The following is a 57671-nucleotide window of genomic DNA, read 5'->3' on the forward strand; positions in this document are numbered from 1 at the left end:
CGGTGCAGCGCGATCTGCCGCTCCATCTGCTCCAGCAGGTGCCCGCGCCATGCGCGCAGGTTGCGGATGCGCGGCGCCAGGCCCTGTGGGTGCAGGGCGAGCCGCATCGCGTTCAGCGGCGGTTCGAGCAGGGACTCGCGGACGCCGTCGACCAGCGTCATGATCCCCCGGTTGGCCGCCACGACGTTGTACACCGCGTCCACCACCAGCGCCGGATACGGCTCGTAGCCCCCGATCAGCCGTTCGATGCCCTCGCGCAGCGCGCCCAGCGCCGGGTCGCCCAGGGGCGTCTCGGGATAGCGCGGGGCGTAACCGGCCGCCAGCAGCAGCGCGTTGCGCTCGCGCATGGGCACGTCCAGGTGCTCGGCCAGCCGCAGCACCATCTCCTCACTGGGCCGGGAGCGGCCCGTCTCGACGAAGCTGATGTGCCGGGCCGAGGAGTCCGCGCGCAGCGCCAGCTCCAGCTGGCTGACCCGGCGCTGTTCCCGCCAGGCCCGCAGCAGCGGGCCCACGCCCTGGTCGGCGGTGGACGGATGAGTGGTCATGCCGGGACCGTAGTGGAGAACCGGTCGCGCCGGACAGGCACACCGTTCCGACCAGGGCCTCGGACGTCCCGCTGTGGCAGGCTGAGGAGGGAGAAGAGGACCCCGGTGTCAGGGAAGGAGCGCTGCCCATGCCCGTCGAACCGCTGTCGCAGAAGGAGGTCGAGGACCGGCTGGCCGAGCTGCCGGGCTGGTCGCTCGACGGGGACCGCCTCACCCGCTCCTACCGGCTCGGCTCGCACTACGCGGCGACGGCGATGGTCGTGCACATCGCCCAGGTCCAGGAGGAGCTCGACCACCACTCCGACCTCATGCTCGGCTACAACACGGTGTCCCTGTCCGTCCACACGCACAGTGCGGGCGGCGCCGTCACCGAGAAGGACTTCGAGCTCGCCCGCAAGGTGGAGGACCTGGCGCCCGGCCACGGGGCACACTGACCGGGTGCTCGACTACGACAAGGAAGCGGAGCGGTACGACGCCTCGCGCGGCGGCGAGCCCAGGGCGGCCGCCGCCGCGGCGGCGGTGCTGAGCCTCGTGCCGCCGGACACGCGCGGCCTGCTCGACGTCGCCTGCGGCACCGGCATCGTGACCCGCCGGCTCGCCGCCGCGCGCGACGGCATGCGGGTGACCGGCGTGGACCTCGCCCCGGCGATGGCCCGGCAGGCCGCCGCCCGGCTGCCCGGTGCCGTGGTGCTCGCCGACAGCCGCAGGCTGCCCTTCCGGGACGGCGAGTTCGATGCCGTGTGCAGCGTGTGGCTGCTGCACCTGGCCGCCGGGCCCGCCGACGTCCGGACGATCGTCGGAGAGTGTGCCCGCGTGCTGCGGCCCGGCGGCGTCTACGTCACCACGGTCGACAAGGCCGCCTCCCACAACGTGGGCAGTGACATCGATGTCGTCCTGTCCTCCCGCCCGCCCAGCCCGGTCCGCGACGCGGCGGCGGACGTCGAGTCCTGCGCCGCCGACCACGGCCTCGTCCCGGCCGGGCAGGCCCGCTTCCGCGGTCACGGGCAGGGCCGCAGCCCGCGCCGTACGGTCGCCGACCTGCGCCGCGGCTGGTTCGTCACGCTGCCGCCCGGCCACCCGCTCGCCGACGGCTTCGCCACCCGGCTGGCGGAACTCCCCGACCAGGACAGACCCCGCCCCGACCCGTTCTTCACGCTCCGGGCGTTCCGGAAGCCGTGAGGGGCCTCAAGGCCGTGTGAACTCCATGATCCAGTTGGTCAGCCAGGTCTCTCCGCCGTCCACGGAGAACGCCTGTTCCCAGCGGGCGGTGGCCGGGGAGATCCCCGACCAGACGAACCGCACGCGCACGTCCTTGCCGTCGTGCGTGTCGTCGCCGTGGAACTCGCCCCTCTCGCCCTCGAAGCGGCCGAAGACCGGCGGGAACAGGGTGCCGCTGCGGTTGGACGCCCAGTTCAGCGACCACTCCTTACGGACCGGGTCGAACAGCCGCAGCGTCAGCCCCTTCGCGCCCAGGTGCGGCATGTCGATCTCGTCGATGTTGGCGGCCCCGTCGAACAGCGGCCGGCACTCGCTCCGGCCCGGGAACTCCTCCCAGTCGCTGCCGGGGTCGAGGAAGTCGGTGCGGCGGCGGTGCAGGACCTTCCAGGTGCCGTGGAAGAAGTCGAAGTCGTGCGGGCTGCTCATGAGCGGTCTCCAGTGGTTCCTTCGGACAGACGGTCGGCCAGATAGGCGTCGAGGTCGGGGACGTCCGGGGCGAGCATGTGCCGCACCCAGGCGTCGCGTTCGTGCAGGATCGGCGGCAGCTCCCAGACGCAGCCGATCCACGGCAGGCCGGACCTGACGAAGTGTGTGGGGTCGCGGTCCGGGCAGCCGAGGACGGGCTGGCCCGCCGCCGCGCCGCCGAAGTGCAGCACGTTGTCCCACACCCAGCTGTACGCGTTCAGATAGGCGCCGTCGTCGCCGCCCCGGTGCAGCACGACGAACGTCGCCGGCGGGGTCCCGTCCGGCTCCGGCAGCAGCTCGGGCAGGATCGCGTACGCCGCCTTCTCCACCTCGGGCGCGATCCCCTCAGGGCCGGCCGTGACGTGGTAGCGCTTGATCAACCGGCCGGCCACCTCGACGGGCGGTGGCACGGTCAGGAGTTTCTCTGTGAAGGGCATGGCGGGACGGTACGGCCGGTTCACTGCCACCATGTGTCAGTGAAGTCCAGCCGACTCGTCTCGATCCTCCTGCTGCTCCAGACCCGCGGCCGGATGACCGCCGCACAGCTCGCCGAGGAACTGGAGGTCTCGGTCCGTACCGTCTACCGGGACGTCGAGGCCCTCGGTGCCGCGGGGGTCCCGCTGTACGGCGACGCGGGCCACGCCGGCGGCTACCGCCTGCTCGACGGCTACCGCACACGCCTGACGGGCCTCACCGCCGACGAGGCCGAGGCCCTCTTCCTCGCGGGCGCCCCCGGCCCCGCGGCCCAGCTCGGTCTCGGCTCCGTGCTCGCCGCCGCCCAGCTCAAGGTGCGCGCCGCCCTGCCTGCGGAGCTGCGCGCGCACGCCGACCGGATCAGCGGCCGTTTCCACCTCGACGCCCCCGGCTGGTACGCGGACGCCGACGACGCCCCTCACCTCCCGGCCGTCGCGGACGCCGTCTGGAGCAGCCGCGTACTGCACGTCCTGTACCGCCGCTGGCGCGAGCCCACCGATGTGGAGCGCCGCCTGGAGCCGTACGGGCTGGTGCTGAAGGCGGGCCGCTGGTACGTCGTCGCCGGTCCCGGACCGCGTACCTACCGGGTCGACCAGATCCTCGAACTCGCCACCCACGACGAGGAGTTCACCCGTCCCGAGGGCTTCGACCTGGCCGCGTACTGGGCGGCGTACCAGCGCGGCTTCCACGACCGGCTCCACCGCGGCGAGGCCCTGGTGAGACTGGCCCCGGGGACGACGCTCACCGGCCCGGCGGGGGAGGCCGTACGGCGCGACGGACGTACCGAAGACGACGGCTGGACACGCGCCACGGTCCCCATCGAGTCCGTCGAGCACGCCCACGCCGAATTCCTGAGGCTGGGCTCGGCCATCGAGGTCCTGGCTCCGGACGAACTGCGGTCGAGGATCGCCCGGACCGTGGCCGAACTGGCGGAGCTGTACGGCAACTCCCGTGCACCCGGCGGCGACTGAGAGGCGGAACCCGCCCGTCCTTCCAGGAGGCCCGTCACGTGAAGCACCCGCACAGGCACCGCAGACGCCGCCTGCTCGTCCCCGTCGCCGCAGCCACGGCGGCGCTCGTCGGTGTCGGCCTGACCACGTTCGCCACCGACGACACCTCCCCCACGCTCGAACTGACTCGCGCGGGAGGGGCCCCCATGGCCGCCACCGCCCGGCAGGTCGAGAAGCTGGACCGGGGTGTGGTCAGCGTCCACACCGGCAGCGGCAACCTGGTCAGCTGGCGCTGGCTTGCAACCGATCCGAACGCCGTGTCGTTCAACGTCTACCGGGCCGGTACGAAGGTCAACTCGACCCCGGTCACCGGCTCCACGAACTACTTCCACTCCGGCGCCCCCTCGCACGCCGACTACACCGTCCGCGCGATCGTGAACGGCGTGGAGCAGGGCGACTCGGTGCACGCGGTCCAGTTCCGCACCGGCTACAAGGACGTCCCCCTCTCCCCGCCGGCCGGTGGCACCGCCCCGGGCAACTCGGCGTACACCTACGAGGCCAACGACGCCTCCCTCGGCGACCTCGACGGCGACGGCGCCCTGGACATCGTCCTGAAGTGGCAGCCGACCAACGCCAAGGACAACTCGCAGTCCGGCTACACCGGCAACACCATCGTCGACGGCATCAAGCTCGACGGCACCCGGCTGTGGCGCATCGACCTGGGCCGCAACATCCGCTCAGGCGCGCACTACACGCAGTTCCAGGTGTACGACTACGACGGCGACGGCAAGGCAGAGGTCGCCATGAAGACCGCCGACGGCACCAAGGACGGCACCGGCGCGGTCATCGGCAGCTCCTCGGCCGACCACCGCAACTCCAGCGGCTACGTGCTCTCCGGCCCCGAGTTCCTGACCATGTTCAACGGCCAGACCGGCAAGGCGATGCAGAGCGTCGACTACGTCCCGGCCCGGGGCAACGTCTCCTCCTGGGGCGACAACTACGGCAACCGCGTCGACCGCTTCCTCGCGGGCACGGCCTACCTGGACGGCTCCCGCCCCTCCCTGATCATGGCGCGCGGCTACTACACCCGCACGGTGATCGCCGCCTGGGACTGGCGAGGCGGTGCCTTCACCCGCCGCTGGACCTTCGACACCAACTCCTCCACCAACAGCGGCAAGGGCTACGACGGCCAGGGCAACCACAGCCTGTCCGTCGCCGACGTGGACGCCGACGGCAAGGACGAGATCGTCTACGGCGCCATGACCGTCGACGACAACGGCAACGGGCTGTGGACGACCAAGCTGGGCCACGGCGACGCCGGCCATCTCGGGGACCTGAACCCGTCCCGCGCGGGCCTGGAGTACTTCAAGGTCTCCGAGGACTCCAGCAAGCCCGGCTCCTGGATGGCCGACGCCCGCACCGGCCAGGTTCTCTGGCAGACGGCGTCGGGCTCGGACAACGGCCGCGGTGTCGCCGCCGACATCTACGCAGGCAGCGCGGGCGCCGAGGCCTGGTCCGCCGCCGACACCACCCTGCGCTCGGCCACCGGCGCCTCGCTCGGCCGGGAGCCGTCCAGCATCAACTTCCTGTCCTGGTGGGACGGCGACCCCGTCCGAGAACTCCTCGACGGCACCCGCATCGACAAGTACGGCACCTCGGGCGACACCCGCCTGCTGACCGGCTCCGGCGTCTCCTCCAACAACGGCACGAAGTCCACCCCGGCGCTCTCCGGCGACATCCTCGGCGACTGGCGCGAGGAGGTCGTCTGGCGCACCAGCGACAACACGGCGCTGCGCATCTACTCGACCCCGCACGAGACCAACACGAAGATCACGACCCTGCTCCACGACACGCAGTACCGCACGGCCCTGGCCTGGCAGAACACCGCCTACAACCAGCCGCCGCACCCGAGCTTCTTCATCGGCAACGCGATGCCGACGGCTCCCCGTCCCACGGTCTACACCCCGTGAGACGCCGGTGGGTGCGCGCCCGGGGGAGCGCGCACCCACCGCCCTTCTGAGCGCGGTCAGGCGACCGCGCAGTTCTGGTCGCCGAGCTTGAACGCCGTCGGTTTCGTGTTCGTCCCCGACGCGTTCGCCGTGAAGCCGAAGCTCACGGACGAGCCCGCCGCCACGTTGCCGTTCCAGCCGACGTTCTTCGCCGTCACCGTCGAACCCGACTGTGCGGCCTCGGCGTTCCACGCCTGGGTCAGCTTCTGGCCGTCGGCGAAGGACCAGCCGAGGGACCAGCCGTTCCAGGCGGTGGTGCCGGTGTTGGTGATCTGCACGTCCGCCTGGAAGCCGCCCGACCACTGGCTCGTGACCTTGTACGTCACCTTGCAGGCACCGGCCGGGTCGGGACCGGGCCCGGGACCCGTGGTGCCGCCGTCGGAGCTGTCGCCGTAGATGACGCCACGGCCGTTGGTCGCCACGTACACGCGGCCGTACACCCTCGGGTCACCGGTGATGGCCGCACCCGTCCAGCCCCACTGGTGGGCGTCGTCGTTGATACGCGTCCAGCTCGCGCCCTTGTCCGTGGAGCGGAAAATGCCGCGTACACCGCCGATCTTCGCGCTGGTGTAGAGCGTCTGGTAGGAGGCGCCGGGCGCCGCCTTGCCGAAGCCGACGGTGTCGGCCTGCTCGACGTTCGACAGCTTCGTGAAGCTCGTGCCGCCGTCCGTCGAGTGCCACAGGCCGTACGCCCCGTCGCTCGCGCCGCCCGCCAGCCAGACGTCCCCCTTCCCGCCGGGCAGCGCCTTGAAGCGGACACTGTCACCGCCGGGCAGCCCCGTCGCCGGTGACTCCTTGAACGTCGCCCCGCCGTCCGTACTGACGTAGAACTTCCCGGACTTGAAGCCGTAGAAGGTCTTCGGGTCGACGCGGTCCGACTCGACGATCGCCCCGGAGGGGATCCCTCCGGACGCCTGCCACGACGCGCCGAAGCCGGTCGCGTAGTGCACGCCGGCACCCTGCGGGCTCCACACGAACCGGCTGCCGTCGGCCGCAGCCGCGACCGTGCCGCCGCCGCTCACGCCCGAGGGGTCGGTCCCCGCGAACCAGTTCGCGCCGTTGTCCGTCGAGAACGAGATGTGCGGGCCCGAGTCGAGGTTGCCGACCCGGACGACCGTGTTCGGGTTCGACTCGGCGAAGTCCAGACTCGTGGTGGTCGTGAAGTTCGGCTGAGTGAACATCATCGACGGGACCTTCGTCAGATCCGTGTGGCGGAAGCCGCCGATGTCACCCAGCGCGCTCAGCAGCGTGGCACCCGACGGCGGTGACGCCAGGTCGTTGACCGCCGTCTCCTCCAGCCCCTGCACCATCGGCTTGACGGCGAACTTCCCGCCGCTGTCCCAGTTCGTGAGGTTCTCCGTGCCGTAGATCGTCGCGCCCGTCCCGTACATCATGCGGTTGGAGTTGAACGGGTCGATCTCCAGGGCCTCCGTCATCCACCCGAGCTTCGGGGTCTGTTCGGGCGGCTGCGGGTTCGCACCCCAGGTCAGCCATGGCGAGGACGAGACATCCATCGTGTAGCGGTTCTCGCGATTGGGGTACGACGTGTAGTCCCACGCCTTGGTCCAGGTGGCGCCGCTGTCCGTGGAGCGGAAGATCTGCGTGTCCGGCCACCAGGCGCTGTACGCCGTCGCCATCACCGTGCCCGGCTTCTGCCGGTCCACCGTCAGCCCGCTGAAGCCGTAGAACGTGTCGGCCTCCGCCACCGGGCTGATGTTCGTCCAGGCCCCGGTCCCGGTCGTGTACCGCCACAGCTGGCCCTTGCCGCCGTCGTACGGGCCGCCCTTGTCGCTGTAGGCGAGGTAGAGGTAGCCGTTCTTCGCGTCCAGGACGCCCTTGTGAGCGAGATAGCCGGTGGGCTGCCCGGCCAGCCGCTGCCAGGTCGCGCCCGCGTCCGTCGAGCGGTACACCGCGTTGTCCTTGTCGGCGACGCCCACGTAGATCGTCTTCGTGGCGTTGCCCGACGTGCCCGTGGACTCGTCGAAGGTGACCCAGACGATGCCCTGGTTGTCGGACGCGTAGCCGCTCGTGTCGCTCGGGTCCTGCGCGTAGTTGCCGACGTTGGGGAAATTCGTCACCTGCGACCAGGTGGCCCCAGAGTCCGTCGACCGCCAGAGCCCCTTGCCGCTGGGCGCGCCCAGATACAGCACGCTGTTCCGGTTCGGGTCGACGGCCAGCCGCTCGCCCATGCCCCGCCCCGGCATGTTGCCGCCCAGCTTGAACGGCAGGTTCGCCTTCTGCCAGCTCGCCCCCCGGTTGGAGGAGCGCATGACCGCACCGTTCTTCGGATCCCAGCTGTTGGTGTACGTGCCGACCGCCGCGTACACCCGGTTCGGGTCGACCGAGTCGGACGCGATGCTGACGACCCCCGTGTGCCCCCAGTCGTCCCAGCCGACCGAGTCCAGCAGCGGCGTCCAGGTCTTCGAGGCCTCCTGCCAGCGGTAGGCACCGCCGATGTCGGTACGGGCGTAGGCGAGGTTCTTCTCGGTCCGGTTGAAGACGATGCCCGGAACGAATCCGCCGCCGTCGATCCGCGCGTTCTTCCAGGAGTAGGTGTCGGCGGCGAGCTTCACCGACGGCGGATCGGCGGCCAGGGCGGCGGGAGCGCCCGACAACAGCCCGGCCGCCAGCGTGAGCACGGCCGTGAGTATGCGGGTTCTTCGCACGGTGGGGGTCCTTCCGTGAGGGGGAACGTGCGAGAGCCGGGCGGCCCCCAGTGCGGGTGGGGACCGCCCGGCCGGTCGGCCCCGTCGTCAGGTGACGAGACCACGAACGCAGAGCTTCGGACGCACCTTTCTTGGGGGCGCGGGGAACTGCGCGACCAGCCACACACCGGCCCGCAGATCGCAACCGCCGAACCCGCGGAGCGCCCGGCGGGGACTATTCGAGAAGCTCCGCGTACGAGCCCATGGCCAACGCGATATCCGCCTGAGCCCAGAACCGGTGATACGTGAACGACGGCACCGCACCGCCCGCGAGATAACTCTCGATCTTCGACCAGGCAGGATCGTCCTCGTAGAAGGACCGGATCGAGTCGAACGTCGACGACGAGTTGATCGCGTCACCGTTCGGCATCGTGCCCGTCCAGCCGCTCGGGATGTACACCGGGTCGTCGAACCGGTTGTAGTCGGCCCGGTTCTCCGGGACGGCGATCCCGAGGGCGTCCTGGTGGTTGTCCCACATGCCGTCCAGCAGCTTCTTCGCCGCCGCGGCGGCCTCCGTGTCACCGGAGCGGTCCGCGTAGTACGTCAGCGTCTTGGCGAACGAGGCCGCCACACCGACGTCGTTGGTGTAGTCGGCGACGGTGACGTGCAACCCGCTGTTGGAGCCGGGGCTGGAGGCGTTCCAGGTGTCGGGCTGGCCCGACCACTGGAGCGTCGACGGGATGCGGAACGTACCGTCCGGGTTGAACGTGGTCTCGGACAGCGCCCAGTCGACCCACTTGTCGAGGACCGCCTTGGCCTGCGCGTTCCCCGTCTGCTGGTACAGCTCGGCGACCCGCTCCACGGACCACGCCTGGAAGCCGAACCACTGGTTGGACGGCGGGTCGTGGTAGACCGGCTTCTCGTCGTAGTACATGCCGTAGAACGTCGACTTCCCGGCCGGCGGGGTCGCGTACCGGCCCGCCCAGCTGTTGGTCGCGCCGCCGGCGATGGCGCCTTCGTCCGACTGGAGCCAACGGTAGAACTCCAGCTGCCGGTCCATGGACTTGGCCCAGTCGGCCGCGCCCGTCGCCGACTTGGGCTTCAGCGGGGCGTAGTTGCTCAGCGCGTAGGCGGCCAGCGGGTTCTGGTAGCCGCCGTGGGCGTGGCTGGAGCCGATGCGCCAGGCCCAGCCGGCCGAGGTGTCGGTGGCACCGCCCCAGGCGTAGTACCAGGACATCAGGTACATCGAGGCGTCCTTGCCGGTGCCCGCCGGGCAGGTCGACGGTCCGACGCAGTTGCCGATCTTCTTGAAGTACTTGTCGAACATGGAGTAGCGCAGGTAGTCGCCCATCTTGGCCGCCTTGGCGACGGTCCCGGAGACCTGCCCGCCCTTGCCCTGCTCCTTCGCCCACAGGTCCGCCCAGTAGGCGGCCTGCACGGCGCGCGCGTCGGCGTCCGGCGCGTTGGTGAACTTCCACTGCTTGGCGTAGGAGGCGTCACCGGTGAACAGGTCCAGGTAGCCGTTCTTGCCGCCGTACTTGAAGGCGTCACACGTCGGCTGCGGCACCGTCTCCCACACCGACTCCTGCGAGCCTCGCTGGAAGGTGTTGATGTACGACGGGCCGGTGTCCGAGGGGCCCGCCTCGCACTTGCCGGGCGAGTTGCCGTAGCCGTAGACGTTGTCGACGTCCTGGAGCCAGTGCATGCCGTAGACGTCGTCCGTGCCGTACGCGCTCTTCAGCTCGGCCGCGATCGGGTCCGGGCCGACCGAGACGCCGGTGTCGAGTTTGGCCGGGTACTCGTTCGGCGTGTCCAGCTCGGGCGCGTAAGTCGCCGGCTTGGAGGCGTTGTAGAAGGAGTTGGTCGGCTGGTCGGCGCGGGTGGGGATCATGTACTTCTCCATGAGCTCCCACGCCCCGTTGAACTTGGACCAGTCACCGGTCACCTTGCCGTACATGGCCTGGAGCCACAGGAGGTAGCTGTACGCCTCCGAGGTGGTCTCGTGACCGTGGTCCGGCGCCTCGACGATCAGCGTCTCGACCGAGTGGTAGGGAATGCCCTCGGGGGAGAAGTAGCCGTTCGCCGGGTTGGTGATCTTCCCGTAGAGCTCCAGGAAGCGGGCGTCGTACGCCTTGGTCGCCGCCAGCTGGGTGACGGTGACCGAGGCCTTGGCGTGGCCCGCGGCCGTCGACTCGAACACGGCAGAACCCGTACCGGAGTTGGCGGCCGTGACGGTCACCTTCTGCGCGGTGTTCCAGTTCTGCGGGGTGAAGGTGAGCGAGGCGCCGCCCGTGACCGACAGGCCCGAGTTGCCGCTCGCCCGGGCCGACGTCACCGTGACGTTGGACGCCGGCTGCTTGGACAGCTTCACCTCGTACGTGCCCGACTTCCCCGACTGCACGCCCAGTTGGAGCGGCGAGGCGACGACGGTGGGGCCGGAGGCGACCGTGATGCCGACCGGGGTGGAATCGGCGGAGGCGCCCATGCTGTCGTAGGCCTTCGCCACCAGGGAATGACTGCCTACGGTCAAGTTCGAGACGGACAGCGCGTAGGGCGCGCTCGTGTCCGTGCCCAGCAGCTTGGTGTCGTCGTAGAACTCGACCTTGCTGATCGTGGCGTTGTCCGCGGCGGCCGCGGTGGCCGCCAGCGGAACCGCCTCGCCCTGGGTGTAGACGGCGCCGGCGGCCGGGCTGGTCAGCACGGCGATCGGCGGTTGGTGCGCGCCGGTGCAGGGCGTGCCGTTGACCGTGAAGGACGTGGGCGCGGTGTTGCTGCCGCTGTAGGTGAACTGGGCGCCGGTGGAGACGGCGGCGCCCGCGGCGACCCGGGCGTTGTGGGAGGCGTTCTTGACGGTGATGTTCTGGCCGGACTGCGACCAGGTGCCGTTCCAGCCGTTCCCCAGCTTCTGGTTGCCGGAGTAGGCGTAGGTCAGCGTCCAGCCGTCGATGGCGTCCGTGCCGCGGTTGGTGAGGGTCAGGTCCGCGGTGAAACCGGAGCCCCAGTCGTTCGTCTTGTAATCGACACTGCACTGAAGTGCGGCCGCCTGCGCGGAAGTCGACCCTGAGGAGAGCATCGTCAACGGAAGCGCGAGAGCTGCGAGTGCGGCGGTCCACAGACGCCGCACGGCTCTCCGCCTCCGGGGTGGGGGATGCATGGTGCTGGTTCCTCCTTGCGGCTCGGAGAAGTCAAGGCTTGAACCAGTGGGAGCGCTCCCATAGTGAGGACGGGTGTGGTATCGGTCAAGGTCTTTGAAGAGTCGAAAAGATTCGACGCCGTGTGTTGAGCGAAAGTCAGTGACTCCCCTGTTCTTTGCCGACACTTGGCGCTACCTTCCTTGACACCAGTGGGAGCGATTCCATCAGTCGACGCGTCCGTCACGACGGGCCCGACCTGCAAGGAGTCGCTCATGCGACACCCCTCGCGTTCAGTACTTTTAGCCGCCGCCTTCGCGGTCGTCCCCGGCTGCGCGAGTGCCGGTACCGGGCTCCTCATGCCCTTGTCGAAGCGCGCCCTGAACGGCTGACACCCCCACCACCGAAAGGGAAACCCGCACTCATGAGCCGTACGAGAACAGCGTTACTGGCCGCCATGGCCCTGGTCGCCGGCGCCACCGGCACGGCGTTCGCCGTCGACCCGGGTGGCATCGGCACCGCCGCCGTCCCCTGCACCGTCGACTACAAGGTGCAGAACCAGTGGAGCACCGGCTTCACCGCCGCCGTGACCATCACCAACAACAGCGCCGCGAAGTCGTCCTGGTCGCTGAAGTGGTCGTACGGCGGCAACCAGAAGGTCACCAGTGGCTGGAACGCCAAGCTCAGCCAGAGCGGCGCCGACGTCACCGTGGCCAACGAGAGCTACAACGCCCAGCTCGCGACGGGCGGTTCGGTCAGCTTCGGCTTCCAGGGCTCCTACAGCGGCAGCAACGCGATCCCGGCCACCTTCACCCTCGACGGCGTGACCTGCAACGTCGACAGCGGCGGTCCCGGCGGCCCGACGGATCCGCCGGACCCGGGCGGCCCCGCCAACCGGGTCAACAACCCCTACGGCGGCGCCAAGGTGTACGTGAACCCCGAGTGGTCCGCGAACGCCGCCGCCGAGCCGGGCGGCAGCCGTATCGCCAACCAGCCGACCGGTGTCTGGCTGGACCGGATCGCGGCGATCAACGGCGCCGGCGGCAAGATGGGCCTGCGCGCCCACCTCGACGAGGCGCTGCGCCAGAAGGGCTCCGGCGAGCTCGTCGTCCAGCTCGTCATCTACAATCTGCCCGGCCGTGACTGCGCCGCTCTCGCCTCCAACGGAGAGCTGAAGCCCGACGAGATCGGCCGGTACAAGACGGAGTACATCGACCCGATCAAGGCGATCCTCGCCGACTCGAAGTACTCCTCGCTGCGGATCGTCACGACCGTCGAGATCGACTCGCTGCCGAACCTCGTCACCAACACCGGCAGCCGCCCGACGGCCACCCCGCAGTGCGACGTGATGAAGGCCAACGGCAACTACGTCAAGGGCGTCGGATACGCGCTGAACAAGCTCGGCGACGTGCCGAACGTCTACAACTACGTCGACGCCGGCCACCACGGCTGGATCGGCTGGGACGACAACTTCGCTCCCTCCGCGACCCTGTTCAAGGAGGCGGCGTCCGCCGAGGGCGCGACCGTCAACGACGTCCACGGCTTCATCACCAACACGGCGAACTACAGCGCCCTGAAGGAGAACAACTTCTCCATCAACGACAACGTGGCCGGCAAGTCCGTCCGCGAGTCGAAGTGGGTCGACTGGAACCGCTACGTCGACGAGCTGTCCTTCGCCCAGGCCTTCCGCAACCAGCTCGTCTCGGTCGGCTTCAACTCCGGCATCGGCATGCTGATCGACACCTCCCGCAACGGCTGGGGCGGCACCGCCCGGCCCACCGGCCCCGGCGCCCAGACCACCGTCGACACCTACGTCGACGGCGGCCGCTACGACCGCCGCATCAACCCCGGCAACTGGTGCAACCAGTCCGGAGCCGGCCTCGGCGAGCGCCCGCAGGCCAGCCCGGCCGCCGGGATCGATGCGTATGTGTGGATGAAGCCGCCGGGCGAGTCCGACGGGGCGAGCAAGGAGATCCCGAACCCCGAGGGCAAGGGCTTCGACCGCATGTGCGACCCGACCTACACGGGCAACCCGCGCAACAACAACAACATGTCCGGTGCCCTGCCGGACGCGCCGCTGTCCGGGCACTGGTTCTCCGCCCAGTTCCGGCAGCTGATGCAGAACGCGTACCCGCCGCTGTCCTGACCGGCTGACACACCGTCCCCACGGATCCGCCGGGGCTCCGGCCCCGGCGGATCCTTTTTTGCGGGAGCGGCAAGAGCAGTGGCCTTCTCCCGGTGCGTCGGCGCAGGCTGGCGGCATCCGAGGGAGAGGCTGACCACCATGGCGCACGACCACGACCACGACCACGACCACGACCACAACCGCCGGCACGGCCACGGCCACCACCACGACCACACGGACATCGACTGGGCCGAGATGGGCCCGAGGCTGGAGTCCCAGGCGGAGCTGTTCGCGTCCCTGTACGAGCGGGCCATGGCATGGCTGGCGCAGGAGGTGACCGAGCCGGGCCTGATCGTCGACGCGGGCAGCGGGCCGGGCGTCGTGTCGTGTCTGTTCGCCGAGACGTTCCCGGGCGCGCGGATCGTCGCGGTGGACGGCTCCGAGCCGCTGCTGGAGCGGGCGCGGGCGCGGGCCGAGCGGCTGGGGGTCGCCGACCGCTTCGGCACCATCGCCGGTGAACTCCCCGACGTGCTCGACGAGTTGGACTACCCCGCCGACCTGCTCTGGGCGAGCCGCAGCCTGCACCACCTCGGCGACCAGCGGGCCGCGCTCACCGCCTTCGCGGCACGCCTGGCGCCCGGTGGCACCCTCGCCCTCATGGAGGGCGGTCTGCCCCCGCGGTACCTGCCGCGCGACATCGGCATCGGACGGCCCGGGCTCCAGGCGCGGATCGACGCGGTGGAGGCGGAGTGGTTCACGCGGATGCGTGCGGAGTTGCCGGGCCATGTCGCGGAGACGGAGGACTGGCCGGCCCTGCTGGCCGCCGCGGGCCTGAAGCACACCAGGACGCACACCTTCCTGCTCGACCTGCCCGCACCCGCCTCGGAGCGGGCCCGAGCCTATGTCGTGGCGTCCCTGTCACACCTGCGCGAGAGGCTCACGGACGGGCTCGGCGCGGAAGACCTCGCCACCCTCGATCGGCTCCTCGCCCCCGACGACGAGGCGAGCCTGCACCGTCGCCCGGACGTGTTCCTCCTGGAGGCCCACACGGTGCACACGGCGGTCCGTGCGGGGTAGTACGGCGGTGGGGCAGCCGGTCTGACACGGGGTGCTCGGCCGTTGGTGCTGAGGGCAGGTGCGGTCGCAGCCCGGCGTGGCGGGGTGCCTCCCCCAAGCTCTTCGAGCAGGGGGTACCCCCAGCGCCCCAGCGGCACGACTGCCCGCAGCTCAGCGAGCTGCGGGCAGTCGGGGGAGAGAGATACCTCAGGCGCCGTCGAACGTCGCCGGGTCCGGGCCCAGGCGGCGGTCTTCGTTGAGGGCGCTGATGGCCGCCAGGTCCTCCGTGTCGAGGCTGAAGTCGAAGACCTCGATGTTCTCCTTGATCCGCGCCGGCGTCACGGACTTCGGGATGACCACGTTGCCCAGCTGGATGTGCCAGCGCAGGACGACCTGGGCCGGAGTGCGGTCGTGCTTCCGTGCGATGGCCACGATCGCCGGGACCTCCAGCAGGCCCTTGCCCTGGCCGAGCGGCGACCAGGCCTCCGTGGCGATGCCCTGCTCCGCGTGGTACTCACGGGCGGCGTTCTGCTGGAGGTGCGGGTGCAGCTCGATCTGGTTCACGGCCGGGATGACCGACGTCTCGCCGATCAGCCGCTCCAGGTGCTCGGGAAGGAAGTTGGAGACGCCGATGGCCCGGATCCGGCCGTCGGCGTGCAGCTTCTCGAACGCCTTGTACGTGTCGACGTAGGTACCCCGGGCCGGCAGCGGCCAGTGGATCAGGTACAGGTCGACGAAGTCCAGGCCGAGCTTCTCCAGCGACGTGTCGAAGGCGCGCAGCGTGGAGTCGTACCCCTGGTCGGCGTTCCAGAGCTTCGTGGTGACGAAGAGCTCCTCGCGGGGGAGACCGGACGCGGCGATGGCCTTGCCGGTGCCCTCCTCGTTGCCGTAGATCGCCGCGGTGTCGATGCTGCGGTACCCGGCCTCCAGTGCCGTCGCGACGGCCGACTCGGCCTCGTCGTCCGGCACCTGCCAGACGCCGAAGCCCAGTTGGGGCATCTCGACGCCGTTGTTCAGGATGATCGGGGGGACCTTGCTCACGAGCTCTCGATCCTTCGGTTTGTGGTCAGGTGTATCTTCCATCGTCAACGATCACGAGTCGTGATGCATTCCTGACGAGAGAATTCAGGTCTGCGATTCATCTGTCACCTGGCAGTTCACGCCCGGTACAGCGCCTCGACCTCTTTCTCGTACGCCTTTTCGATCGCCTTGCGCTTCAGCTTCAGGGACGGGGTCAGCAACCCGTGCTCCTCGGTGAACGGCTGGGCCAGGATGCGGAAGGTGCGGATCGACTCGGCCTGCGAGACAAGAGTGTTGGCCGCGACCACCGCGCGCCGCACCTCCGTCTCGAGATCCGTGTCGCGCACGAGTTCCGCCGCGGACATCTGCGGCTTGCCCCGCATCGTCAGCCAGTGCTCCACGGCCTCCTGGTCGAGGGTCACGAGGGCGGCGATGTACGGGCGGTCGTTGCCGACGAGGATGCACTGGTTGACCAGTGGATGGTCACGAACGCGTTCCTCCAGCACGCCGGGCGAAACGCTCTTGCCGCCCGATGTGACCAGGATCTCCTTCTTGCGGCCGGTGATGGTGAGGTAGCCGTCCTCGTCGAGCGCGCCGAGGTCGCCGGTGGCCAGCCAGCCGTCGTGCAGGGTCTCGTCGGTCGCCTTGGGGTTGTTGAGGTAGCCCTGGAAGAGGTTCTGGCCGTGCAGCCAGATCTCGCCGTCGTCCGCGATGTGCACGGTCATGCCCGGGATGGGCTGCCCGACCGTGCCGAACCGGGTGCGTCCGGGCGGGTTGGCGGTCGCGGCGGCCGTGGACTCGGTCAGGCCGTAGCCCTCGTAGATGTGCACGCCCGCCCCGGCGAAGAACAGGCCGAGCCGCCGGTCCATCGCCGAGCCGCCCGACATGGCGTGCTTGATGCGGCCGCCCATCGCGGCGCGGATCTTGGTGTAGACGAGCTTGTCGAACAGCTGGTGCTGCATGCGCAGGCCGGCGGAGGGGCCGGGGCCGGTGCCCCAGGCCTTCGCCTCCATCGCGTCCGCGTACTTGATGGCGATGTCGACGGCCTTCTCGAACGGGCCGGAGCGCCCCTCCTTCTCGGCCTTGCGGCGGGCCGCGTTGAACACCTTCTCGAAGATGTACGGCACGGCCAGGAAGAACGTCGGCTTGAACGCGGCCAGGTCGGGCAGCAGGGCCGCCGCGTTGAGCTGCGGCTGATGGCCGAACTTCACCTTGCCGCGGATCCCCGCGACCTGCACCATCCGCCCGAAGACGTGGGCGAGCGGCAGGAACAGCAGGGTGGCGGCCTCGTCGCCCCGCTTCGAGTGGAAGACCGGCTCCCAGCGCTCGATGACGGTGTCCGCCTCGTACATGAAGTTGCCGTGCGTGATGACACAGCCCTTGGGGCGGCCGGTGGTGCCCGAGGTGTAGATGATCGTGGCGACCGAGTCGGGGGTGACGGCCTGCCGGTGGCGGTGCACCACCTCGTCGTCGAGGTGCGCGCCGGCGTCGTACAGCTCGTGCACGGCGCCGGAGTCGAGCTGCCACAGGTGGCGCAGCTGCGGCAGCCGGTCGATGACGGTGGCGATCGTCATCGCGTGGTCCTCGTGCTCCACGACCGCGGCCGTCACCTCGGCGTCGTACAGCATCCAGAAGCACTGCTCGGCCGAGGATGTCGGGTAGACCGGCACGACCTGGGCGCCGATGGTCCACAGCGCGTAGTCGAAGAGCGTCCACTCGTAGCGGGTGCGGGACACGATCGCCACCCGGTCGCCGAACCGGATGCCGCTCGCCAGCAGGCCCTTGGCCAGGGCGAGCACCTCGTCGCGGAACTCGGCGCTGGTGACGTCCCGCCACCGGCCGGACTCGTCCTTGCGGCCCAGCGCGATGTGCAGCGGGTCCTCCTGGGCATGCTGGAAAACCACGTCGGCCAGACCGCCCACCGGAGGTGCCAACGCCAACGGAGGGTTGGTGAACTCGCGCAAACCCCGCTCCCCGCTCCTCAGCGCTCTTCGGTTGAGTGACGCTCCGCACAGCGCCGTGAAAGCTACCCCAATCGGGCAGAGGGCGGGAGGGGTGACAGGGGCGAGCAGCGCTTTTGTCCGCGCTGGTCAGCCAGGGAAAATGCGCTCACATGGGGAAGGGTCGGACAGAATCCTGACGGTTGAGTAAGTTTCGGGGCCGTGATCTCCACCGAATCTGTACGACCGGTTACGGCTCGAGGGTCCTCGTACGCGGTGCCCGAGCGTCTCTTCTGTCAGCGCCCCGAAGGCGGATTTCGTCACTCCGGTTCAGCCGGTCGCCGCCCGCCAGGATCGCCGCGGCCAGGGCGTCCGCCGCTCCCTGGGCGGAGGAGCGCCGCCGGCCGTGGACCACGACGAAGTCGACCTGCCCCAGCTCCGGCAGCCCCGCCCGGTCCGGGACCCGGACCAGGCCCGGTGGGACGAGGCCGCGGGAGTGGGCCATCACGCCGAGCCCCGCCCGGGCCGCCGCCACGAGGCCGTTGAGGCTGCCGCTGGTGCACACCACACGCCATGCGCGGCCCTGCCGCTCCAGCGCCTCCAGGGCGAGCGCGCGGGTGATGCCCGGCGGTGGATAGACGATCAGCGGCACGGGACGGTCCGGGTCGAGCCGGAGGCGCTCCGCGCCGATCCACACCAGCCTGTCGTGCCGGACCAGCTCGCCGCGCGGGTCCTCGGGCCGCCGCTTGGCCAGCACGAGGTCCAGCTTCCCGGCGGCGAGCTGCTCGTGCAGCGTGCCCGACAGCTCGACCGTCAGCTCCAGATCGACCTCCGGGTGGTCGTGCCGGAAGCCCTCGAGAATCTCCGGCAGCCGGGTCAGCACGAAGTCCTCCGACGCGCCGAAGCGCAGCCGGCCGCGCAGCCGGGTGCCCGTGAAGAACGCCGTCGCCTGCTCGTGCACCTCCAGGATCCGGCGCGCGAACCCGAGCATGGCCTCGCCGTCCTCCGTGAGCTCCACCGAGTGGGTGTCCCGGGTGAACAGCGTCCGCCCGGTGGCGTCCTCCAGTCGGCGCACGTGCTGGCTGACGGTGGACTGCCGTAGCCCGAGCCGACGGGCGGCCTGTGTGAAGCTCAGCGTCTGAGCCACCGAGAGGAAGGTGCGCAGATGGGAGGGGTCGTACATGGCGCCAGGTTATCGCGGAACATGATGACAGTGAGAGCGGTATGAGGGATTCCCGATCGCCGGATCGAGGAGCAGGATGGAAGGGGCCGTACCGGCCCTGTACCGCCCGTAAGTACCGAGTAAGTGGAGCACCGTGAAACGCCTGCGCCGGCCGCGTCGGATGCCGATCGACCCGTACATCCTTCTCCTCCTCGCGACGGTGGGTGTCGCCGCGCTGTTCCCGGCTCGCGGGACGGTCGCGGATGTCGCGTCCGGTGCCTCCACGGCGGCGATCGCCCTGCTGTTCTTCCTCTACGGCGCCCGGCTGTCCACTCGTGAGGCACTGGACGGCCTGCGCCACTGGCGGCTCCACGTCACCGTCCTGGCCTGCACCTTCGTCGTCTTCCCGCTGCTCGGCCTGGCCGCCCGCGGGCTGGTGCCGGTGATCCTCACGCACCCGCTGTACCTGGGCCTGCTCTTCCTCACGCTCGTCCCGTCGACCGTGCAGTCCTCGATCGCCTTCACCTCGATGGCCCGCGGCAACGTGCCCGCCGCGATCTGTGCGGGTTCCTTCTCCTCCCTCGTCGGCATCATCGCCACCCCGTTGCTCGCGGCCTCGCTGCTCGGCGGCAGCGGGGGCGGGTTCTCCGCCGACTCGCTGCTGAAGATCGTGCTGCAACTGCTCGTGCCGTTCCTCGCCGGACAACTGCTGCGCCGCTGGATCGGCGGCTTCGTCACCCGCCGCAAGAAGGTCCTCGCACTGGTCGACCGCGGCTCGATCCTGCTCGTCGTCTACACCGCGTTCAGCCAGGGCATGGTCCAGGGCATCTGGCACCAGGTCAGCCCCCTCCGGCTGGCCGGGCTGCTCGGCGTCGAGGCCGTGATCCTCGCCGTGATGCTGCTGCTGACCTGGTACGGCGGCAAGGCGCTGGGCTTTGGCCGGGAGGACCGGATCACCCTCCAGTTCGCCGGTTCGAAGAAGTCCCTGGCCGCCGGACTGCCCATGGCGAGCGTTCTGTTCGGACCGCAGGCCTCGCTGGCCGTGCTGCCGCTGATGCTCTTCCACCAGATGCAGCTGATGGTCTGCGCGGTGATCGCCAAGCGCCGCTCGCACGACCCCCGTCCGGAGGTCATCGCGCCGGAGCCAGCCGCAGCGTCACGAACCGTGGTCGGTACAGGGACACGTTCCGGCTGAGCTGGGCGGCGGCGCCCGTCGTCTCCAGCCAGTTGACGTCGTAGCTCAGCACGAGACGCCCGTCGCCGCTCAGCACCGGGTGCGCCTGCGGGTTGTAGGCGGCCACCTGGCCCTGCGGCAGCGACGGGCTGAACTCCTTCGCGGGCCCGTGCCACGGCCCGGCCGGGGAGCACGCCCAGTACGACGCCACGGTGGTCAGGCCCTTCGTGCCCGCGGCCATCGTGAACAGCACGTACGTCCCGCCGTCCCGGACGACCGAGAACGCGCTGCCCACCCCCCTGCGCTGCCCGTCCCCGAGCACCGGCCGGGGGCGCTCGCCGGCCGCCCACGCCGAGCCGGTCCAGTACCGCCAGGCCGCCGGATCCCCGAGCCTCCCCTCCGGCACCCGGGCCACGTACGCGTGCGAGGCCGGGCGGGAGGCGGCCTGGCCGTCGTCGCCGCCGAAGACGTACGTCCAGCCGTCCTCCTCGACCAGCGTCGTGCCGAACAGCACCCGCCGGGACGGGTCGGGGACCAGTTGCTGGTCGAGCACCTTGACGACCGACTCCAGGCGCAGATCAGGCAGCGACAGCGTGGCCACCTCGGTCGCCGTGGGCACGCCGTAGATCCACGGGGCCTGGCCGGCCGTGCGCACCCACAGCAGCACCCGCACGACCTGCTCCGAGGAGCCGGGGGAGCGGGGTTCGACGCGGGCGGCGACCGGCCAGCGCCACTGGTTCGGCGCCGGGTCGGCGAAGAGCGGGGCGGGGAGGGTGGTCTCCAGCCGTCCGTCGCGCATCAGCACGGCCGAGTTGCGCACCAGCGGCGCGGTGGTGTCCCGCCAGGCGTGGGACTCGCCGGCCGGGTTGGGCGGGCCGTACACCCGGCCCAGGTAGGTGTCCGAGAACAGCCACAGCACCCGGCCGTCCGGCAGCGGCACCGAGTGGGTGCCGTCGCCGCCGGTCCAGTCGTCGGTGCGGCTCGCGTCGTCGCCGTAGCGGGCGAACTCGGCGGTGAGGCCGTCGTCCGCCTGCCAGGAGCGGACCGTGCGCGCCCGGCAGGCGGCGTCATCGTCCGGACTCTCCTCCTCCGGGAGGGCGATGAGCAGCGCGGCCCCGAGAACCAGGACCAGCAGCAGGCCGATCCCGGTTCCCGTGCGCTGTCGTGCTCGTGCTGCTTCTGCGTCGTCGGGCACGTGCCGTGACGTTAGTTGCTGCCGCTCACCTGGTCCATGGGGAGCCACAGCACCGTGCCCCCGGCGGCCGCGCCCTTGGTGCCGGCGGCCATCTCCCTGTCGGTGAGGGCCCGGTTCCAGACGCGGACGTCGTCGATCGCCCCCGTCAGGAACGCCCGGCTGTCCATGCGCTGGCCGATGTGCACGCCGAAGGGGGAGTTACGGCTGACCGAGCCCGGCACGTCCGGGGTGCTGATCGGCGTGCCGTCGAGGAAGAGGGTCAGTTGCCCGCCGCCCCGGCGCAGGACCAGGTGGTGCCAGCGGCCGTCGTTGTGGGCGCCGGCGGTCCACACCGAGGCCGTCCTGACGGTCGTCGCGCCCGACCGGGTGGTGATGAGCGCCCGGACCCGGTCGCTCGCCGGCTCCCCGCGCAGCCAGATCTGCGGCTGGCTGTTGCCGATGCCGCCCATCCACAGGAAGGGCTGTTCGCCGGCCGTGGCCGTGTAGCGGAAGTACAGCGAGGCCGTGAAGTCACCCTCGCCGAGCGGCAGTCGGGACCGGTACGGCAGGCGTACGGCGTCGTCGGTGCCGTCGAAGGACAGCGCGCCGCCGCGGACGCCGGCCGTCCGCCCGGCACCGCCGAGCACGGCCGCGGGCCTCGCGCCCCACGCCGCGTCGCGGGTGGTCGGATCGGCGCCACGGCGCGGTTTCAGCCAGTCCTCGGTGAAGCGGGCGAAGCGGATCTCGTCGCGGGCGTCGACCGCGCCGCCCTCGTACAGCAGGCCCACCGTCGAGGCGTTGACCGCCGCCATGTCGGAGTAGCCGGACCAGTCCGTGGTGACGACCGTGCCCCGGTCCACGCTGTCCCAGGTGCGCCCGCCGTCGTAGGAGGAGCGGACCATCATCGTCCGGCGGCGGTCGGGATCGGCCGGGGCGGACAGCAGCATCCGGCCGCCGAGGCGCAGGGTCGCGCCCTGGACCTGTGGGGTGTAGAGGTCCGGGAGGCCGCGGAAGGGCGTGGCGAAGCTGTCGCCGCCGTCCAGGCTGAGGGTCTGGGAGCGGTGGCCCAGGTCGGTGCCGTCCTGTTCCCGGCCGCTGACGAGGACGGCCCCGTCGGCCCGTTCGGTGAGCGTCACCTCGGACGGCTTCTGCCGGAACGTGCCGTCCCGCGCTATCGGCCAGGAGTCCGTGGCGCCGATCCGCCAGTGGTCTCCGCCGTCGTCGCTGACGATGAGCGCGGCGTGGTTGGCGGTGACCCGGCTGCCGTCCCACGTCTCGGTGTTGACGCCGAACACCAGCCGTCCGGCGTGCTTCCCTCGGGTGAGCTGGATGCCGTGCACGGGGCCGGTGGCATACCAGGAGTTCCAGTGCCCGGGCAGGATCTGGTCGCTCAGGTCGCGCGGCTCGGACCAGGTCCGGCCGTCGTCGTCGCTGTACTGGAGGTGCGGGGTGCGGTCACAGGGGACGGTGCAGTTGCCGGCGTCCGTACGGCCCGTGTTGTACGTCTCGGCCAGCAGGATCCGGCCGGTCCTGCGGTCCACGAGGGGCGCCGGGTTGCCGTGCGTGTCGCCCGCGCCCTCGTTGACGACCTGGAGCGGTCCCCAGGTGCGCCCGCCGTCGGTGGAGCGTTTGAGGACGATGTCGATGTCGGCCGCGTCACCGCAGTTGAGGACGCGGCCCTCGGCGAAGGCGAGCAGCGTGCCGGCCGCGGTCCGCACGATCGCCGGGATCCGGAAGCACGCGTAACCAGGGTCCTGGGAGGCCTTGAAGAGGACCTGTTGTTCGAACTCCGGTAAGGACGTGGTGGGTTGGGCATGGGCCGGGCCTGCGGGCGCGAGCAGCGCCGCGGCGGTGAGAACGGCTGTGAGGGTGGATCTCAGACGTGCGCGAAGACTTGACGGCATGTTGCGACCTGCCCTTCATGCGTCTGTCGGCTGGACCACCGAGGCATGGGAACGGATATCCGGGGAGCGGGCGTGCGGACAATCGGACATCCCACGTCCCATGTGTGGGCCACAGACGGTACTTGGCCTCACAGACCACCCACAAGAAGCGTGCGTCAGGGGATCAGGACGACCTTGCCGAGGTTGACCCTGGCCTCGATCTCCCCGTGCGCTTTCGCCGCGTCCTGAAGGGCGAACTCCCCGTGGACCACGGGCTTGAGCTCGCCGGACGCGAAGAGCCGCCACAGTTCCTCGCGCCACTGTTCGTACAACTCCGGCTTCCCGCGGGCGATGCGGGCCATCTGGAACCCGATCACCGACTTGGCGCCCACGAGCAGGTCGTACGCCTGGACGGTGCCGCCGCCCGAGCTGTACGCCACCAGCCGTCCCTCCGGGGCGAGTGCGGCGAGGGCCGGGGTGAGCAGCTCGCCGCCGACCGCGTCCAGGGCGTAGTCGACCGGGGTGCCCCAGGTGTCGTCGCCGTAGGTGACGACGTGGTCTGCGCCGAGACCGCGGACGAAGCCGGCCTTGGCCGGGGCGGATACGGCCCCCACGACCCGTCCGGCGCCCCGCGCCCTGGCCAGCTGCACGGCCAGATGACCGACACCGCTCGCCGCGGCCGTGACCAGGGCCGCCTCGCCCGGCTCGGGCCGTGCGGCCTCCAGGGCGCCGAGGGCCACCAGGCCGCTGCGTACCAGGGCGACCGCCGTGACGGCGTCGGCGTCCTCCGGGACCGGGGAGGCCACGGCCTCGCGCAGGAGCGCGAAGTCGGCGTAGCCGTGGCCGAAGCAGAGCCCTGTCACGCGGTCGCCGGTGCCGAAGCGGGTGACGCCCTGGCCGACGGCCGTGACCTCCCCGGCGATCTCGCCGCCGAGCGGGACCGGCTCCGCCGCCTCGCTGACCTTGCGTACGACCGGGAGCGTGACGCCGATCGCCTCCGCGCGTACGAGCAGTTCTCCGGGGCCGGGCTCGGGGACCGGTGCCTCCTCCATGAACAGGGGGCCGCCTCGGGATCCGTAGCGGACGCGGCGCATCGCACCTCCGGGTAACGTCGGTAGATCCGACAAATTCGTTGGGGTGCCCAACGGTATAGGACTGTCGTAGGGAGAACCAACGATTTCTTGGTTAGGCTGCGGCCATGCCGGAAGCCCCCCTCCCCGCGATCCGCTCCCTGCCCAGCTGGCTGCTCGGCCGTGCCGCCGCCCGCGGCCGGGCCCTGGTGGCCGAGGCGCTGGCCGAGCAGGACATGCGGATGTGGCACCACGTGGTGCTGTCCGCCGTCCGGGACCTCGGCCCCGTCGCCCAGGCCGACCTCGGCCGCGGGGTCCGGCTGGACCCCAAGGACCTGGTCGGCATCCTGAACGACCTCCAGGCGGCGGGCCTGGTGGTACGCGAGCCGGACCCGAAGGACCGGCGCAAGAACGCGGTGTCCCTCACCCCCCGGGGAGCCCGGCTGCTGACGCGCTGCGAGAAGGCGGCCCGCGCGGCCAACGACGAGCTGCTCGCCCCGCTGTCGGAGACCGAACGCGAGCAGTTCACGGGCATGCTGCTCCGGATATCCGGCACGGCGGACTGAGAGGCCCTCCAGCCCCGGTCAGGCCGAGACGGGGCTCCTGCGGCGCAGGGGGCGCTCCCCGCCGGTCGGGGCCCCGCCGCCGTGTCGCGGGGGAACCTGCTCAGCCCTGGGCGGTCGCGGCCCGCAGGGCGATACGGTCCTCACCCGCGTACACGTTCATGGAACTGCCCCGCAGGAAGCCCACCAGCGTCAGGCCCGTCTCGGCGGCCAGGTCCACCGCCAGCGAGGACGGCGCCGACACCGCCGCCAGGACCGGGATGCCGGCCATCACGGCCTTCTGCGCCAGCTCGAAGGAGGCCCGGCCCGAGCCGAGCAGGATCGTCCGCGACAGTGGCAGGTCCCCGCTCTGAAGGGCGCGGCCGACCAGCTTGTCGACCGCGTTGTGCCGGCCCACGTCCTCCCGGACGTCCAGCAGCGCGCCGTCCTCCGAGAAGAGGGCCGCCGCATGCAGGCCGCCGGTCCGGTCGAAGACCCGCTGGGCGGCGCGCAGCCGGTCGGGCAGGCTCGCGAGCAGCTCGGGAGTGACCCGGACCGGGGGCGTGTCGGCGATGGGCCAGCGGGCCGTCGTGCGCACCGCGTCCAGCGACGCCTTGCCGCACAGCCCGCAGGAGGAGGTCGTGTAGACGTTCCGTTCCAGCGTGATGTCGGGGATCACGACGCCCGGGGCCGTCTGCACGTCGACCACGTTGTACGTGTTCGAGCCGTCGGCCGTCGCCCCGGCGCAGTAGACGATGTTCCGGAGGTCCCGCTGCCCGCCCAGCACCCCCTCGCTCACCAGGAAGCCCGCCGCCAGCGCGAAGTCGTCGCCCGGCGTGCGCATGGTGATCGCCAGCGGCTTGCCGTTCAGCCGGATCTCCAGGGGCTCCTCGGCGACGAGCGTGTCCGGACGGCTGGAGACCGCCCCGTCCCGGATGCGGAGCACCTTGCGTCGTTCCGTGACTCGTCCCATGTCCTGATCAGCCCCGGTTCTGTACGTGCTGGTAGCCGAAGCGGCCCTTGATGCAGAGGTTGCCGTGGGTCACCGGGTTGTCGTGCGGCGAGGTGACCTTCACGATCTCATTGTCCTGCACGTGCAGCGTCAGGTTGCAGCCCACTCCGCAGTACGCGCACGCCGTGGTCGTCTCCGTCTGCCGCGACTCGTCCCACGTACCCGCCGCGCGCATGTCGAACTCGGACTTGCAGGACAGCGCGCCCGTCGGGCACACCTCGATGCAGTTCCCGCAGTACACGCACGCCGACTCGGTCAGCGGGGCGTCGTGCTCCACGGCGATCCGGGCGTCGAAACCGCGCCCGGCGACCGAGATCGCGAAGGTGTTCTGCCACTGGTCGCCGCAGGCGTCCACGCACTTGTAGCAGAGGATGCACTTGTCGTAGTCGCGTACGTACAGGTCGTTGTCGACCCTCGGTTCCTCGTTGAGGCGGGCCGCGTCCGGGCCGAAGCGGTCCGGCTTCGCCTCGTACTCCTTGAGCCACTCGGCGACCCGGGGTGTGGTCGACAGGTCGACGGACGACGCGAGCAGTTCGAGGACGACCTTCCGGCTGTGCCGGGCCCGCTCGGTGTCGGTGCGCACCTCCATGCCCGGCTCGGCCTTGCGGGAGCAGGCCGGGACGAGAGTGCGGGCCTCGACCTCGACGACGCAGACCCGGCAGGCGTTCTTCGGCCGCAGGGTGTCGCCCTCGCACAGGGTCGGGTGGGCACCTCCACGCCGGTGATGTCCGCCAACTCGACGACCGCCGCGAGGAGTACGTCGAGTTCGAGCGGTTTGCCGCGCTCCAGGTCCTGGAGCGTGGAGGTCCGGTGGTCGCCGACCCGCTCGGCGCCCGCGAGCCGGCGCTCGATGGAGACGCCGACCTCGCAGCCGAGGGCGCCCGCGACCGCGAGCGTCTCGGTCATCATGATCTCGATGACCCTGCGGGTGCCGCCGTGCGGGCACATCTGCCGCATGGTGGCGCGGGCCAGCGCGCTGATCGGGTCGAAGGAGATGTTGCCGAGCAGCTTGAGCCAGATGTCGTTGCGCAGGTCCGGCTCGACCGGGCACTTCAGGCCGCCCGCCTGCATGGCCTCGCTGAGGGCTACGCACCGTGTGGACACGCTGCGGTCGGGTTCGCCGATCGAGAACCGGGTGCCTTCCAAGTGCCGTACGACGCCCGGCCCTTCGAGCTCGGTCGCCGCGTAGACGACACACCCGATGGCCCGTTCGGGCGCGAGCTCCGCACTGACCGCTCCGTCCGGATCCACGGCTCGACGCGGTGGCCGCCGTACGGGCCGCCGTGCCGGTGGAAGTACCACCAGGGGATGCCGTTCTGGGCGGCCACGATCGCCGTGGTGTCGCTCAGCAACGGCGCGATCAGCGGCCCGCACGCCGCGTACGCGTTGGCCTTCAGGCCGAGAAAGACGTAATCGACCGGGCCGACCTCGGCCGGGTCGCCGGTCGTGTGGGGGCGCGCGGTGAAGTCGCCGCGCGGGCTGAGCACCCGGACTCCGTGCTGCCTCATGGCCGCCAGATGCGGCCCACGGGCGATGAGATGCACATCGGCACCCGCGGTGGAGCGCGGCGCCGACGTAGGCGCCGATGGCACCGGCGCCGAGAACTGCGACTTTCACGGGAACACTCCGTTCGGTTTGAGGGATACCGCGGAGGTGACTGCCGTCAGTGGCTGCCGTCAGGTGGCAGCCGTCCGTCCGTCGTTCGCGTTCGGGACCGCCGAGTGGGTCCGAGGCCTTCTGATCACCGCCTGTCAACCTCGCCCCATAGGTCGATTGGCCTGCGTTTTCTGGGGAGTTGGCGGTGCAGCGGTGTAGCATTGAAAGGGTGCCACCGGGCCGGCGAGTATGCCCATGGCTGCGCACCAGGCAGACCATGTGCCAGGGCCAGGAGAGGCGACCTTGTGATAGACGAGGCCGATGCACGCTACTGGGCCGGTGAGTTCGAGCGGCAACGGCCGCTGTTGCTCACGGCAGAGGAGCGGCTCCGAGCACTGCTCCAGGACCTTCTTCGCCACCACGCCGTCGATTTTGTCTCAGTGAGTTCGCGCACCAAGCAGACCGATAGTTTCGTGGAAAAGATTCAGCGTAAGTCCTATGCGGACCCGCTGCACGAGATCACCGACCTGGTCGGCATGCGCGTCATCACTTACCACATGAGGGACGTCGACCGGATCGCTGCCCTCGTGGCGAAATCCTTCGACGTTGATCCTGTCCGCTCCCCGAGCCACGCCCCCGATACGCCCGAACTGTTCGGCTACGCCTCGCGCCACTTGGTCGTGCGGATCACCGAGGCCCGGGCCGGCCTGCCGGAGTGGGCCCCCTTCAAGAACGTGACGGCCGAAATCCAGGTTCGTACGGTGCTGCAGCATGCCTGGGCTGACATGAGCCACAAGCTCGCGTACAAGAGCGAGATCGAGGTCCCGGCGGTCCTGCGGCGTCGACTTGCCAGGCTGAGCGCGTTGTGCGAGCTGGCCGATGAACAGTTCGAAGAGCTCCACAAGGCACGAATAAGCCTCGACCGCGAATACCAAGTACAGGTCAGGGCCGGGCGCCTCGACCTGCCTCTCGACTCAGCCGCACTCGCCGCTTACTTTCACGAAAGTCCAGCCGTCCGTTCATTGGCCGAGGCCGCCCGGCGTACCGGGTGGCTCGTACGGGACGAAGAAGACAGCGAGACGCTCCCGCTGCTGGGCATCCTGCACGCCCTGGACGTGCGCACGGTGGATGAACTGGACCGCATCCTGCAGGTGCCGGAACACCGACTGGACATGGTGCTCACCACGCTCAGAGAAGTCATCGTGCACTCTCTGCCCGCAGCCTCCGACCGGGGGGCCGCCCCCTCCGAGACCATCCAGGGTCTGGCCCTGCTGTTGGTGACGGTGGAGCGAATCGGTCCTTACAGCGATGCCGATGCGCTGATCCAGCCGCTGCTCCTGGAGGCCGCTCCGCAAGAGGAGTGGCTGGCACTCGATGCCGCCTTCCGGTCGTTGTCCGGCCGCCACGCACCGTTAGGCAAACCCTCATGAGCCACAACCCGTACGCGGCGTTCGAACGGCTGGCCCAGACGCACCACGAGGAACTGCGGCGCCATCTGCTGGACCAGCAGATCCGCGAACTGGTGCCATGGGATCACCGGCCGCCCGCCGTCGGCGACGCCCCCGACCTGGTCCCGTTCGCGCGCAACTACCGCTGGCACGGGCGGAACTGGTGGGTGGCCTGCTCCCCGTCGCCGGGCCGCATCGGCGCGATCTCGCCGGACTGGGTGCGTTTCCGTGAGGAGCTCCAGACTGAATATCGCGGTGAGCTCGGGGTCTTCGTCACCCTCGGTGATGTGGCCCCCGACCTGGTCGCCGAGGCAGCAGAGCTGAACCGTAAGAGCATGCACACGTTGCTGCTCGACCGCCGCACCTGGCGCGACCTGGCTCGCCACCCCATAGGCATCGACGACTTCCTGGAATACGCCGTTCAGCGGGCGAAGTCCCATTCCACTCCCGTTCCCCTCAGCGTCAAGGCGACGAGTCAGTGGATCGACCAACGACGCAGAGCGGAACACCTTGTCGGCGGCGCATGCCAACGCGAGTCCGCCGTCTTCCTGCGCCGGCACCAACTGCCCCATCACGCGGAGCTGTACGTGCAACGCAATCTCGACCAGCACGTCGAGATGGCCGTGCGCGCACTGAAACCGTCCAAACTTCACCGGACGATGCGTCCCCGCTGGATCCGCACCGGAAGCGGAGACGAGGGCCACCAGATCGAGGTGAAGCGCTCCATGCCGCGGCAGATCATGGTCGTGCGGGACCTGTCTGGTGCGGGCAAGACAACCCTGTCGGTGCAGCTTGCCGCGTCCGGCCCGGCACACTTCGGCATCGTCAAGGCCGCCGTGCAGCCGAATGTCGATGATCTCGGCTGGTTGGGCAGCACATGCGGCGACTACCCCTCGCCCGAGGTCTTCCAGGCACTGGTCGCGGCAGACCGTCCGCTGCTGTACGTCGTCGATTCACTGGACGAGGCACAGGGTGACAGCCGAAAGATTCGGGAGGTAGGGGCTCTGCTGCGGCAGCTCCCTGAACTCAACGCCTCCGCGAAAAAGGCAGGTTACCTGGGCTTCCCGATCCTCATGCTGTTCACGGTGCGCGACGACTATTGGGATCGGTGGCTCACCGCCTTCGAAGGGCGCGATTTCATCCAACACAAGAAGGTGATCTCCCGCTTCTCTGACGGCCAGGTCCGTGAGGCCCTCGCCAAGTACGCCCGTTGCTACGGTTACTCCCTGCTCGGGCACCCCCGCCGGGAAGCATTGGACATTCTCTCCACCCCGTTCAACCTGCAGGTCTTCTCCGAGGCCCACGCTCATCAGGGAACCCTGAAGTTGCATGAGGTGCTGACGGAGAATGTGCTCGGCCGCTATTTCGAGCGCAAGCGCGAGGACATCAGCCGCCGGGGTATTCCGGGACTCGGCGCCAAGGTCCTCATGAGGCTGTGCACGCGGATCGCCGTCGCCATGCTCGAGGCCGGCACGCAGCAGGTGAGCCGGTACGACATCCTCAAGATCATCGCCTATGCCGCCCCGGTGCTGCGCGGCATGGAGGAGGATGCTCTGTTTGCCCTCCTGTCCGAACAGATCATCGTCCGGCAGGAAGGCGAAGACGGGGAGTCTTTCGCCCTGCGCCATTCGCGGTTCACCGAGTACCTCGTCGCCTACCACGCAGTCCTGTTGATGGCCGAGACGGGCGGCACGGAGGGCCTCGACGTGGTCATGGACGCGGCGGAGCGGGTGCCCACCATCTCCATCTTCCGTGTCAACGAAGCGGTCCGGTTCATCTGCGGGTTCGACTACCCCGGACTGACCGACCTGGTCACCCAGTACTACGCGAGCTCGCGCCGATACATGCGGCAGAGTCTCCTGCGGCTTCGCGCGGAACTGGGCACGGGGCGCAGCACCGACGGCGTCGACATCGCCTCCATCTACCGGGCGTCCAACTCCAATGACCCGGACCTGGCCGTGGAGTCGTTCTTCGTGCTGGCCGCGCGGAACAACCATCAACCCGTCCTGCGCCTGGTGGACTCCTTCCGTGAGGCCTGGCACTGCGCCCAAGGCCGGTCGGACAGATGGCGCCTGCTGACAAAGGTGGCCCGGGCCGGGATTCTGCTGCAGGGCGAGGTGGTTCAGACGGTGGTGGACGGTGCGAGTCCCAAGGAGTGGGAGGTCTTCCTGGGATTTGCGCTGGAGGGCCGCCACAGCGAGACGGCGGCAGCCGCCCTGCGTGACCTGGACGACGTCGTGAACTCCGTGCTGAGTAACACCGGCCCGGAATGGGCCCAGGCGCGCGGACTCCTCGGCCTGCTGATGGAGAACCGTCCCTACGTGCCCGGTGTCGTGTTCGACGGCTGAGCCGGCGTGCCTTTCGAGGCGTCGTGGCCGGCGTCGGGAGGAGGATCTGTGGGGACCTGGATTGCGCTGGTCAGCGCGGTGGTCGGCGTTGTGGGCACGCTCTCGGTGACGATGGTCACCCAGAGCCGGGCGGATCGTATGAAACGGTGGGAGCTGCAGACCATGGCCGAGCAGCAGGCTGCGGAACGTGCCCATGATGAGCGTCGGCACCTGGCTGAGCAGGCCGAGAACCAGCGGCACGAGACTCTGCAGCGTAAGAGCAGCTGTTACATCGCGTTGAACACCGCAGCGCGTCAGTATCTCAGTGCTCAGGATTCCCTGCTGCACGCCCTGCGTGCCGGGGCCGGTGTCGAAGACTCCGTGGCCGACCTGGAGGCGGTCCGGCGGGACTACCGGGCCTGCTACGCCGAGGCTCAGCTGACGGTGCCGCTCTCGGTTCTGGATCACGCGCGCCCTATTGACCGGAGTCTGAACAGGACATACGGGCACCTGAAGCGGCGCGCCCTCTACGGCACGGCGCGCCTCACCTTGGAGGAGGTGGGCGGGCTCCTCGACGGCAACTGGGACAGGCTGGAAGGACTGCTCCACGTCATGCGCGGCGACCTGGGCATCGAGGCGCTCCCCTCCTCGGCGGCAGTCACCGACGGCTGCGGCGAGGGCGCGTAGGTGTCAGAGGGTGAACGGCCCCAGTAGGTCCTGTATACGGTCGACGCTTTCCGTGTGGCGTCCCTTTCCAACTTGCCCGCAGCTCCCTACCGTTCGGGATCATGAGTCCCCCAGTAGCACCGCAGGGCTGGAGCCGCTGGCTCGTCCCGCCCGCCGCTCTCTCCGTACATCTCTCCATCGGCCAGGCCTACGCCTGGAGCGTGTTCAAGCCGCCCCTGGAGTCCGCGCTCGGCCTCAGCGGCACGCAGAGCGCGCTGCCCTTCCAGTTGGGCATCGTCATGCTGGGTCTGTCCGCCGCGTTCGGCGGCACGCTCGTGGAGCGCAACGGCCCGCGCTGGGCGATGACCGTCGCCCTGGTCTGCTTCTCGTCCGGCTTCCTGCTCTCCGCGCTGGGCGCGGCCGTGGAGCAGTACTGGCTGATCGTCCTCGGCTACGGTTTCGTGGGCGGCATCGGCCTAGGCATCGGCTACATCTCACCGGTCTCCACTCTGATCAAGTGGTTCCCGGACCGGCCCGGCATGGCCACCGGCATCGCCATCATGGGCTTCGGCGGCGGCGCGCTCATCGCCTCGCCCTGGTCCGCGCAGATGCTGGAGTCGTTCGGCGCCGACAGCTCCGGCATCGCGCTGGCCTTCCTGGTGCACGGGCTCACGTACGCGGTCTTCATGCTGCTCGGTGTGCTGCTGGTGCGGGTGCCGCGCACGGAGAAGCCGGTGGACAGCGGGCCGAGCGTCCTCACCGGCCCGCAGGTCTCCGCGAACCAGGCCATCCGCACCCCGCAGTTCTGGTGCCTGTGGATCGTGCTCTGCATGAACGTCACCGCAGGCATCGGCATCCTGGAGAAGGCCGCGCCGATGATCACGGACTTCTTCGCGGACACCTCCACACCGGTGTCGGTGACGGCCGCCGCCGGCTTCGTCGCGCTGCTGTCGGCGGCGAACATGGCGGGCCGCATCGGCTGGTCGTCGACGTCCGACCTGATCGGCCGCAAGAACATCTACCGCGTCTACCTGGGCGTCGGCGCGCTGATGTACGCGCTCATCGCCCTGTTCGGCGACTCCTCCAAGCCGCTGTTCGTCCTGTGCGCTCTGGTGATCCTGTCGTTCTACGGCGGCGGATTCGCGACTGTTCCGGCTTATCTGAAGGACCTGTTCGGCACGTACCAGGTCGGCGCCATCCACGGACGGCTGCTCACCGCCTGGTCCACGGCGGGTGTGCTCGGGCCGCTCATCGTGAACTGGATCGCCGACCGGCAGGAGGAGGCGGGCCGGCACGGCGCGTCCCTGTACGGGCTGTCGTTCGTCATCATGATCGGGCTGCTCGTCGTCGGCTTCGTCGCCAACGAACTCGTCCGGCCCGTCCACCCGCGTCATCACACCCCGACACCGAAGGAGGCCGCGCATGTCCAGCGACAGCAGCCAGAGTCCGCCTAGCCCGGACCGGCGGTGGCTGATCGCCTTCGCCTGGGTGTGGGTGGGCGTACCGCTCGCCTACGGGCTGTACGAGCTGGTCCGCAAGGCGACGCAGCTGTTCACCGGCTAGGCGCCAGGCCAGGCGTCAGGTGCTCGGTCGTCCGAGGTCCTGACCGAAGCTGACAACGCGGGCACCTGTTTCCTGTCACCTTGCCTGCCGTCGTACCCGCGAGTCACTGATCAGACTGGTGGATCCCGCTACCCAAGTTCCAACGAGGGGGACCGCCCACATGAACGGCTCGCGCATCGCCGCAGTCGGCCACTACCAGCCCGCCAAGGTGCTCACCAACGAGGCCCTGGCGGGCATGGTCGACACCAGTGACGAGTGGATCAGGAGCCGGGTGGGCATCAGCACGCGCCACATCGCCGGCCCCGACGAACCCGTCGACGAGCTGGCCGCCCACGCCGCCGCCAAGGCCCTCGCGGCGGCCGGGCTGGCACCCGCCGACATCGACCTGGTGCTGGTCGCCACCTCCACCGCCGTCGACCGCTCGCCCAACACGGCCGCCCGGGTGGCGTCCCGCCTCGGCATTCCGCAGGCCGCCACGATGGACCTCAACGTGGTGTGCGCCGGTTTCACCCACGCCCTGGCCACCGCCGACCACGCCGTCCGCGCCGGGGGCGCGAGCCGGGCCCTGGTCATCGGGGCCGACAAGATGTCCGACGTGACCGACTGGAGCGACCGCACGACGTGCGTGCTCGTCGGCGACGGGGCCGGGGCCGCGGTCGTGGAGGCCGCCGGCGAGTCCGCCATCGGGCCGGTGCTGTGGGGTTCGGTGCCCGAGATGGGGAACGCGGTGCGGATCGAGGGGACGCCGCCGCGTTTCGCACAGGAGGGGCAGAGCGTCTACCGCTGGGCGACGACCCAGCTCCCGCCCATCGCGCGGCGGGCGTGCGAGCGGGCCGGGCTGGAGCCGGCGGACCTCGCGGCGGTCGTACTGCATCAAGCCAACCTGCGCATCATCGAACCCCTCGCGGAGAAGATCGGCGCCGTGAACGCGGTCGTCGCCCGTGATGTCACGGAGTCCGGTAACACGTCGGCCGCGAGCATCCCGCTCGCTCTGTCGAAGCTGGTCGAGCGGGGTGCGGTCGCCACGGGCGACCCGGTCCTGCTGTTCGGCTTCGGCGGGAACCTGTCGTACGCGGGGCAGGTCGTCCGCTGCCCGTGAGCCCCGTCGCGGTGTGACGCGGTCAACTCCCCGAAGTCCTGGCTCCTGTGCGCCGTAGACTGTAGACGAAAGACAATCGATACTGACGCTACGGCGACACCGGCTTCCGCCGCGCTGTGCACGGCCCTGCCGAGGAGGGGGACCGCGATGCTGTCGACAGGCCTGCCCCAAGGGGCGGTACCCAAGCTGGAACGCCCGGGACCGCTGCGCGACCGCGTGTACGAGGCACTGCTCGAACTCATCACCACCCGTGCCCTCCAGCCCGGCCAGCACCTCGTGGAGAGCGAACTCGCGGGGCATCTGGGGGTCTCCCGGCAACCGGTGCGCGAGGCGTTGCAGCGGCTCAACACCGAGGGGTGGGTCGATCTGCGGCCCGCCCAGGGCGCGTTCGTGCACGAGCCGACGGAGGAGGAGGCCGACCAGCTCCTCACGGTCCGCACGCTCCTGGAGGCCGAGGCGGCCCGGCTCGCCGCGGCGGGCGCGGACAGTGCCGGCATCGCCGCCCTGGAAGCCCTGTGCGCGGAGGGCGAGAAAGCCGTCGAGGCCGACGACGTGGACGGGGCCGTCGCCATGAACGCCCGTTTCCACGCGAAGATCATGGAGCTCGCCGGCAACGCCGTCCTCGCCGAACTGGCCGCCCAGGTCGACCGCCGCGTCCGCTGGTACTACACGCCGGTCGCCCGCCAACGGGGCCACCAGTCCTGGATCGAACACCGCGCGCTCATCGCGGCGATCACCGACCGCGACGAACAGCGGGCCACCCACCTGATGCGCGAACACACGGAACACACGAGGCGCTCGTACCACGCGCGGGCGCGTTCGTAGTCCTCAGCCGGCGGTCAGCACCGCCTGGGTCTGCGTCGTCTGGCCCACCAGGGCGCCGTCCTCGTCGTGCAGCTCCGTCCACACGGCGATGCAGGAGCGTCCCACGTGCACGGGTCGTGCCTCGGCGTGGACGGTGCCCGACCGTACGGCGCGGAAGAAGTTCGTCTTCGACTCGATCGTCGAGGTGCTCGCGCCCGGCGGCAGGTTGAGGAACGCGCAGACAGCGCCGGCCGTGTCGGCGAGCGTCATCAGGGCACCGCCGTGCAGGGCGCAGCCCACCGTGCACAACTCCGGAGCCCAGGCGAGCGCGGCCCTCACCCGGGCGGGGGCGGCCTCCTCCAGAACGATGCCCAGCTCGTCGGCGAAGGGCACCGCCCTCAGCAGTGCTTCCGGGGCAGGGGTGTCGGTCATGCGGGACCTCCCGAGGGGGCGACCAGGACTGATGCCAGCCTGACCCGGGCCGCTCTGACGGTCGATTACCTGCGAGGTAAGGCAGGCGACACGCGCCTTTGTCCTCTGAGTGGAAAAAGTGGAGGGCAATTCCTGCGCGACTTCTTCCCACCTTCGGCAGCCGCTGCTACGTTCCCTTCGAAAGCAAGCCATCGATGGGGCGGAAAACCGGCGCGCACAGGCCGATTGAGGCGGGGAGGGGCTCGTGAGACGTATGACCGCACGACCCGGAAACGCCCATCAGGCCCGACTGCTCAAGCTGTTGCGCGACGGCGGCCCCAACTCCCGTGCCCAGCTGGGCGACCAGGTCGACCTCTCGCGGTCCAAGCTCGCCGTGGAGGTGGACCGGCTGCTGGAGACGGGGCTGGTCGTGGCCGACGGACTCGCCGCCTCGCGCGGCGGCCGCCGCTCCCACAACATCCGGCTCAACCCCGGGCTGCGCTTCCTCGGCGTCGACATCGGCGCGACCTCGGTCGACGTCGCCGTCACCAACGCCGAGCTGGAGACGCTCGGGCACATCAACCACCCCATGGACGTGCGCGAGGGCCCGGTCGCGGTCTTCGAGCAAGTCCTCGCCATGGCCGCCAAGTTGAAGGCCTCGGGGCTCGCAGAGGGGGTCGACGGCGCCGGCATCGGTGTCCCGGGCCCGGTCCGTTTCCCCGAGGGCATCCCGGTGGCCCCGCCGATCATGCCGGGCTGGGACGGCTTCCCCGTGCGGGAGGCGCTCAGTCAGGAACTCGGCTGTCCGGTCATGGTCGACAACGACGTGAACCTCATGGCGATGGGGGAGCAGCACGCGGGCGTCGCCCGTACCGTCGCCGACTTCCTCTGCGTCAAGATCGGCACGGGCATCGGCTGCGGCATCGTCGTCGGCGGTGACGTCTACCGCGGTACGACGGGCAGTGCCGGCGACATCGGGCACATCCAGGCCGTGCCCGACGGCCGCCCCTGCGCCTGCGGCAACCGGGGCTGCCTGGAGGCCCACTTCAGTGGGGCGGCCCTCGCCCGCGACGCCACGGAGGCCGCCCAGCAGGGGCTCTCCGCCGAACTGGCCTCGCGGTTGGAGACCAACGGCGGCCTCACCGCCGTCGACGTCGCCGCCGCGGCCGCCGCCGGCGACGCCACCGCACTCGATCTGATCCGCGAGGGCGGCAACCGCACCGGCCAGGTCATCGCCGGCCTGGTCAGCTTCTTCAACCCGGGCCTGGTGGTGATCGGCGGCGGGGTGACCGGCCTCGGCCACACCCTGCTCGCCGCGATCCGCACCCAGGTCTACCGCCAGTCGCTGCCGCTCGCGACCGGCAATCTGCCCATCGTCCTGGGCGAGTTGGGCGCCGCCGCCGGAGTCATCGGCGCGGCCCGGCTCATCAGCGACCACCTCTTCTCACCCGCGTAACCCTTTTCGACAGCACGGCTCATCAGCACGGCTCACCGCACAGCTCCCTGCTCTGCCCTGCCTCGAACACGCCTGCCCGACAAGCGCCCTGCAACCGGCCCGCACGCCCGCCAAGGGGAATCCGCATGGCACCAGAACCACCGCTGCTCAGCATGTCCGGCATCACCAAGTCGTTCCCCGGAGTCCGCGCCCTCGACGGCGTCGACCTCGGCGTCCAGGCCGGTGAGGTGCACTGCCTGCTCGGCCAGAACGGCGCCGGGAAGTCGACCCTCATCAAGGTCCTGGCCGGTGCCCACCAGCCCGACACCGGCACCATCCGCTGGCGTGGCGAGGAGGTCGCCCTCCGCTCGCCGATCGCCGCCATGCGCCTCGGCATCGCCACCATCTACCAGGAACTGGACCTGGTGGAGCACCTGTCGGTCGCCGAGAACGTCCACCTGGGACATGAGCCGACCGCCGCCGGTTTCATTGTCCGGGGAAAGGCCGCGAAGGAATCGACGGCCGCTCTGCTCAAGCGGCTTGGGCATCCGGAGATCGACCCGGCCCGGCTGGTGGGGGAGTTGTCGGCGGCGCAGCAGCAGATCGTGTCCATGGCCCGCGCGCTCTCCCACGACGTGCGGCTCATCGTGATGGACGAACCGTCCGCCGCCCTCGACCCGGACGAGGTCGACAACCTCTTCCGCATCGTCGGTGACCTCACCGCGGCCGGTGTCGCCGTCGTCTACATCTCGCACCGCCTGGAGGAGATCCGGCGCATCGGCGACCGGGTGACCGTGCTCAAGGACGGGCGGGCCGTGGCGAACGGACTGCCGGCGAAGACGACACCGACCCGCGAGGTCGTCGCGCTGATGACGGGCCGCAACGTCGAGTACGTCTTTCCCGACCGGCCCGTCTCCCCGCCGCCCGGCGAACCGGTGCTCACCGTCCGGGGCCTGTCCCGCGCCGGGGAGTTCGAGCCGCTCGACCTGGAGGTACGGCCGGGCGAGATCGTCGGCCTCGCCGGACTCGTCGGCTCGGGCCGCTCCGAGATCCTGGAAACCGTCTACGGGGCCAGGAAGCCGACGTCCGGTCAGGTGCTCGTCGGCGGGCGGCCCTTGAAGCCGGGCAGCGTCCGGGTCGCCGTCCGGGCCGGACTCGGGCTCGCCCCCGAGGAACGCAAGGCGCAGGCCCTGCTGATGCTGGAGTCCGTCACCCGTAACGTGTCGGTCTCCTCCATGTCCCGCTTCTCGCGCGGCGGCTGGATCGACCGGGGCGCCGAACTCGGTGCCGCCCGGGCCGCGACCCGCGAACTGTCGCTCCGGCCCGACAACCCGTCGGTGCCCGTGCGCACCCTGTCCGGCGGCAACCAGCAGAAGGCCGTCCTCGCCCGCTGGCTGCTGCGCGGGTGCAAGGTGCTGCTGCTCGACGAACCCACCCGCGGCGTCGACGTCGGCGCCCGCGCCGAGCTCTACGCGGTCATCCGCCGGCTGGCCGACGAGGGTCTCGCCGTGCTGCTGGTCTCCAGCGAGGTGCCCGAGGTGCTCGGCCTCGCCGACCGCGTCCTGGTGCTGCGCGAGGGCCGTGTCGTCCACACGGCACCCGCGCGCGAACTCGACGAACACCGCGTACTCGACCTGGTCATGGAAGGAAGCCCGGCGTCATGACGCAGCCCGTCTCCCCGCCGCGGGACAGCACCGCCAAGGTGCCCGAGGCGCAGCCCCCGGTCTGGCGCGGCCTGCTGGCCCGTGCCGACGTCCGCACCCTCTCCCTGCTCGGCGTGCTCGCCGCGCTGATCCTCGTCGGCGGCATCACCAAGCCCGACGCGTTCCTCGACACCCGCAACCTGCAACTGGTCCTCACCCAGGCCTCCGTGGTCGGCGTCGTCACCGTCGGCATGACCTTCGTCATCATCTCCGGCGGCATCGACCTGTCGGTCGGTGCGATCGTCGCCCTCGCCTCGGTGTGGGCGACCACGGTCGCCACCCAGGAGTACGGTTTCGCCGGCATCCTCTTCACGGCGATCGTCGTCGGAGTCGGCTGCGGCCTGGTCAACGGGGTGCTCATCGCCTACGGCGCGATGGTGCCGTTCATCGCCACCCTCGCCATGCTGGCCTCCGCCCGCGGCCTCGCCCTGCAGATCACCGACGGCAAGACGCAGATCGTCACCGTGCCCTCCGTCCTCGACCTGGGCGAACGCGACGCCTACGTCCTCGGCATCCCGCCCCTGGTCCTGGTCTTCGCCGTCGTGACGGTCATCGGCTGGCTGGTGCTCAACCGCACCACCTTCGGCCGCCGCACGGTCGCCGTCGGCGGCAACCCGGAGGCCGCCCGGCTCGCCGGCATCGACGTCCGCCGCCAGCGGCTCTACCTCTACCTGCTGTCCGGGCTGTGCTGCGGCATCGCCGCCTTCCTGCTGATCGTCCTGTCCGGCTCGGGCCAGAACACCAACGGCAACCTCTACGAGCTCGACGCCATCGCCGCCGCGATCATCGGCGGCACCCTGCTCACCGGCGGCCGGGGCACCATCACCGGCTCCGTGCTCGGCGTCCTGATCTTCTTCACGATCACCAACATCTTCGCCCTGAACAACCTGCAGAGCGACGTCCAGCAGATCGCCAAGGGCGCGATCATCGTCGCCGCCGTGCTGGTCCAGCGCCGTACGCCGAGCACGACCTGAGGAAAGGGTTCACCGCCATGACCGAGATCACGAGCCGCAGAGGACTGCTCTTCGGAGCCGCAGCCGTCTCCGCCGGTGCCCTCCTCACGGGGTGCACCAGCAACGAGCCGTCCGAATCGAAGGACGAGCCGGCGGGCAACAACCAGCCGGCCGCCGACGACAAGCCCGGTAAGCAGGTCACCATCGGCTTCGCCGGACCGCAGGCCGACCACGGCTGGCTGAACGCCATCAACGACAACGCCAAGAAGCAGGCCGAGAAGTACTCCGACGTCACCCTGGAGATCACCGAGGGCTCCAACGACACCGCCCAGCAGATCGGCCAGATCGAGACCCTCATCAACAAGAAGGTCGACGTCCTGGTCGTGCTCCCCGCCGACGGCAAGGCCCTCACCCAGGTCGGGCTGAAGGCGATGCGCGCGGGTATCCCGGTCGTCAACCTCGACCGCATCTTCAACACCCCGCAGGCCTACCGCTGCTGGATCGGCGGCGACAACTACGGCATGGGCCTCAACGCCGGCCACTACATCGGCGAGAAGCTCAAGGGGAAGGCGAACGCCCGCGTCATCGAACTGGCCGGCCTGGACAACCTGGAGCTGACCAAGCAGCGCACCCAGGGCTTCGACGACGCCCTCAAGAACTACCCCGACATCAAGAAGGTCGCCCGCCAGGCCGCCGAGTTCACCGTCGAGTCCGGGCAGGCCAAGATGGCCCAGCTGCTCCAGGCCCAGTCGAAGTTCGACGCCCTGTGGAACCACGACGACGACCAGGGCGTGGGCGCGCTGCGCGCCATCGAGCAGGCCGGACGCGACGACTTCCTGATGGTCGGCGGCGCGGGCGCCCTGTCCGCCTTCCAGGCCATCAAGCAGGACAACGGCGTGCTGAAGGCGACCGTCCTCTACCCGCCGACCATGGCCGCCTCCGCGATCGACCTCGCCCGCGCCCTCGGCCAGGGCAAGGGCATCCGCGGCATGGCCGAGTTCGAGATCCCCGCGTCGATCACCCTCTACTCGGCCGTCGTCGACAAGACCAACGTCGACCAGTACATGCCCACCGGCTTCCGGTGACCGGTTCCGCCCGCACCCCCCACGTGCGCCACCCCGACCAGGACGAGGAGGACACCCGTATGGGACAGCCGCAGCAGCAGTCAGATGGGACCGAGGCAGGCAAACCACCCCTGCGCGTCGGGATGGTGGGCTACGCCTTCATGGGCGCGGCCCACTCCCAGGGCTGGCGCACCGCGGGCCGTGTCTTCGACCTGCCGCTGAACCCCGTGCAGGCCGTGATCTGCGGCCGGGACGCCACCGCCGTGCGGGCGGCGGCCGACCGTCACGGCTGGGCGTCCACCGAGACCGACTGGCGCGCCCTCGTCGAACGCGACGACATCGACCTCGTCGACATCTGCACCCCCGGCGACAGCCACGCCGAGATCGCCCTCGCCGCCCTCGCGGCCGGCAAGCACGTCCTGTGCGAGAAGCCCCTCGCCAACACCGTCGAGGAAGCCACCACGATGGCGCGTGCCGCCGAAGTGGCCTACCAGCGCGGACAGGTGGCGATGGTCGGCTTCAACTACCGCCGGGTGCCGGCCACCGCCCTGGCTCGCCGGATGGCCGCCGAGGGCCGCCTGGGCGCACTGCGGCACGTGCGTGTGACGTACCTCCAGGACTGGCTGGTCGACCCGCAGTTCCCGCTGACCTGGCGGCTGCGCAAGGAACAGGCCGGCTCGGGCTCGCTCGGCGACCTCGGCGCGCACATCATCGACCTCGCGCAGTACCTGGTCGGGGAGCGGCTGGCGGGCGTCTCCGCGCTGACGGAGACCTTCGTACGGGAGCGGCCCCTGCCCGCCGGCGCCACGAGAGGTCTGTCCGCCGTCTCGTCCGCCGGTACAGGGGAGGTCACCGTGGACGACGCCGCCCTCTTCACGGCCCGCTTCCCCTCCGGCGCCCTCGCCTCCTTCGAGGCCACCCGCTACGCGACCGGCCGCAAGAACGCCCTGCGCATCGAACTCAACGGGGAGCGCGGGTCGCTCGCCTTCGACCTGGAGCGGCTCAACGAACTGTCCTTCCACGACGGCACCGCACCCGGAGCGGAGGCGGGCTTCCGCCGCATCCTCGTCACCGAGCCCGACCACCCCTACCTGGACGCTTGGTGGCCGCCGGGCCACGGCCTCGGCTACGAGCACACCTTCGTCCACCAGGCCCGCGACCTCGTCCACGCCATCGCCGAGGGCCGCCGCCCCGAACCCTCCTTCGCCGACGGGCTCCAGGTGCAGCGCGTGCTCGCGGCCGTGGAGGAGAGCGCCGAGAAGAACTCCGTCTACACGCCGATCGCGGTCTGAGGAGGCTGACGCGCATGCCGCGCACGTTCACGCTGTTCACCGGCCAGTGGGCCGACCTGCCGTTGGAAGAGGTCTGCCGGCTCGCCCGCGACTTCGGCTACGACGGGCTCGAACTCGCCTGCTGGGGCGACCACTTCGAAGTCGACAAGGCCCTCGCCGATCCGTCCTACCTGGACGGCCGCCGGGCGCTCCTCGACAAGTACGGCCTCAAGTGCTGGGCCGTCTCCAACCACCTGGTCGGACAGGCCGTCTGCGACGCCATCATCGACGAACGCCACCAGGCGATCCTGCCGGGAGAGATCTGGGGCGACGGAGACGCGGAAGGGGTCAGGCAGCGGGCCGCGGACCGCATGAAGGACACCGCGCGCGCCGCGGCCGCCTTCGGCGTCGAGACCGTCATCGGCTTCACCGGCTCAGCCATCTGGCACCTGGTCGCCATGTTCCCGCCCGCCCCCGACGCGATGATCGAGCGCGGTTACCAGGACTTCGCCGACCGCTGGAACCCGATCCTGGACGTCTTCGACGCGGAGGGCGTGCGGTTCGCGCACGAGGTCCACCCCAGCGAGATCGCCTACGACTACTGGACCACTCAGAGGGCTCTCGAAGCCGTCGACCGGCGCCCCGCCTTCGGCCTCAACTTCGACCCGAGTCACTTCGTGTGGCAGGACCTCGACCCGGTCGGCTTCCTCTGGGACTTCCGCGACCGCATCTACCACGTCGACTGCAAGGAGGCCCGCAAGCGCCTCGACGGACGCAACGGCCGGCTCGGGTCCCACCTGCCCTGGGGCGACCCCAGGCGCGGCTGGGACTTCGTCTCCGCCGGGCACGGCGACGTTCCCTGGGAGGACGTCTTCCGGATGCTGCGCTCCATCGACTACCGGGGCCCGATCTCGGTCGAGTGGGAGGACGCCGGCATGGACCGGCTCCAGGGGGCGCCCGAGGCACTGACCCGCCTCAAGGCGTTCGACTTCGAGCCGCCCAGCGCGTCCTTCGACGCCGCGTTCAACAGCTGAACCACGCACTCCTCGCTGCTCGGGGACGGGGACCGGTTTCACCGTCGGTCCCCCCTCCGGCCTGCCCGGATCCTGCTTTGTCCTGTGCTGGGAGAAAGGCCCAACCGATCCAGATCCAAGGGGTGTTCGCCCCGGACGGACACGGTTACCTTCCTTGAAGTGTTCAAGACACACGCACCTCCGGGGTGACGGCGCACCCCGGCGCCCGCACCGCACGTCTACGCACCCATTCCGTACGGCACACCCCGTTCCCGGAGGGACTTCGTGCAGAGAACCAGACCCAGAAGCACCCGCGCACCCAGGCGGCCCAGGCTTCGCACCACCGTCGCCTTGGTCACCGGCCTGCTCCTCGCCGTGGGCACTCCGGCCACCGTCGCCGGAGCCCAGTCCGGCCAAGCGGAGCAGAATGAACCGGCGGCCGCCGAGGGCCAGTTCCAGCAGGTGCCGCTCGCCAAGGGCGAACCCGAGACGGGCGAGCCGATGTCGCTCGCCGTGCTCCCGGACCGCAGCGTCCTGCACACCTCGCGCGACGGCACGCTGCGCCTCACCGACCAGGGAGGTGTCACCAAGGTCGCCGGCAAGATCCCCGTCTACACCCACGACGAGGAAGGCCTCCAGGGCGTCGGCCTCGACCCGGACTTCAAGAACAACCGGGCGATCTACCTCTACTACGCCCCGCCGCTCGACACTCCCGCGGGCGACGCCCCGGAGACCGGCACCGCCGAGGACTTCAAGAAGTTCGACGGCGTCAACCGCCTTTCCCGCTTCGTCCTCAACGCCAACGGCACGCTGAACATGGCCAGCGAGAAGAAGGTCCTCGACGTCGCCGCCTCCCGGGGCACCTGCTGCCACGTCGGCGGCGACATCGACTTCGACGCGGACGGCAACCTCTACCTGTCGACCGGCGACGACACCAACCCCTTCGCCTCCGACGGCTACACGCCGATCGACGACCGGCCGAACCGCAACCCGGCCTTCGACGCCCGACGCAGCTCCGCCAACACCAACGACCTGCGCGGCAAGATCCTCCGCATCAAGGTCGCCGAGGACGGCTCGTACACCATCCCGGAGGGCAATCTCTTCGCCCCGGGCACCGAGAAGACCCGTCCCGAGATCTACGCGATGGGCTTCCGCAACCCGTTCCGGATGAGCGTCGACGACAAGACCGGCATCGTGTACGTCGGCGACTACGGCCCCGACGCGGGCGCCGCCGACCCCAAGCGCGGCCCGGCAGGACAGGTCGAGTTCGCCAAGGTGACCAAGGCGGCCAACTTCGGCTGGCCCTTCTGCACCGGCGACAACGACGCCTACGTCGACTACGACTTCGCCACCAAGGAGTCCGGAGAGAAGTTCGACTGCGACGCCCCGAAGAACACCTCGCCCTACAACACGGGCCTGGTCGACCTGCCGCCCGCGCAGGCCGCCTGGATCCCGTACGACGGCGGCTCCCTGCCCGAGTTCGGCGACGGCTCCGAGTCCCCGATGGCCGGCCCGGTCTACCGCTACGACCCCGAGCTCGACTCCAGCGTGAAGTTCCCCGAGGCGTACGACGGCGACTTCTTCGCAGGTGAGTTCGGCCGCCGCTGGATCAAGCGGATCGAGCAGAACGACGACGGGTCCGTCGCGAAGATCAACGACTTCCCGTGGACCGGCACCCAGATCATGGACATGGAGTTCGGCCCCGACGGCGCGCTCTACGTCCTCGACTACGGCGTCTCCTGGTTCCAGGGCGACGAGAACTCCGCGCTGTACCGGATCGAGAACGCCGAGGACGGCTTCTCGCCGATCGCCGAGGTGAACGCCGACAAGACCTCCGGCGCGGCCGGCCTGAAGGTCAAGTTCACCGGCTCCGCCAAGGACGCCGACTCCCCGGACCTCACCTACAGCTGGGACTTCGGCGACGGCACCAAGGGCGAGGGCCTCAACCCCACCCACAAGTACAAGAAGGTCGGCACCTACAGCGCCACCTTCACCGCGAAGGACCCCGAAGGCAACACCGGCAACGCCAGCGTCCGGATCGTGGTCGGCAACACCGAGCCCAAGGTGAGGATCGACGTCCCCGGCAACGGCACCCTGGCCGAATTCGGCAAGCCCGTCCCGTTCAAGGTGACCGTCACCGACCCCGAGGAGACGGTCGACTGCTCCAAGGTCAAGGTTGTCTACAGTCTCGGCCACGACTCCCACGCCCACGAGCTGACCAGCGAGATGGGCTGCGAGGGCACCCTGAAGCCGCCCGCCGGCGACGGCGGCCACGACCCCAACGCCGACATCTACGGCGTCGTCGGCGCCGGCTACACCGACGGCGGGGCGAACGGCCAGGAGGCCCTGACCGGCACCGCCCGCACCGTGCTCCAGCCGCTGCACCGCCAGGGTGAGCACTTCACCACCCAGTCGGGCGTGTCGGTCATCGAGAAGACCGGCGCCAACGGCGGCAAGACCGTCGGCAACATCGACGACGGCGACTGGATCTCCTTCAGCCCCTACCGGTTCGACGGGCAGAAGAAGATGACCGTGCGGGCCTCCTCCGGCGGCGCGGGCGGCTTCATCGAGCTGCGCACCGGCTCGCCCGACGGTCCGCTGCACGGATCGGCGTACATCCCGCCGACAGGCGGCTGGGAGACCTTCCAGAACGTCGACGTGCCGCTGCGGTCGCTGCCCAAGAAGACCACGGACATCTACCTGGTCTTCAAGGGCGGCGAGGGCGCGCTGTTCGACGTGGACGACTTCGAGTTCTCCACGGAGCCGTTCAAGGGCGGCAAGAAGGTCCTGGTCTTCTCCAAGACCGCGGGCTTCCGCCACGACTCCATCCCGGCCGGCATCGCCGCGCTGAAGGAGCTCGGCGGCCCGGCCGGCATCACGGTCGACGCCACCGAGGAGGCGAAGCAGTTCACCACGGCCAACCTCGCCAAGTACGACGCGGTGGCCTTCCTGTCCACCACGGGTGATGTCCTCGACGCCGAGCAGCAGAAGGCGTTCGAGAACTACGTGAAGAACGGCGGAGGTTACATGGGCATCCACGCCGCCGCCGACACCGAGTACGACTGGGAGTTCTACGGCGGCCTCGTCGGCGCCTACTTCGACTCGCACCCGGCCATCCAGAAGGCCACGGTCCGCGTCGAGGACCACGACCACCCGTCGACCGCGCACCTGGACGACGCCTGGGAGCGCACCGACGAGTGGTACAACTACCGCACCAACCCGCGTGAGCAGGCCAAGGTCCTCGCCACCCTGGACGAGACGACGTACCAGGGCGGGAACATGAAGGGCGACCACCCGATCGCCTGGTGCCAGAGCTACGGCGGCGGCCGGTCCTTCTACACCGGCGGCGGCCACACCAAGGACTCCTACGCCGACGAGGCCTTCCGCGCCCATCTGCTCGGCGGCCTGAAGTACGCCACCGGCCAGGTGAAGGCGGACTGCAAGCCGAGCAAGGACTACCGGAAGATCTTCAACGGCCAGACCCTGGACGGCTGGAAGCAGGCCGGCCCCGGCACGTTCAACGTCAAGGACGGCACCCTGGAGACCGAGGGCGGCATGGGCTTGCTCTGGTACCAGGCCAAGGAACTGAAGTCGTACTCCATCAAGCTCGACTGGAAGATGCGGGGCGACGACAACTCCGGGATCTTCGTGGGCTTCCCCGCCTCCGACGACCCCTGGTCCGCGGTGAACAAGGGCTACGAGATCCAGATCGACGCCACGGACGCGGCCGACCGCACCACGGGCTCCGTCTACTCGTTCAAGTCGGCGAACATCAAGGCCCGTGACCAGGTTCTGCGGCCGCCCGGCCAGTGGAACTCCTACGAGATCAAGGTCCAGGGCGAACGCCTCCAGGTGTTCCTCAACGGAGTCAAGATCAACGACTTCACCAACAAGGACCCCCAGCGGAGCCTGACCGACGGCTACATCGGCCTCCAGAACCATGGCGCCGACGACCAGGTCTCCTTCCGCAACATCCAGTTGAAGGAACTGCCCGTCACGGGTGGCTGAGAGCGGCGGCGGGCGGGGGACGCCGGACCCCCGCCCGCCGTCTCCCGTCCCTCCCCCCGGGTTCGCGCACGATCGGAGGCTGCACATGTCCGCGTCCCTCTCCCGACCGCGTGTGGGGGTGTGGCTGATCGGAGCCCGCGGCTCCGTCGCCACCACCGTCGTCACGGGGTGCGCCGCCGTCGCCGCGGGACTGCACCCGCCCACCGGCATGGTGACCGAGACCCCCGCGTTCCTCGACAGTGATCTGCCCGCGCTGTCCGACCTCGTCTTCGGGGGCCACGACACCGTCGACTGCCCCCTGCCCAAGCGCGCCGAGACCCTGACCGCCGGCGGCGTCCTCCCGCCGGGTGTCGCCACTGCAGTCGCCGCCGAACTCAGCGCCGCCGACCGGGAGATCAGGCCGGGTGGCCCCACTCCCGGGGACACCCGGAGCGAGGCCGAACTCATCACGGCCTTCGCCGACGACATCCGCGACTTCGTCCACCGCCATGAACTGGAGCGGGCCGTGGTGGTGAACGTCGCCTCCACCGAACCCGCCTGCCAGGGGCCCGGCGCCCCGCTGCCGGCCAGCACTCTGTACGCGCTGGCGGCCCTGAGCGCGGGTTGCCCCTACGTCAACTTCACCCCCTCCGAGGGCATGCACCACCCCGTCGCCGCCCGCGAGGCCGAACGCAGCGGCCTGCCGTACGCCGGCCGCGACGGCAAGACCGGCCAGACCCTCCTGCGCTCGGTGCTCGGCCCCATGTTCGCCCAGCGGGCGCTGACCGTCCGCGCCTGGTCGGGCACGAACCTGCTCGGCGGCGGCGACGGCGCCGCCCTGGCCGACCCGGCCGCCGCGGCGGCCAAGAACGCCGGCAAGGAACGGGTCCTCACCGACACCCTCGGCACCACTCCCCAGGGCGAGACCCACATCGACGATGTCCCCGCCCTCGGCGACTGGAAGACCGCCTGGGACCACATCGCCTTCGACGGCTTCCTCGGCACCCGCATGATCCTCCAGACCACCTGGCAGGGCTGCGACTCCGCCCTGGCCGCACCCCTCGTCCTCGACCTCGCCCGGCTGACCGCCCGGGCCCACAAGGTGGGCCTGTCCGGCCCGCTGGACGCCCTCGCCTTCTACTTCAAGGACCCAGTGGGGGACGCTTCGTTGGCCCTGGCCGAGCAGTACGAGGCACTGATCGGCTTCGCCGGGAGACTCCGGGGAGCGGGGACGATGGGACCGGCGGGGTCGGCAGGTCCGGCGGGGTCGGGCGAGGGCGCGGGTCTTCGGCAGGGAGTAGGAGAGAGCGCGGGCCTCCGGCAGGGCGTGGGTGAGGGCCCCGGTTTCCGGCAGGGCGCGGGTGAGAGCCCCGGCCTCCGGCAGGGCGCCGGAGAGGGCCGCGAACTCGGTCGGGCGGAACAGGCCCAGGGGATGGAGGGTCTCCGGTGAGGCGGCGAGAGCGCCCATGCGGAGCCTCAGGCAGTACGGATGACACCTCCCTCGGAGGGGACGCCGACGGCACGGCGCCCTGCGGCCGCACCGACCGCCCGGCACGGGCACGCGCCTGGGCCGAACTCCTGCGTCTCCCCGCCCTGTTCAGCGTGCCCGGCGACGCACTCGCCGGCACGGTAGCGGTCGGTGCACCACCCAGCGCCCGCACTCTGCTCGCCATAGGCTCCTCCCTCTGCCTGTACGAGGCCGGCATGGCCCTCAACGACTGGGCGGACCGCGAGGTGGACGCCGTCGAACGCCCGCACCGCCCCCTGCCCTCCGGCCGCATCCGTCCCGCCGCCGCGCTCACGGCGGCCTGTGCCCTCACCGGAGCCGGGCTGGCCCTGGCCGCTCGCGCCGGCCGCCCGGCCCTGGCCGTCGCCGCGCCCCTGGCGGCGACCGTCTGGGCGTACGACCTCAGCCTGAAACACACACCGGCCGGGCCCGTGGCCATGGGCGCGGCCCGCGGACTGGACCTGCTCCTGGGAGCCGCGGCCACCACCGGCCGTACCCGCCCGGCACTGCCGTCCGCCGCCCTCCTCGGCACCCACACCCTGGCCGTCACGACGGTCTCCCGCCAGGAGGCCCGGGGCGGCTCACCTCTGGCTCCCCTGGCGGCGCTTGCGACGACGGCCCTGCTGACCCGCCTGGTGACGCACCGCTTCGCACGTCTCCCGGAAGACCGCCGGGAAGCAGCCGCACACGTCGCGCCGGGCCCGCGATCCGCCCGTCCCCGACGACCTGAGCCGAGTCGACAGCCCGCGGCACACCTCACCACCGCCCTCGCGGCCGCCTACGCCGCGACCACCGCCCGCCCCTACCTCCACGCAGCCCTCAACCCCTCACCTCCCCTCACCCAACGAGCGGTCGGCGCCGGCATCCGCGCCACGATCCCCCTCCAGGCCACCCTGACCGCCCGATCCCGGGGCACGGCCACCGCCCTCCTCATCGCGGCCCTCGCCCCACTCGGAGCGAGATTCGGGAAGAAGGTGAGCGTCACATGAGCTCCGATGCCCGAGCCTCCGGCAGTCGAGCCACCCCGACCGGGCCGGCCCTCCCTTCCCTCCGCTTCGGCTACGGCACCAACGGCCTTGCTGATCTCCGGCTCGACGACGCGCTCTCCCTTCTCGCCGACCTCGGATACGACGGCGTCGGGCTGACCCTCGACCACATGCACCTCGACCCGCTCGCCCCCGACCTCGCCGCCCGCACCCGCCGGGTCGCGCACCGGCTGGACGCGCTCGGGCTGGGAGTCACCGTGGAGACGGGCGCCCGCTATGTGCTCGACCCGCGCCGCAAACACGGCCCTTCCCTGCTGGACCCGGACCCCGGTGACCGGGCCCGCCGTGCGGACCTCCTCCTCCGGGCCGTGCGGGTCGCGGCCGACCTCGGTGCCCACGCGGTTCACTGCTTCAGCGGGATGGTCCCGGACGGCACCGACACGGACACCGCGTGGAAGCGCTTCGCCGAGACCCTCACGCCCGTCCTGGACGCCGCCGCGTCCGCCGGCGTCCCGCTCGCCGTCGAGCCCGAACCGGGTCACCTCCTCGCCACCCTGGCCGACTTCCATCACCTCCGCCGCATCCTCGGCGACCCCGACCCTCTCGGCCTCACCCTCGACATCGGCCACTGCCAGTGCCTCGAACCCCTCTCTCCCGCCGACTGTGTGCGCGCCGCCACCCCCTGGCTGCGGCACGTCCAGATCGAGGACATGCGGCGCGGCGTCCACGAGCACCTCCCCTTCGGGGACGGGGAGATCGACTTCCCACCGGTCCTGGCGGCCCTCGCCGCCACCGGCTACCAGGGCCTGACCGTCGTCGAACTGCCTCGCCACTCCCACGCCGGCCCCCACTACGCCGAACACTCCCTCCCGTTCCTCCGCCACGCCGAGCAGACCGCGGCCGCCGCCTCGCCGCCCCCTGCTCCGGCCCTCCAGCAGGCCGCGCCACCCCACGGCGCTCCCTCCACCGCCCCTGAAGGGAGCAGCACCCCATGAGCCACCCCCGCACCACACCAGCGGCGAGAACCGACGGCTCCCAGGACGCCCGAGCCCACGGGAACACCGCCGCACGGGACGCCCAGGCTCCCGAGGACGCCCACCCCCTGGCCACCACGGACACCCACAGCACCCACACCGCCCAACCCACCCTCGACACCGCCCTCGCCTCCTCGCCGGCCGACCTCCGCCGTCACGTCACCGCCCATCTCGACCCCGCCGCCCGCGCCTGGCTCGAGCACGCCCTCGACGAGGCCGCCGCCCACCCCGGCATCCACGGACCCATCTCCGCGTGGGAGCTGCGCCTCGCCGAGGCCGGCCGGCGCTGCGGTGCCGCGTACGCCGACGCCGCACGCGTCCTCATCCTCGACGCGGCCCGTGCCGGGACCGACGCCCTGACCCGGGTGTACTTCCAGGGCACCGCCGACGAGCGCCGCGCCGTCCTGCACGGCCTGCCCCATCTCGTGCCCGGCCCCGGTGCCCTCCCGCTCGTCGAGGACGCCCTGCGCACAAACGACACCCGGCTCCTCACCGCCGCCGTCGGCCCGTACGCCGCCCGGCACCTGGCCCCCCACGACTGGCGCCACGCCGTACTGAAGTGCCTGTTCACCGGCGTCCCCGTCGACCACGTGGCGGACCTGCCCCGGCGTGCTCACGGCGATGGCGAACTCGCCCGCATGCTGGGCGACTACGCCGCCGAACGCACCGCCGCCGGCCGCACCGTCCCCGAGGACCTGTACCGCGTCCTGGACCTGACCGAGTCCGCCGGCCCGGCCCCCGGCACGGACCACCCCCACGGCAAGGAGTCCTGATGCGCATCTTCGACCCCCACATCCACATGACGTCCCGCACCACGGACGACTACGAGGCCATGCACGCCGCCGGTGTCCGCGCCGTCGTCGAGCCCTCCTTCTGGCTCGGCCAGCCCCGCACCGCGCCCGCCTCCTTCATGGACTACTTCGACTCCCTCCTCGGCTGGGAGCCGTTCCGCGCCGCCCAGTACGGCATCGCCCACCACTGCACGCTGGCGCTCAACCCCAAGGAGGCGAACGACCCCCGCTGCGTGCCCGTCCTCGACGCACTGCCCCGGTATCTCGTCAAGGACAACGTCGTGGCCGTCGGCGAGATCGGCTACGACTCCATGACCCCCGCCGAGGACACCGCCCTCGCCGCCCAGCTCCAGCTCGCCGCCGACCACGGCCTGCCCGCCCTCGTGCACACCCCGCACCGCGACAAGCTCGCCGGGCTGCGCCGCACCCTCGACGTCGTCCGGGAGTCCGCACTGCCCCCGGAACGCGTCCTGGTCGACCACCTCAACGAGCCCACCGTCAAGGAGGCCAAGGACAGCGGCTGCTGGCTGGGCTTCTCCGTCTATCCGGACACCAAGATGGACGAGGAACGGATGATCGCGATCCTGCGTGCCTACGGCACCGAACAGGTCCTGGTCAACTCCGCCGCCGACTGGGGGAAGAGCGACCCGCTCAAGACCCGCAAGGTCGGCGATCTGATGCTGGCCGAGGGGTTCGCCGAGGACGACGTCGACCAGGTGCTGTGGCGCAACCCCGTAGCCTTCTACGGGCTCAGCGGCCGCCTGAACCTCGACGTCACCGGCACGCAGGCCACCCACGAGGGCAACACCATCCTCCGCGGCGCCCCGAAGGATCCGCACGAGCCGGACCCCGGCCCGGGAGACGGCGACGAGCCGGCCCGCGTCCCCGCCGCGGGGGCGTGAACCATGCGCTTCCGCCACCCCGACGGCTCCACCGTCCACCTCGCCTACTGCACCAACGTCCACCCCGCCGAGACTCTCGACGGCGTCCTCGCGCAGCTCCGCGACCACTGCGAACCCGTCCGCCGCCGCCTGGGGCGCGACCGGCTCGGCATCGGGCTGTGGCTCGCCAAGGACGCCGCCCACGCCCTCGACACCGACCCGTCCGCACTGCGCGGCCTGCGCTCCGAGCTGGACCGGCGCGGCCTCGAGGTCGTCACCCTCAACGGCTTCCCGTACGAGGGCTTCGGCGCCCAAGAGGTCAAGTACCGCGTCTACAAGCCGGACTGGGCCGACCCGGAGCGCCTCGACCACACCACCGCCCTGGCCCGCGTCCTCGCCGGGCTCCTCCCCGACGACGTCGGCGACGGCACCATCTCCACCCTGCCCCTCGCCTGGCGCACCGCGTACGACGACGAACGCGCGGAGACCGCCCGCACCGCCCTGCGCACCCTCGCCGAACGCCTCGACGCCATCGAGGAGCTGACCGGCCGCTCCATCCGCGTCGGGCTGGAACCGGAACCCGGTTGCGTCGTCGAGACCACCCGCGACGCCATCGCCCCGCTCACCGCCATCGCCCACGACCGCATCGGCATCTGTGTCGACACCTGCCATCTCGCCACCTCCTTCGAAGACCCGCACACCGCCCTGGACGCCCTCTCCGACGCCCGCGTCCCCGTCGTCAAGTCCCAGCTTTCCGCCGCCCTGCACGCCGAACACCCCCATCTGCCCGAGGTCCGCCAGGCCCTCGCCGCCTTCGCCGAACCCCGCTTCCTGCACCAGACCCGCACGGCCACCGCCGCCGGCCTGCGCGCCACCGACGACCTCGACGAGGCCATCGAGGGCAACGCCCTGCCCGACGGGGCACCCTGGCGCGCCCACTTCCACGTCCCCCTGCACGCGGCCCCCGCCGCACCCCTCACTTCCACACTCCCGGTCCTGAAGTCCGCACTCACCCGGCTCGTCGGCGGCCCGGCCCCGCTCACCCGCCACCTGGAGGTCGAGACCTACACCTGGCAGGCCCTCCCGCCCGAGCTGCGCCCCCGCGGCCGCAGCCAGCTCGCCGAGGGCATCGCCGCCGAACTCACCCTCGCCCGCGACCTGCTGACGGACCTCGGCCTGAAGGAGCTGCCATGAGCGCCCATGAGCACCCGGCCCCGGCCACTGCGGACCACCCCACACCGCTCCTCGTCCTCGACGTCGTCGGCCTCACCCCCCGTCTCCTCGACCACATGCCCCACCTCAAGGCGCTCGGCCAGTGCGGCTCCCGCGCCCCGCTGGGCACCGTGCTGCCCGCTGTCACCTGCGCCGCCCAGTCCACGTTCCTCACCGGAACCATGCCCTCGCAGCACGGCATCGTCGGCAACGGCTGGTACTTCCGCGAACTCGGCGACGTCCTCCTGTGGCGCCAGCACAACGGCCTCGTGGCCGGTGACAAACTCTGGGACGCCGCCCGCCGTGCCCACCCCGGCTACACCGTCGCGAACATCTGCTGGTGGTACGCCATGGGCGCCGACACCGACATCACCGTCACCCCCCGCCCGGTCTACTACGCCGACGGCCGCAAGGAACCCGACTGCTACACCAGGCCGGCCGCGCTTCACGACGAACTCACCGAAGAACTCGGCACGTTCCCCCTCTTCCACTTCTGGGGCCCCGGAGCGGACCTCGTCTCCAGCCGGTGGATCATCGACGCGACCCGCCACATCATCCGCACCCGGCACCCCGACCTGACGCTCTGCTACCTCCCTCATCTCGACTACGACCTGCAGCGTTTCGGCCCCGACGACCCGCGCTCCCTGAAGTCGGCCGCCGACCTGGACGCCGCCATGGCACCGCTCCTGGACGACGCCCGTGCCGAGGGACGCACCGTCGTCGCGCTGTCCGAGTACGGCATCACCCGGGTGAACCGGCCCGTCGACATCAACCGCGCCCTGCGCCGCGCCGGCCTGCTGGAGGTGCACACCCAGGACGGCATGGAATACCTCGACCCGATGGCGTCCCGTGCCTTCGCGGTAGCCGACCACCAGATCGCCCACGTCTACGTGCGGCGCCCCGAGGACCTCGACGCCACCCGCGCCGCCCTCGACGGCCTGCCCGGCCTCGAGCAACTCCTCGACGACGAGGGCAAGAAGGCCCACCACCTCGACCATCCGCGCGCTGGCGAACTCGTCGCCGTGGCGGAACCCGACGCCTGGTTCACGTACTACTACTGGCTCGACGACGCCCGCGCGCCCGACTTCGCGCAGCTCGTCGAGATCCACCGCAAACCCGGCTACGACCCGGTCGAGCTCTTCATGGATCCCCTCGACCCCTACGTCAAGGTCAAGGCGGCCACCGCGCTGGCGCGCAAGAAACTCGGCATGCGCTACCGCATGGCGGTCGTGCCCCTGGACCCCTCACCTATTCGCGGCAGCCACGGCCGCCTTCCGGCGAGCGACGACGACGGTCCGCTCCTCATCTGCTCCACCCCCCGCGCTGTCGGCGACCGCGTCGCGGCCACCGATGTGAAGTCACTGCTGCTCCGACTCGCCGGTCTCACCTGAGGACGGACGCTCAGTCCCGACTGGTCACAAGTGAAGCACTCACCACTGACAACGCCCCGCGATCACGAGGAGTTCCACGCATGAGCCGCTTCTCCCAGCCCGACCCCGAGCTCACCCACCGCCTCAGCAGACGAGGCATGCTCGGCGTGGCCGCGGGTGCCACCGCCGCCGCCCTGCTCGGCGCCGCCGCACCCGCGACCGCCGCCACCGGCAACGCGACCTCCGCCACCGGCACGGACTCCGGCGCCAAGGGGCGCGGCCGCCCCGTCCTGCCGCCCGGCCGACTCGGCATCCAGCTCTACAGCCTCCGCGACAAGGTCTCCACGCTCGGCTTCGGTCCCGTCTTCGCCGAACTGGAGAAGTACGGCTACGACGAGGTCGAGTTCGCCGGCTACACCCAGGGCTCGGCCGGCCCCATCACGCTCGCCCAGCTCAAGCGGCTGGCCCGGAACCACGGCCTGAACCCCATCGGCAGCCACGTCGGCTACTACTCCAGCGACCCGAACGCCTACACCTTCGCCCAGAACCTCACCAAGGTCCTCGACGATGCCCAGGCCCTCGGCCTCAAGCACATCGGCACGGCCGCCGGCCCGTTCCGCTACGGCTCGACCGTCGACGCCTGGAAGCGCGCGGCCGAGGACTTCAACACCTACGGCGCGGCGGCGAAGGCCCGGGGCATGAAGTTCTACCAGCACAACCACTCCGAGGAGTTCTCCTTCGCCACCGACAATCCCAAGGTCCGCCTCTACGACGTCCTGCTCAAGGAGACCGATCCGGACCTCGTCTACCTGGAGATGGACATCTACTGGGCGTACGTCGGCCAGTTTCGCTTCTCCAAGCGGCCCGACGGCACGCCCGCGCCGTTCGAGCCGCTGAACTACGTCCTCCGGCAGCCCGACCGCTACCCGCTGTTCCACGTGAAGGACGGGGAGAGCGACCCGTCGAACCCGTACGGCTACCGCATGACCGACGTCGGCGACGGCGACATCGACTACCAGCGGTTCATCTCGGCCGTGACCCGGCTGCGCGGCCACCGCATGGCCCACCACTGGCAGGCCGAGCACGACAACCCGGCCGAGTCCTTCACGTTCGCGCGCCGTTCGAGCGCGCATCTGCACTCGTTGCGCGAGAAGTGCTGACAGGGCACGGACACGACTGAGGCAGGACCCCGACGGCGCAGGGGGCGCTCCCCGTCGTCGGGGCCCCGCCGTCGTGTCGCGGGGAGTCCTGTCAGCCCTGGGTGGCCGCAGCCCGCAGGGTGAGACGGTGCTCGCCCGCGTACACGTTCATGGAGGTGCCGCGCAGGAAGCCGATCAGGGTCAGGCCGGTTTCCGCGGCCAGGTCGACGGCCAGGGAGGAGGGTGCCGAGACTGCCGCCAGGATGGGGATGCCGGCCATCACGGCCTTCTGCGCCAGTTCGAAGGAGGCCCTGCCCGAGACCAGCAGGATCGTGCGCGAGAGGGGCAGGTCGCCGTTCTGCAGGGCGCGGCCGACCAGTTTGTCGACCGCGTTGTGGCGGCCGACGTCCTCTCGTATGTCGAGCAGGTCGCCCTCCTCGGCGAACAGGGCGGCGGCGTGCAGGCCCCCGGTCCGGTCGAAGACCCGTTGAGCCGCGCGCAGCCGGTCGGGGAGGCGCGCGAGCAGGTCGGGTTCGACCCGGACCGGGGGAGCGTCGGAGATGGGCCAGCGGGTGGTGGTGCGGACGGCGTCGAGGCTCGCCTTGCCGCACAGGCCGCACGATGAGGTGGTGTAGACGTTGCGTTCGAGGGTGATGTCGGGGATGACCACGCCGGGTGTCGTGCGCACGTCCACCACGTTGTACGTGTTCGACCCGTCGGCCGTCGCCCCCGCACAGTAGACGATGCTCTGCAGGTCGGACGCGTGGGCCAGGACGCCCTCGCTGACCAGGAACCCGGCGGCGAGGGGGAAGTCGTCGCCGGGAGTGCGCATGGTGATCGCGAGCGGTTTGCCGTTGAGCCTGATCTCCAGTGGTTCCTCGGCGACGAGTGTGTCCGGGCGGCTGGAGACCACCCCGTCCCTGATCTGGATCACCTTGCGTCGTGCCGTGACTCGTCCCATGACCGGCCTCAGCTCCGTACCGCTGCCACCGGCAGCTTTTCGATGCGGACCGCGGCGGCCTCGAACTCCGCTGTCCCCGGGATCGGACAACTGGCCTTGACCGGCGGCGCGTTGAGGTCCGCCGCGTCGGACAGGCGCATGGTCGTGAACGCCAGACCGGCTCGTAACGTCGGGTCCACCCACACCGGGGCCGTCACCGAACCGCGCCGAGTGGAGACCCGTACCTCCTCACCGACCACCACGCCGTAGCGCTCGGCGTCCTCCGGGCTCAGCTCGATGCACGTGCCGCGCCGCAGCGGTGACGCGGAACCATTTTTCTGTACAACGGTCTTGTACGAGTCGAGCCGACGCCCCGTGGTGAGGCGGATCGGGTACCGCTCGTCCGTCAGGTCCACGGGTGGGTCGTACGAGACGAGTCGGAAGGCCGCCCGCAGGTCCCGCTCGGTCGTCGTTCCGGTGAGGAGGGCCAGGTTGGACAAGGCACGTCCGGTGTCGGTGCCGTGACGGTGCTCCACGACGAACGGCGTCCGCGGCCGGCCCTGATCGCCGGGTGGGTGGCCGTGCGCCAACTCCCTGATGACGGCGGCCGATACGCCCGTCACCTTCTCGGCGAGCGACAGCGTCCAGGGCTCGACGAGCTGTTGGTACTCCTCGAAACCGGTCGTCGCGCGCTCGATGAAGGCGTGGTCGGCGAGGCCCGCCCGGATGATCTCCCGGCCGATCGCATGGGCCAGCGGAACCTCGGTACCGGCCTTCGGCCGGATCCGGCGGTCGCCGGATCCGGCACGGTCGGGTCCTCGTACGCTCATGCGGCGGCCTGGTGGGCGAGGAGGTCGGAGAGGGCGTGGACGGTGC

Annotated in this window: 45 protein-coding genes and 3 pseudogenes (2 of these 48 cut by a window edge); 30 read left to right on the forward strand and 18 right to left on the reverse strand. The window is 70.6% G+C overall.

Features of this window, described 5'->3' with window-relative positions; translation table 11 throughout:
• On the reverse strand, positions 1 to 545 hold the 5' portion of the coding sequence (locus tag ACZ6TU_RS17010) for a helix-turn-helix domain-containing protein (protein WP_467681706.1). Its footprint begins 262 nt before the window's first position; only the first 545 of its 807 coding nucleotides appear in the window; it begins with the start codon at positions 543 to 545; the stop codon falls past the left edge of the window.
• Between the two features lie 128 nt (positions 546 to 673).
• On the opposite strand from ACZ6TU_RS17010, the gene ACZ6TU_RS17015 reads away from it, so the two are divergent.
• Positions 674 to 979, forward strand: a complete 306-nt coding sequence (locus ACZ6TU_RS17015) for a 4a-hydroxytetrahydrobiopterin dehydratase (RefSeq protein WP_469549111.1) — start codon at positions 674 to 676, stop codon at positions 977 to 979.
• A 4-nt stretch (positions 980 to 983) separates the two neighbouring features.
• The gene (locus ACZ6TU_RS17020; RefSeq protein WP_467681710.1) at positions 984 to 1724 is read left to right on the forward strand and encodes a class I SAM-dependent methyltransferase; all 741 of its coding nucleotides are present in this window, start codon (positions 984 to 986) and stop codon (positions 1722 to 1724) included.
• Between the two features lie 6 nt (positions 1725 to 1730).
• Here the strand turns inward: ACZ6TU_RS17020 and ACZ6TU_RS17025 are convergent, their stop codons facing one another.
• The gene (locus tag ACZ6TU_RS17025) at positions 1731 to 2189 is read right to left on the reverse strand and encodes a hypothetical protein (protein WP_469549115.1); all 459 of its coding nucleotides are present in this window, start codon (positions 2187 to 2189) and stop codon (positions 1731 to 1733) included.
• Positions 2186 to 2665 (reverse strand): hypothetical protein, encoded by a 480-nt coding sequence (locus ACZ6TU_RS17030; RefSeq protein WP_467681714.1) that lies wholly within the window; start codon positions 2663 to 2665, stop codon positions 2186 to 2188. Before ACZ6TU_RS17030 ends, ACZ6TU_RS17025 begins: the two co-directional genes overlap by 4 nt.
• 39 nt (positions 2666 to 2704) lie before the next feature.
• Between ACZ6TU_RS17030 and ACZ6TU_RS17035 the strand changes: the two genes are divergently transcribed.
• Together ACZ6TU_RS17035 and ACZ6TU_RS17040 are read left to right on the forward strand one after the other, a co-directional pair.
• Entirely contained in the window at positions 2705 to 3673 is a 969-nt protein-coding gene (locus tag ACZ6TU_RS17035; protein WP_469549118.1) for a helix-turn-helix transcriptional regulator, read from the forward strand.
• A gap of 38 nt (positions 3674 to 3711) precedes the next feature.
• On the forward strand, positions 3712 to 5622 hold the full coding sequence (locus ACZ6TU_RS17040; protein ID WP_469549121.1) for a rhamnogalacturonan lyase: 1911 nt from the start codon (positions 3712 to 3714) through the stop codon (positions 5620 to 5622).
• A gap of 56 nt (positions 5623 to 5678) precedes the next feature.
• Here the strand turns inward: ACZ6TU_RS17040 and ACZ6TU_RS17045 are convergent, their stop codons facing one another.
• Positions 5679 to 8327 carry a cellulose binding domain-containing protein gene (locus ACZ6TU_RS17045; protein ID WP_467681720.1) on the reverse strand — a complete coding sequence of 883 codons (2649 nt, stop codon included), beginning with the start codon at positions 8325 to 8327 and terminating at the stop codon, positions 5679 to 5681.
• A gap of 214 nt (positions 8328 to 8541) precedes the next feature.
• Positions 8542 to 11460 carry a glycoside hydrolase family 48 protein gene (locus ACZ6TU_RS17050; RefSeq protein ID WP_469549124.1) on the reverse strand — a complete coding sequence of 973 codons (2919 nt, stop codon included), beginning with the start codon at positions 11458 to 11460 and terminating at the stop codon, positions 8542 to 8544.
• 401 nt (positions 11461 to 11861) lie between these two features.
• On the opposite strand from ACZ6TU_RS17050, the gene ACZ6TU_RS17055 reads away from it, so the two are divergent.
• Positions 11862 to 13583 (forward strand): glycoside hydrolase family 6 protein, encoded by a 1722-nt coding sequence (locus ACZ6TU_RS17055; RefSeq protein WP_469549126.1) that lies wholly within the window; start codon positions 11862 to 11864, stop codon positions 13581 to 13583.
• Between the two features lie 138 nt (positions 13584 to 13721).
• A complete protein-coding gene (locus ACZ6TU_RS17060) occupies positions 13722 to 14639 on the forward strand; it encodes a class I SAM-dependent methyltransferase (RefSeq protein ID WP_469549128.1) in 918 nt (305 codons plus the stop codon).
• Positions 14640 to 14825: 186 nt separating this feature from the next.
• On the opposite strand, the gene ACZ6TU_RS17065 is transcribed toward ACZ6TU_RS17060, so the two are convergent.
• The 3 genes from ACZ6TU_RS17065 to ACZ6TU_RS17075 all read right to left on the reverse strand — a co-directional run bounded on the left by ACZ6TU_RS17065 (position 14826) and on the right by ACZ6TU_RS17075 (position 18761).
• Entirely contained in the window at positions 14826 to 15617 is a 792-nt protein-coding gene (locus tag ACZ6TU_RS17065) for an aldo/keto reductase (protein ID WP_467681796.1), read from the reverse strand.
• A 158-nt stretch (positions 15618 to 15775) separates the two neighbouring features.
• Entirely contained in the window at positions 15776 to 17602 is a 1827-nt protein-coding gene (locus ACZ6TU_RS17070) for an AMP-dependent synthetase/ligase (protein ID WP_467681728.1), read from the reverse strand.
• 226 nt (positions 17603 to 17828) lie between these two features.
• Entirely contained in the window at positions 17829 to 18761 is a 933-nt protein-coding gene (locus ACZ6TU_RS17075) for a LysR substrate-binding domain-containing protein (protein WP_467681730.1), read from the reverse strand.
• A gap of 160 nt (positions 18762 to 18921) precedes the next feature.
• On the opposite strand from ACZ6TU_RS17075, the gene ACZ6TU_RS17080 reads away from it, so the two are divergent.
• Complete coding sequence (locus tag ACZ6TU_RS17080; RefSeq protein WP_467681798.1) at positions 18922 to 19935, forward strand: bile acid:sodium symporter family protein; 1014 nt, start codon at positions 18922 to 18924, stop codon at positions 19933 to 19935.
• Here the strand turns inward: ACZ6TU_RS17080 and ACZ6TU_RS17085 are convergent.
• The 3 genes from ACZ6TU_RS17085 to ACZ6TU_RS17095 all read right to left on the reverse strand — a co-directional run bounded on the left by ACZ6TU_RS17085 (position 19871) and on the right by ACZ6TU_RS17095 (position 24065).
• Complete coding sequence (locus tag ACZ6TU_RS17085; protein WP_467681732.1) at positions 19871 to 21109, reverse strand: DUF4185 domain-containing protein; 1239 nt, start codon at positions 21107 to 21109, stop codon at positions 19871 to 19873. The genes ACZ6TU_RS17080 and ACZ6TU_RS17085 overlap by 65 nt on opposite strands.
• Before the next feature lie 11 nt (positions 21110 to 21120).
• Positions 21121 to 22992 carry an exo-alpha-sialidase gene (locus ACZ6TU_RS17090; protein WP_469549134.1) on the reverse strand — a complete coding sequence of 624 codons (1872 nt, stop codon included), beginning with the start codon at positions 22990 to 22992 and terminating at the stop codon, positions 21121 to 21123.
• A 155-nt stretch (positions 22993 to 23147) separates the two neighbouring features.
• On the reverse strand, positions 23148 to 24065 hold the full coding sequence (locus tag ACZ6TU_RS17095) for a quinone oxidoreductase family protein (protein WP_467681736.1): 918 nt from the start codon (positions 24063 to 24065) through the stop codon (positions 23148 to 23150).
• Between the two features lie 104 nt (positions 24066 to 24169).
• Here ACZ6TU_RS17095 and ACZ6TU_RS17100 point away from each other — a divergent pair, with 104 nt between their 5' ends.
• The gene (locus tag ACZ6TU_RS17100; RefSeq protein WP_467681738.1) at positions 24170 to 24607 is read left to right on the forward strand and encodes a MarR family winged helix-turn-helix transcriptional regulator; all 438 of its coding nucleotides are present in this window, start codon (positions 24170 to 24172) and stop codon (positions 24605 to 24607) included.
• 100 nt (positions 24608 to 24707) lie between these two features.
• Here the strand turns inward: ACZ6TU_RS17100 and fdhD (ACZ6TU_RS17105) are convergent, their stop codons facing one another.
• The 3 genes and pseudogenes from fdhD (ACZ6TU_RS17105) to ACZ6TU_RS17115 all read right to left on the reverse strand — a co-directional run.
• Positions 24708 to 25556, reverse strand: coding sequence for a formate dehydrogenase accessory sulfurtransferase FdhD (gene fdhD / locus ACZ6TU_RS17105; RefSeq protein ID WP_469549138.1), 849 nt, complete (start codon positions 25554 to 25556; stop codon positions 24708 to 24710).
• A gap of 7 nt (positions 25557 to 25563) precedes the next feature.
• Positions 25564 to 26304 (reverse strand): annotated as a pseudogene (locus tag ACZ6TU_RS17110) (4Fe-4S dicluster domain-containing protein); the annotation flags it as partial.
• Positions 26298 to 27212 (reverse strand): annotated as a pseudogene (locus ACZ6TU_RS17115) (2-dehydropantoate 2-reductase); the annotation flags it as partial. The pseudogenes ACZ6TU_RS17110 and ACZ6TU_RS17115, both read right to left, overlap by 7 nt.
• A gap of 284 nt (positions 27213 to 27496) precedes the next feature.
• Between ACZ6TU_RS17115 and ACZ6TU_RS17120 the strand changes: the two are divergent.
• The 7 genes from ACZ6TU_RS17120 to ACZ6TU_RS17150 all read left to right on the forward strand — a co-directional run bounded on the left by ACZ6TU_RS17120 (position 27497) and on the right by ACZ6TU_RS17150 (position 35119).
• Complete coding sequence (locus ACZ6TU_RS17120; protein WP_467681742.1) at positions 27497 to 28621, forward strand: GTP pyrophosphokinase; 1125 nt, start codon at positions 27497 to 27499, stop codon at positions 28619 to 28621.
• Positions 28618 to 30987, forward strand: coding sequence for an NACHT domain-containing protein (locus ACZ6TU_RS17125; protein WP_467681744.1), 2370 nt, complete (start codon positions 28618 to 28620; stop codon positions 30985 to 30987). Before ACZ6TU_RS17120 ends, ACZ6TU_RS17125 begins: the two co-directional genes overlap by 4 nt.
• Before the next feature lie 48 nt (positions 30988 to 31035).
• Entirely contained in the window at positions 31036 to 31653 is a 618-nt protein-coding gene (locus tag ACZ6TU_RS17130; protein ID WP_467681746.1) for a hypothetical protein, read from the forward strand.
• 101 nt (positions 31654 to 31754) lie between these two features.
• Positions 31755 to 33086 carry an OFA family MFS transporter gene (locus ACZ6TU_RS17135; RefSeq protein WP_467681748.1) on the forward strand — a complete coding sequence of 444 codons (1332 nt, stop codon included), beginning with the start codon at positions 31755 to 31757 and terminating at the stop codon, positions 33084 to 33086.
• Positions 33055 to 33195 carry an MFS transporter small subunit gene (locus ACZ6TU_RS17140; protein WP_010045941.1) on the forward strand — a complete coding sequence of 47 codons (141 nt, stop codon included), beginning with the start codon at positions 33055 to 33057 and terminating at the stop codon, positions 33193 to 33195. Before ACZ6TU_RS17135 ends, ACZ6TU_RS17140 begins: the two co-directional genes overlap by 32 nt.
• Positions 33196 to 33355: 160 nt before the next feature.
• The gene (locus tag ACZ6TU_RS17145; RefSeq protein ID WP_467681750.1) at positions 33356 to 34294 is read left to right on the forward strand and encodes a beta-ketoacyl-ACP synthase III; all 939 of its coding nucleotides are present in this window, start codon (positions 33356 to 33358) and stop codon (positions 34292 to 34294) included.
• 147 nt (positions 34295 to 34441) lie between these two features.
• Positions 34442 to 35119, forward strand: coding sequence for a GntR family transcriptional regulator (locus tag ACZ6TU_RS17150; protein ID WP_338784276.1), 678 nt, complete (start codon positions 34442 to 34444; stop codon positions 35117 to 35119).
• Positions 35120 to 35122: 3 nt separating this feature from the next.
• Here the strand turns inward: ACZ6TU_RS17150 and ACZ6TU_RS17155 are convergent, their stop codons facing one another.
• Complete coding sequence (locus tag ACZ6TU_RS17155; RefSeq protein WP_467681752.1) at positions 35123 to 35530, reverse strand: PaaI family thioesterase; 408 nt, start codon at positions 35528 to 35530, stop codon at positions 35123 to 35125.
• Between the two features lie 253 nt (positions 35531 to 35783).
• Between ACZ6TU_RS17155 and ACZ6TU_RS17160 the strand changes: the two genes are divergently transcribed.
• From ACZ6TU_RS17160 to ACZ6TU_RS17230, 15 genes are all read left to right on the forward strand, one after another.
• Complete coding sequence (locus ACZ6TU_RS17160) at positions 35784 to 36965, forward strand: ROK family transcriptional regulator (protein WP_469549147.1); 1182 nt, start codon at positions 35784 to 35786, stop codon at positions 36963 to 36965.
• A gap of 125 nt (positions 36966 to 37090) precedes the next feature.
• Complete coding sequence (locus tag ACZ6TU_RS17165; RefSeq protein ID WP_467681756.1) at positions 37091 to 38608, forward strand: sugar ABC transporter ATP-binding protein; 1518 nt, start codon at positions 37091 to 37093, stop codon at positions 38606 to 38608.
• Positions 38605 to 39621: an ABC transporter permease gene (locus tag ACZ6TU_RS17170; protein ID WP_467681758.1), complete on the forward strand. Its 1017-nt coding sequence runs from the start codon at positions 38605 to 38607 to the stop codon at positions 39619 to 39621. The genes ACZ6TU_RS17165 and ACZ6TU_RS17170 overlap by 4 nt, the downstream gene beginning before the upstream one ends.
• Before the next feature lie 17 nt (positions 39622 to 39638).
• The gene (locus ACZ6TU_RS17175; protein ID WP_469549151.1) at positions 39639 to 40685 is read left to right on the forward strand and encodes a substrate-binding domain-containing protein; all 1047 of its coding nucleotides are present in this window, start codon (positions 39639 to 39641) and stop codon (positions 40683 to 40685) included.
• Between the two features lie 59 nt (positions 40686 to 40744).
• Positions 40745 to 41956, forward strand: coding sequence for a Gfo/Idh/MocA family protein (locus tag ACZ6TU_RS17180; RefSeq protein WP_467681800.1), 1212 nt, complete (start codon positions 40745 to 40747; stop codon positions 41954 to 41956).
• 14 nt (positions 41957 to 41970) lie between these two features.
• Positions 41971 to 42969, forward strand: coding sequence for a sugar phosphate isomerase/epimerase family protein (locus ACZ6TU_RS17185; protein WP_467681762.1), 999 nt, complete (start codon positions 41971 to 41973; stop codon positions 42967 to 42969).
• A 264-nt stretch (positions 42970 to 43233) separates the two neighbouring features.
• Complete coding sequence (locus ACZ6TU_RS17190; RefSeq protein ID WP_469549154.1) at positions 43234 to 46956, forward strand: ThuA domain-containing protein; 3723 nt, start codon at positions 43234 to 43236, stop codon at positions 46954 to 46956.
• An 85-nt stretch (positions 46957 to 47041) separates the two neighbouring features.
• A complete protein-coding gene (locus ACZ6TU_RS17195; protein WP_469549159.1) occupies positions 47042 to 48385 on the forward strand; it encodes an inositol-3-phosphate synthase in 1344 nt (447 codons plus the stop codon).
• The gene (locus tag ACZ6TU_RS17200; RefSeq protein WP_467681768.1) at positions 48382 to 49431 is read left to right on the forward strand and encodes an SCO3242 family prenyltransferase; all 1050 of its coding nucleotides are present in this window, start codon (positions 48382 to 48384) and stop codon (positions 49429 to 49431) included. Before ACZ6TU_RS17195 ends, ACZ6TU_RS17200 begins: the two co-directional genes overlap by 4 nt.
• Complete coding sequence (locus ACZ6TU_RS17205) at positions 49428 to 50423, forward strand: sugar phosphate isomerase/epimerase family protein (protein WP_469549162.1); 996 nt, start codon at positions 49428 to 49430, stop codon at positions 50421 to 50423. Before ACZ6TU_RS17200 ends, ACZ6TU_RS17205 begins: the two co-directional genes overlap by 4 nt.
• Positions 50420 to 51235, forward strand: a complete 816-nt coding sequence (locus ACZ6TU_RS17210; protein ID WP_469549165.1) for an EboA domain-containing protein — start codon at positions 50420 to 50422, stop codon at positions 51233 to 51235. The genes ACZ6TU_RS17205 and ACZ6TU_RS17210 overlap by 4 nt, the downstream gene beginning before the upstream one ends.
• Positions 51235 to 52155, forward strand: a complete 921-nt coding sequence (locus ACZ6TU_RS17215) for a TatD family hydrolase (RefSeq protein WP_469549168.1) — start codon at positions 51235 to 51237, stop codon at positions 52153 to 52155. The genes ACZ6TU_RS17210 and ACZ6TU_RS17215 overlap by 1 nt, the downstream gene beginning before the upstream one ends.
• A 3-nt stretch (positions 52156 to 52158) precedes the next feature.
• Positions 52159 to 53328 (forward strand): metabolite traffic protein EboE, encoded by a 1170-nt coding sequence (gene eboE, locus ACZ6TU_RS17220; protein ID WP_469549171.1) that lies wholly within the window; start codon positions 52159 to 52161, stop codon positions 53326 to 53328.
• Complete coding sequence (locus tag ACZ6TU_RS17225) at positions 53325 to 54737, forward strand: nucleotide pyrophosphatase/phosphodiesterase family protein (RefSeq protein ID WP_469549173.1); 1413 nt, start codon at positions 53325 to 53327, stop codon at positions 54735 to 54737. Before eboE ends, ACZ6TU_RS17225 begins: the two co-directional genes overlap by 4 nt.
• Positions 54738 to 54817: 80 nt before the next feature.
• Complete coding sequence (locus ACZ6TU_RS17230) at positions 54818 to 55876, forward strand: sugar phosphate isomerase/epimerase family protein (protein ID WP_467681780.1); 1059 nt, start codon at positions 54818 to 54820, stop codon at positions 55874 to 55876.
• A 91-nt stretch (positions 55877 to 55967) separates the two neighbouring features.
• On the opposite strand, the gene fdhD (ACZ6TU_RS17235) is transcribed toward ACZ6TU_RS17230, so the two are convergent.
• From fdhD (ACZ6TU_RS17235) to ACZ6TU_RS17245, 3 genes and pseudogenes are all read right to left on the reverse strand, one after another.
• Positions 55968 to 56816, reverse strand: coding sequence for a formate dehydrogenase accessory sulfurtransferase FdhD (gene fdhD / locus ACZ6TU_RS17235; protein ID WP_469549176.1), 849 nt, complete (start codon positions 56814 to 56816; stop codon positions 55968 to 55970).
• 8 nt (positions 56817 to 56824) lie between these two features.
• Positions 56825 to 57244, reverse strand: a pseudogene (locus ACZ6TU_RS17240) (molybdopterin dinucleotide binding domain-containing protein); the annotation flags it as partial.
• 377 nt (positions 57245 to 57621) lie between these two features.
• On the reverse strand, positions 57622 to 57671 hold the end of the coding sequence (locus ACZ6TU_RS17245) for a 2-dehydropantoate 2-reductase (RefSeq protein WP_467681784.1). The gene runs 922 nt beyond the window's last position; 50 of the gene's 972 nt are visible here — the last part of the coding sequence; its start codon lies beyond the right edge, outside the window; the stop codon is at positions 57622 to 57624.

Source organism: Streptomyces sp. NPDC052064 (assembly GCF_055585925.1).

Bases quoted from the DNA above. Each gene is read 5' to 3' on its own strand.
- ACZ6TU_RS17175 (WP_469549151.1), top strand. From the start codon at position 39,639: ATGACCGAGATCACGAGCCGCAGAGGACTGCTCTTCGGAGCCGCAGCC.
- ACZ6TU_RS17015 (WP_469549111.1), top strand. From the start codon at position 674: ATGCCCGTCGAACCGCTGTCGCAGAAGGAGGTCGAGGACCGGCTGGCC.
- ACZ6TU_RS17065 (WP_467681796.1), bottom strand. From the start codon at position 15,617: ATGCCCCAACTGGGCTTCGGCGTCTGGCAGGTGCCGGACGACGAGGCC.
- ACZ6TU_RS17055 (WP_469549126.1), top strand. From the start codon at position 11,862: ATGAGCCGTACGAGAACAGCGTTACTGGCCGCCATGGCCCTGGTCGCC.
- ACZ6TU_RS17170 (WP_467681758.1), top strand. From the start codon at position 38,605: ATGACGCAGCCCGTCTCCCCGCCGCGGGACAGCACCGCCAAGGTGCCC.
- ACZ6TU_RS17050 (WP_469549124.1), bottom strand. From the start codon at position 11,460: ATGCATCCCCCACCCCGGAGGCGGAGAGCCGTGCGGCGTCTGTGGACC.
- ACZ6TU_RS17080 (WP_467681798.1), top strand. From the start codon at position 18,922: ATGCCGATCGACCCGTACATCCTTCTCCTCCTCGCGACGGTGGGTGTC.
- ACZ6TU_RS17210 (WP_469549165.1), top strand. From the start codon at position 50,420: ATGAGCCACCCCCGCACCACACCAGCGGCGAGAACCGACGGCTCCCAG.
- ACZ6TU_RS17215 (WP_469549168.1), top strand. From the start codon at position 51,235: ATGCGCATCTTCGACCCCCACATCCACATGACGTCCCGCACCACGGAC.
- ACZ6TU_RS17095 (WP_467681736.1), bottom strand. From the start codon at position 24,065: ATGCGCCGCGTCCGCTACGGATCCCGAGGCGGCCCCCTGTTCATGGAG.
- ACZ6TU_RS17225 (WP_469549173.1), top strand. From the start codon at position 53,325: ATGAGCGCCCATGAGCACCCGGCCCCGGCCACTGCGGACCACCCCACA.
- ACZ6TU_RS17195 (WP_469549159.1), top strand. From the start codon at position 47,042: ATGTCCGCGTCCCTCTCCCGACCGCGTGTGGGGGTGTGGCTGATCGGA.
- ACZ6TU_RS17140 (WP_010045941.1), top strand. From the start codon at position 33,055: ATGTCCAGCGACAGCAGCCAGAGTCCGCCTAGCCCGGACCGGCGGTGG.
- ACZ6TU_RS17090 (WP_469549134.1), bottom strand. From the start codon at position 22,992: ATGCCGTCAAGTCTTCGCGCACGTCTGAGATCCACCCTCACAGCCGTT.
- ACZ6TU_RS17160 (WP_469549147.1), top strand. From the start codon at position 35,784: ATGACCGCACGACCCGGAAACGCCCATCAGGCCCGACTGCTCAAGCTG.
- ACZ6TU_RS17145 (WP_467681750.1), top strand. From the start codon at position 33,356: ATGAACGGCTCGCGCATCGCCGCAGTCGGCCACTACCAGCCCGCCAAG.
- fdhD (WP_469549138.1), bottom strand. From the start codon at position 25,556: ATGGGACGAGTCACGGAACGACGCAAGGTGCTCCGCATCCGGGACGGG.
- ACZ6TU_RS17030 (WP_467681714.1), bottom strand. From the start codon at position 2,665: ATGCCCTTCACAGAGAAACTCCTGACCGTGCCACCGCCCGTCGAGGTG.
- fdhD (WP_469549176.1), bottom strand. From the start codon at position 56,816: ATGGGACGAGTCACGGCACGACGCAAGGTGATCCAGATCAGGGACGGG.
- ACZ6TU_RS17180 (WP_467681800.1), top strand. From the start codon at position 40,745: ATGGGACAGCCGCAGCAGCAGTCAGATGGGACCGAGGCAGGCAAACCA.
- ACZ6TU_RS17075 (WP_467681730.1), bottom strand. From the start codon at position 18,761: ATGTACGACCCCTCCCATCTGCGCACCTTCCTCTCGGTGGCTCAGACG.
- ACZ6TU_RS17125 (WP_467681744.1), top strand. From the start codon at position 28,618: ATGAGCCACAACCCGTACGCGGCGTTCGAACGGCTGGCCCAGACGCAC.
- ACZ6TU_RS17165 (WP_467681756.1), top strand. From the start codon at position 37,091: ATGGCACCAGAACCACCGCTGCTCAGCATGTCCGGCATCACCAAGTCG.
- ACZ6TU_RS17150 (WP_338784276.1), top strand. From the start codon at position 34,442: ATGCTGTCGACAGGCCTGCCCCAAGGGGCGGTACCCAAGCTGGAACGC.
- ACZ6TU_RS17135 (WP_467681748.1), top strand. From the start codon at position 31,755: ATGAGTCCCCCAGTAGCACCGCAGGGCTGGAGCCGCTGGCTCGTCCCG.
- eboE (WP_469549171.1), top strand. From the start codon at position 52,159: ATGCGCTTCCGCCACCCCGACGGCTCCACCGTCCACCTCGCCTACTGC.
- ACZ6TU_RS17230 (WP_467681780.1), top strand. From the start codon at position 54,818: ATGAGCCGCTTCTCCCAGCCCGACCCCGAGCTCACCCACCGCCTCAGC.
- ACZ6TU_RS17025 (WP_469549115.1), bottom strand. From the start codon at position 2,189: ATGAGCAGCCCGCACGACTTCGACTTCTTCCACGGCACCTGGAAGGTC.
- ACZ6TU_RS17100 (WP_467681738.1), top strand. From the start codon at position 24,170: ATGCCGGAAGCCCCCCTCCCCGCGATCCGCTCCCTGCCCAGCTGGCTG.
- ACZ6TU_RS17185 (WP_467681762.1), top strand. From the start codon at position 41,971: ATGCCGCGCACGTTCACGCTGTTCACCGGCCAGTGGGCCGACCTGCCG.
- ACZ6TU_RS17060 (WP_469549128.1), top strand. From the start codon at position 13,722: ATGGCGCACGACCACGACCACGACCACGACCACGACCACAACCGCCGG.
- ACZ6TU_RS17205 (WP_469549162.1), top strand. From the start codon at position 49,428: ATGAGCTCCGATGCCCGAGCCTCCGGCAGTCGAGCCACCCCGACCGGG.
- ACZ6TU_RS17155 (WP_467681752.1), bottom strand. From the start codon at position 35,530: ATGACCGACACCCCTGCCCCGGAAGCACTGCTGAGGGCGGTGCCCTTC.